The sequence below is a fragment of the Nostoc sp. genome (assembly GCF_036917415.1).
Lineage (GTDB): Bacteria > Cyanobacteriota > Cyanobacteriia > Cyanobacteriales > Nostocaceae > Nostoc.
Genome location: NZ_JBALDJ010000116.1, coordinates 57,397 through 115,067, shown reverse-complemented (window position 1 = coordinate 115,067; position 57,671 = coordinate 57,397). Strand labels below are relative to the sequence as shown.

The window sequence follows — 57,671 nt, the reverse complement described above, 5'->3', positions numbered from 1 at the left end:
ACTCGAAGTGATGCGTGACTTGGCAGATAACGTGGTGATTATCTGTTCCATCGAAAACCTTGACCCGATGGGCATTCACACCGGAGACTCTATTACCGTCGCTCCCGCGCAAACCCTTACTGATAAAGAATATCAAAGGCTGCGGGATATGGCAATTAAAATCATCCGCGAAATCGGTGTGGAAACTGGCGGTTCTAATATTCAATTTGCTGTCAATCCGCTTAATGGCGATGTGGTTGTAATTGAGATGAACCCCCGCGTTTCCCGCAGTTCGGCTTTATCTTCCAAAGCTACAGGTTTCCCCATCGCTAAAATGGCCGCAAAATTGGCTGTGGGCTACACCTTGGATGAAATTAAAAATGACATCACCAAGAAAACTCCCGCATCCTTTGAGCCGACAATTGACTATGTGGTGACAAAAATCCCCCGCTTCGCCTTTGAAAAGTTCCCCGGTTCCGACCCAGTGCTGACAACCCAAATGAAATCAGTCGGGGAAGCAATGGCAATTGGGCGGACGTTCAACGAATCCTTCCAAAAGGCACTGCGATCGCTCGAAACCGGACGCGCTGGTTGGGGTTGCGATCGAGCCGAAAAATTACCCAGTGGCGAGCAAATTCGCGCCCAACTGCGGACACCTAACCCCGATCGCATTTTCTCCGTGCGCCATGCCTTGCAACTAGGGATTAGTGCTGAGGAAATCTACGAACTGACTGGTATTGACCCGTGGTTTCTAGATAAATTTCAACAACTGCTAGATGTCGAGAAATTTCTCAAGCGGACACCTTTACAGCAATTGACAAAAGAGCAATTTTATGAAGTGAAGCGGGACGGATATAGCGATCGCCAGATTGCTTACGCCACCAAAGCCACTGAAGATGAAGTTCGCGCCTACCGCAAACAACTAGGAATCATCCCAGTTTATAAAACAGTAGATACCTGCGCCGCTGAGTTTGAAGCCTTTACCCCCTATTACTATTCTACCTACGAAGAAGAAACAGAGGTTTTGCCTGTAACCAAGCCAAAAGTGTTGATTTTGGGTGGTGGCCCCAACCGCATTGGACAGGGAATTGAGTTTGATTATTGTTGTTGTCACGCCGCCTATGCCTTGAAGGATGCGGGGTATGAGACAATTATGGTCAACTCTAACCCAGAGACAGTTTCGACAGACTACGATACCAGCGATCGCCTTTACTTTGAGCCGTTAACAAAAGAAGATGTCCTTAATATTATTGAAACTGAAAATCCAGTTGGGGTGATAATCCAGTTTGGTGGGCAAACACCGCTAAAGCTGGCTCTCCCATTACAAGAGTTTCTCAGCAATGACACTTCAGAACTCCTCACTAAAATTTGGGGTACATCACCCGATTCCATCGACATGGCAGAAAACCGGGAGCGGTTTGAAAAGATTCTCCAACAGTTGAATATTGCCCAACCGCCTAATGGTATTGCGCGGAGTTATGAAGATGCGTTGATTGTCGCTAAACGTATTGGGTATCCGGTGGTAGTGCGTCCTAGCTATGTGTTGGGGGGACGGGCGATGGAAATCGTTTATTCCGATGCTGAGTTAGAACGCTACATGACCTTTGCGGTACTAGTGGAACCAGAACATCCGATTTTGATTGATAAGTTTTTGGAAAATGCGATTGAAGTTGATGTTGATGCGATCGCCGATCGTACAGGAAGGGTGGTGATTGGTGGCATCATGGAACACATCGAACAAGCTGGGATTCACTCAGGAGATTCCGCTTGTTCCTTACCTTCCATTTCCCTATCACCAGCAGTTCTCAATCAGATTCGCACTTGGACGATACAGCTAGCACAAGCATTATCAGTCATAGGATTGATGAATATTCAGTTTGCTGTTGTCGGCGCAAGCAGCTATTCTCCCCAAGTTTACATTCTAGAAGCTAATCCCCGCGCTTCCCGCACAGTGCCCTTTGTATCTAAAGCAACAGGCATACAATTAGCAAAACTAGCATCTTTAATTATGTCAGGGAAAACCTTAGAGGAGCTATATTTCACAGAGGAAGTCATTCCCACATATATTGCTGTCAAAGAAGCTGTATTACCCTTTAATAAATTCCCAGGAACTGATACAATATTGGGCCCAGAAATGAGATCCACTGGTGAGGTGATGGGGATTGACAGCGACTTTGGCCGTGCCTTTGCCAAAGCGGAATTGGGTGCTGGGGAGCGTTTACCACTGACGGGAACTGTATTTGTATCAATGAGCGATCGCGATAAAGCTGCTGCAAGTAGTGTGGTGAAGGAATTTATCGATTTGGGCTTTACAGTGATGGCTACCCTTGGTACACGCCGAGTTCTTCTGGAACAGGGGCTAAATATTGAATTAGTGTTAAAACTCCATGAAGGTCGTCCCCACGTCCTGGATGCGATCAAAAATCAGAAAATCCAACTTATTATCAACACACCTTCAGGGGAAGAAGCCCAAACTGATGCTAGGTTAATCCGCCGCACAGCCTTAGCTTACAAAATTCCGATCGTTACTACCATCGCCGGTGCAAAAGCTACCGTCGCCGCCATCCGTTCCTTACAAAATACGACTTTGGACGTGAAAACCATCCAAGATTACTGTGCGAAGGAGTAGAGAATAGGAAGTAAGGGAGCAGGGGAGAATAATTAATAACTAATGCCCAATGCCCATCAGGAGTGCTGAGTGCTGAGTGCTGAGTGGGGAATCTCACTTCTTTACTCAGTACGGGCTAAACGCCCCGCTTCCGCTAACGGAACTCGAAACTCGGAACTGTTTTGCCCCATGCCCAGAAAAAATTAAACAATTGTTAGAAGAGAATGAATATAGTTCTCATTGAGATACTTTAACAAATATGAGGAAAATTATTTGAAGCAGATAATTTCTTAAATTGACTTTTAGTCAGCCTTAAGATAGAGGGCAATGTTGGATGAACTGGAAAAACCAGGAAATTTCATGTCGCCATCTAGCCAAAATCTTCTCATAAATGTTACAATTGTTAATAAGACTTCCATAAAACAATGTTTAAAAAGCAACCTTTTATCTAACTGTAGATACTTGTGAAAAGTAGGAAATAACTGTAGTTTTAGCAGTTAAGAAGCCTAAATTTGATTATTATGAGCAGCCGAGTTTCTCAGGCGCGTAAGTTGCAAACCATAGTACAGGTTCCCAGTCTGACTGGGTAGCACCCTAATAAATAAAGAAAGCATCTATCCTTTAATGACCCTACCGCCAACCCCATCATTACCAAAGAGTAGCGCCATGAAGACCGCTCAGACAGCCACAGACCTCGTGCGGACTTACCTGCGTGAGATTGGCCGTGTGCCACTCTTAACCCACGAGGAAGAGATTTTCTATGGTAAACAGGTGCAACGTTCCTGCGCTTTGCACGACTCAAGGGAATCTCTTGCCACGCAGCTAGGTCATCAACCGACTCTAGAAGAGTGGGCCAAAGCAACAAACCTAGAACCAGCAGAGTTGAACGAAGCGATCGCAGATGGTGAAATTGCCAAGCGCAAGATGGTAGAAGCCAATTTGCGGCTGGTAGTCTCCGTTGCCAAAAAATACATTAAGCGCAACGTCGATTTACTGGACTTGATCCAAGAAGGTAGTATTGGTATGCAACGGGGCGTAGAAAAGTTTGACCCCACCAAAGGATATAGATTTTCTACTTATGCCTATTGGTGGATTCGGCAAGCTATTACTCGTGCTATAGCCGAAAAAGCTCGTACCATTCGGCTGCCGATCCATATCACTGAAAAATTAAATAAGATTAAAAAGGCACAGCGCCAATTGTCTCAAAAGTTGGGACGCGCTCCGACGGCTGGGGAGCTAGCTCAAGAATTAGAATTGACGCCCAAACAAGTACGAGAGTATTTAGAAAAGGCGCGTTTGCCTCTTTCCTTGGATTTGCGGCTGGGTGATAACTACGACACCGAACTTGGAGAAATGCTGGAAGATCCAGGAGCTTCTCCCGAAGAGTTTGTTATGCAATCTTCGCTATCTTATGACTTAGATCGCCTGATGGGCGATCTCACGCCACAACAGAGGGAAGTAATCACACTACGCTTTGGCTTAACTGATGGGCAAGCCCTGACTCTGGCTAGAATTGGTGAAATACTGAACATCAGCCGAGAACGAGTCCGACAAATTGAACGGGAAGCTTTAAGCAAACTTCGCAAGTCTAAAGCCAATATGGATGAATATTTGGCAAGTTAGGAGTAAGGAGTGATGAGTTTTTAATTAACTCCCCACTCCTTACCTATTTATTGGGGTGAGAAAATACGCTGACTTTGGTACGGTTACACCTACTTCCACTCTGACGCTAGGCTGTTACATTAGTTGACAGGAAGACAAAATAACTAAGTCAAATCCAAAACAGACATTTAATATTTAAATCACAAGCACCGCAGCTAATAGTGGTAGTTAAGGAGCTAAAAAATGAGTAACTCATCCAATCGTGTCTCAGAATTTTTTAATAGCGAATCAGAAACTAACGATTTATTATGGCAGTACGTTAAATCCTTGAGTCCAGAGACAGTTACCCAGCTATCCAAACCCACGTCTGCCGAAGTCTTTCAAGTCATGGAACGGAATATTACAGGACTATTAGGTAATCTACCTTCAGAACACTTTGGTGTTACTGTAACCACAAATCGGGAAAATCTAGGTAGGCTTCTTGCTTCTGCGATGATTAGTGGTTATTTCTTGCGTAACGCTGAACAGAGAATGAATTTTGAAATGGCTCTACAAGGATCTGAAACCGACAACAGCGAAATTGACTAGAAATGTAAAATTTGGGAAATTCAATCAATATTGTTGGGCTGATAGCTAGTCATAGTTACGGCGATACGAATTGAAAATAAGTCTCTGCGAAATATTTGCTGCTAATTCTCGATCATACATCAGCTAAGTTTTTTAAAATATCCAAAATAGTGGCGAATTAAGATTGAAATTTAAACGCAAAGGAACGCGGAGGTTGGCGCAGAGTAACGCGGAGTCTTTGATTTCGCTTCTCTGTGAACTTCTGTAATTTTTTGATTAATTCAATCAATTATATCAATTATATGATGTCCAGCTAGTTAATTATAATTGCTGAACTTATGGAGAAACCATAAAAATTTTTCCGCTCTAACGCTCTGCGGTCTTAATTAATAATAAGTTTTTAATTTGATACGATATTAAAGGCATATTTATAAATTATTAATGTTAATGCACATTTGTTGACCTTTGCAATAAATCTAAACTCGGCAGAGTTACAACTAGTCTGCCGAGTTTTGTTATTAGTCAAGAGTCAAAATTCAGGAATTTTTTCTCTACTCCCCATCCAATTATGAGTGAAACCAGTTCTTTCCCACCCCATAAAATCATTGGTGTTGCAGTAATTTGGAATGACCAAAAGCAAATTTTAATTGACCGCCGTCGTCCAGAAGGAGCGATGGGTGGTTTATGGGAATTTCCTGGTGGTAAAATAGAGCTTGGTGAAACCATTCAAGAATGTATTCAACGGGAAATTTCTGAAGAACTGGGAATAGTAATTGAAGTGGGAGAGCATCTGATTACTATTGACCACAGCTATACAAACTTGCGCGTTACTCTCACAGTACATCACTGCCGACATGTTACAGGTGTTCCCCAAGCTTTAGAATCCGATGAAATTCGCTGGGTAACTTTGGAAGAACTGGAGCAGTTTGCTTTTCCGAAAGCAAATACTCAAATTATTGCTGCATTAAAAGGGAGCAGGGGAGCAGGGGAGCAGAAGAGAATAATTAATAACCAATGCCCAATGACCAATGACCAATGACTAATGACCAATGACTAATGACTAATCCCGTAACAATCTATTAATTGCATCAGGTTGAGTCCCGCAATTTTCTACAATAGGCGCAGGGACTTTGATTTAAGGTGTCAGCAAATAAATGCCTAAAACCGTTGCCGATGTGATGAGCCGCGATCCTATTGTTGTCCGGGAGGAAACTCCACTCAAGGAAGCTATCCAAATTCTTGCAGAACGCCATATCAGCGGACTACCTGTTGTGGACGATCTCGGTAAATTGGTAGGCATTATCTCGGAAACCGATTTGATGTGGCAAGAAACTGGTGTTACTCCACCTGCGTACATTATGTTTCTTGATAGTGTTATCTATTTAAAAAATCCTGCTACGTATGACCGTGATTTGCACAAGGCTCTAGGGCAAACCGTCGGGGAGGTGATGAGTAAAAACCCGATCGCTATTTCCCCTGATAAAACTTTAAAAGAAGCAGCTACAATCATGCACGATCGCAGCGTTCACCGCTTGCCAGTACTTGATAGTACAGATCAAGTAATTGGTATTCTTACTCGTGGTGATGTTATTCGGGCAATGGCTGCTAGTCAAGATTAGTCAGCTGTCATTGGTCATTGGTCATTGGTCATTAGTCATTAGTCATTAGTTCTTGATACTTAACTGTTGACTTTTGACTCTTTTTTATACATTTGAAAATCAAGGATAACTAAATGAGTATTACTCCGGAGTCTGTTAAGCAATTGCTCAGTTCTGAGGATTTAGGCGATCGCTTACGTGCTGTAAATCAAATCCGCCAATTGGAACCTGCGGTTGGCTTTGAATTAATTCAAAGTGCGATTGGCGATCGCAATTCCCGTGTCCGTTACACAGCAGTGAGTCAAATGGATACACTTGGAACCCAAGATTTACAGCGATCCTTGGAGATTTTGCGCGATCGCTTACTTAATGACTCCGAAGTAGATGTACAAGCAGCAGCAGCAGACTGTTTGGGCGCTCTGAAGTTACATGAAGCTTTTGAAGATTTACAGCAGTTGTATCATACAACTGGTGAATGGCTAATACAATTCAGTATTATTGCTACATTAGGAGAGTTGGGCGATCCACGAGCCTTTGAACTACTCAAAGAGGCACTCTCATCAGAAAACGAATTAGTTCAAACTGCTGCTATTAGTTCTTTGGGTGACTTGGGAGATGTACAAGCTGTTCCTCTGTTAGCTCCCTATGCTACCAATCCAGATTGGCAAATTCGTTACAGACTTGTACAAGCCTTGGCTCGTTTGGATAATCCAGAAGCCAAATCTATATTAGAAACTCTGGCTAATGATGAAGTAGAAGCGATCGCAAGTGAAGCCAAAAATTCTTTGCAGTCAGTTTAAGTCTATCTAATACCATTTCTTTGTGAGCCTGCGCCAAACTTTTTTAACTTTTTTCTCTGTGTCCTTTGCGTCCTTTGCGGTTCGTTTTTCTTTCTTGTACTTATGGTTTAGCGCATCTTCATACAGAATTGGTATAAGGTTAAGAAAATTCACCTTTAATATAGATTTGTCTGACGGGATAAAAAAATCGACCTGGTTGGTAAATTTTGCATTCCAGCCAGATCGAATAGACCAATTAGAGTTACTTTTAGCAATTAAAAGTAACTTTTTTATATTTAGGATCGGACTATTGAATGACACTTTTGCGACGGCGAGACATAACCATGCCAGCACCAACTAAACCTAAGCCTAGCATTGTGGTTGGCTCAGGAACGCTAACTGCGTTAAGAGTTAAGTGGTAAGTGCTTGTCTTTCCAGAAAGAGAAGCGCCCAAATTGCCTGTCGCAATAGTTTTTCCATTGAAATTAAATTTCCCCGTAATCCCATCCAATATTACGTCATTAATGTCAGTACCCGATTTCCGAATTCTGGTAACTACAGAATCATCTAAGTCAAAGCTAAGAAGCGCAGTAGTACTACCCAGGGTTCGCGATCCGAAATTAATGAATGGAGTGTAAACGCCTGTAGAGTATGTAGCTGTTGTGCCTGATAGATTAGCTATCTTGGTTAAATTTAGAGTGTTAATGGTAATACCTGCGCCTGGGTTTAAATTTGGTGAGAAGGCTGTAAAATCACCATCAGTATCAACACCGTCAACATCGACAAATTTAATGCTAGTCTTAAGTGGATTAATTCCATCATTAGGAACGATAGATGTACCATCAAGACCAATACTCCCATTCAGGCTTACAGCTTGAGCTGAACCAGCAGATGTAAAAATCCCAGCACTAACCAAGGGAATTGCAAAAGTAGCAGCCAGAGTCGCGTTTACTAATTTAGATTTTAAACTAATCATGATCCTTTAAGAGTCCTAATAATAACCTAGAACAGAGAAATTGATTGCTTGACCTTTACTATCAGTAATCTATTTAAAATACTGTCAGCGAAAGCGAAACTTGTGTGATGTATTTCTTATCTCCATAAAATCACATAGACTTAGAACCTGCAATATTTACTGAGTGATCTTCATCACATCTTCAACTAATAAATAGTCTTCATAAAATTTTCATTTCTTACATATCTGCGCTTCGTATATCTCTTACTCTCTAGGGTTTAAATTATTGGCAATAGCTCTGACTTTAATAAAAACTATCTGCGTGATGGTAAAAATAAATATTTTTTTATACTTAAAATTACTCAACCATATTTTAGAACAATGGAGTATGCAGTGTACCTATAATCTTTCTAGTTGCCAATATTTAGTGAAACGGTTCCTCTCATAGAATAAATGGGAGGAACTGCTGTATTTGTTTACTATGGATAGTCTTTGCGCTCAAATTGAATGTTTGTAGTAAACAGCTAATTGCTAGCTATTACTAATGTTCTCAAATCTGTCAGATTTTTCAAATGCTAAGAGCCAAATACCTGTGGCCAGGTTGTTACAACAAAAACTACAACTGCGGCGATCGCTAACAACCCTTGAATCAAATTTCCAACCAAAGACCCGACTATAATTCCTATACCTGCTTTAACCGCTAACCCTAATTCACGTCGGTAAAGATACTCACCAATAATTGCTCCCAAAAGCGGGCCTAGTAAAATTCCTAACAGTGGCCCCCCAAAAGGTAAAGTTGGCAATAATCCCAAAAATCCTACCACCAAACCAACAATTGCGCCAATTTGCCCCCACTTGCTAGCTCCAGCTTGTTTTGCTCCCACATAGCTAGCTAAAAAATCTACTCCGACACTGAGCAGTAAAACTATAATTGTCACAATTAGTGGAATTTTGATAGCTGTAAAGGAACTAGTAACGATTCCCCAGATGATAATTGCAATTAAAATTAAGCTGCTACCGGGAATGGCTGGAACTACAGCACCAATAATACCCACAACCATTACAGCAACTAATAGCCAATAAATAATTTGCATAGATCAATTGTAGATTTTCAAATTTTCTCATAGAGGCGCACATCTGCGCACTCCTACTGTTTATTCTATCTGGGTAAGATAGCGAAAAATGCCTAGTACACTGTGGTGCAAGTTTGCCTAATGCTTCTAAACTGCTATTTAAAAGCTCAAAACCCATGACGAGAAAAATATTAACTGGACTAAGTTCTGAAGCCTACGAGCACCCCTTTGATCGCAAAGCCTTGGCTTCTTTGCAAAATATGCCCGGTGTTTCCCTACTACTCAAAAAAATTAACGAATACGGTATCGATCGCCTACTAAGACTGCAAAGCCTTGGTAGTGAAATCAGAATTTCGCCGCGTAATTTTGCCGAATTACATCAAGCATTTGTAGAAACCTGCCAAATTCTTGATGTTACTCCACTTCCTGAATTGTATCTATTTCGAGGCACAGGTCACATTCAAACCTACATTGTTGGCGTGGAAAAACCCCTTGTCGGTATCAATTTAGATGCAATGGAGTGGCTTGGCGTAGATGAGTTGCTTTATGTTTTCGGACACGAAATCGCTCGCATCAAGAGTAAGCACATGATTTATCACCAAATGGCAATTGTTATGCCAACGTTGAAAAATTTGTTGAGCAGTACCACACTGGGAGTCGGTGGCTTAGTAGCTGGTGGAATGGAACTAGGTTTGTATAATTGGCGGATGATGGCTAGGTTCACTGCCGATCGGGCTGCAATGCTTGCTTGTCAGGATATTGATGTAGCAACTACTACATTGATGAAACTCGCAGGTTTGCCAGATGAGTATTTGACTACTGCTGTAATGGAAGATTTTCTCGTCCAAGCCCGTGAGTTTGCATCCAATAACTTTGATAGTATAGATAAAGTCACCAAAATATTAAGCTATACAGAGCCTGGGCTTTCTTGGGTAGTTATGCGGGCTGGCGAGTTATTGAAATGGGTTGATTCAGGAGCTTATGATAATTTAATTCAACAGACAAATTTAAAGACACCGGAAGAACTAGAAGAAAAAGAAGGAAAAACACCAGAAGAAAAGGAAGGTTGGAATTTTTTGACTTCTTGGTGAGTTAATAATTCGTAATTCGTAATTCGTAATTAACTTATAGATACGAGCAAGTCAATTTTGAGGTAGTAATTACAATTACGAGTTATTCTCACAGATGACAAACCTAAATTTAGATTAAGTCGCTTGGTTGGATAAATTCGAGCGAAGAGTAACGCCTAGCTTATCAGCTATTCCGGCAATCCAGTTTTCATCTTGTTTGGTGTAACTTCGAGGAGCATTTGCTCCCAAAATTAATGCACCTTGGTTGCCAATAGGTTGACAAATTACACCTTGAGTATTTTCTGGTAAATAATCAAATTCAAACCTACCTGGATATATTTTTAGAGCAACTAGATAAATCGGTTTTTGTTTTTCGAGTACCTGTTTTAAGATTACTCCTGGCACAACTTCAGATTTAGTACCCAGAATCCCGCGACGCAACAAAACTTTACCTTGATAAAAAACCACAAGCGATCGCGTTACTGTGTTAGTCAACAATAAATGAGATGCCCAGGCTAGCTCTGTTTTTACGGATTCTGGTAAATCTGCTGCTAGTACAAAACCTTCTTCTCCAATTAGTTCTACAATATCAGGCGATCGCGGCTGAACTTGCTCCCAAATTAAACCCGTCAAAATTAACACCGCACTCAAAATCACGCCCACGACATCACCACGCGATTGAGACTGGGTTAATTCCGGTGTTAATAAACGGTTAATCAGTAAAAGCACAGCGCCTAGCCCACCCACGACAATGGGTAGACGCCGCAAAACTCGATTTGGATCGGGTTTAGTCATTTGTCATTTGTCATTTGTCATTGGGCATGGGTTATTCTCCTTGTCCCCCTGCCCCCTGCTCCCCTGCTCCCTCATCCTCACTCCTCCCCTGGTTCAATAATTCGCTGGAAAAGATAACCAGTACCCCGTGCAGTGAGAATCAATTCTGGGTTGCTAGGATCATCTTCTAATTTTGCCCGCAAACGTGATATATGCACATCTACTACGCGGGTATCTACATGACGTTCTGGCGTATAACCCCATACTTCCTGCAAAATTTCCGAACGAGAAAAAGCTTCTCCAGAGCGACTGACTAACAACTCTAACAAGCTGAACTCCATACCCGTCAATCGAATCCGCTCATCGCCTTTGTAGACTTGTCGCTTATTTGTATCGATTTTAATATTAGCGACATGGATTACCCCAGAACTGGGAATTCCAGAAGCACCGTTTTTATCTACTCGCCGCAGCACCGAGCGAATCCGGGCTTCTAGCTCTTTAGGGGAAAATGGTTTAACTACATAGTCATCAGCACCTAATTCTAATCCGGTGATGCGATCGGCGACATCACCCAAGGCTGTTAGCATAATAATGGGCACATCTGATTCTTTTCGTAATTCTTGACATACACCATAGCCGTCTAGCTTTGGCATCATTACATCTAAAACTACCAGGTCAGGCTCTGTTTTGCGAAAAGTATCCAAAGCTTCTTCCCCGTCGCCAGCCGTCACTACATCGTAGCCAATCATGGAAAGGCGTGTTTCCAAAATCCGGCGAATGCTGGCTTCGTCGTCTACCACCAAGATTTTTTCTTTATGGCTTTCCAAGTTTCTCTAGGCTCCTTGACTAAAAATTCACATGATTAATTTTTAATACCATAATATTAAGATATCATTCCATGAATTGATTTGGAAAAAGCTCTAAATACCACTATTATTAGTTTTTAGTTTTTTTCAAGAATTAAGTAAATATTAAGATTATTTAATAAGATTTGAGAATGGCAAAGCCAAAAACTTTTTACACTTGTAACGAATGTGGAGCAGAATCGCCCCAGTGGTTTGGTAAGTGTCCAGCTTGCGGTACTTACAACTCTCTAGAAGAACAAATTTCTATTCAATCCTCAGTAGATGTACCCAGTCGAGGGGGAGTGAGTAGTTGGCAATCAGCTCAAGGCAATGGCAAATCTCACGGTAAACCAGCTAAAGCGCGAGCCTCTTTAACATTCGATCAAATTACCGATCGCCAAATTGCTCGTTGGGAGTCTGGTTATGGAGAATTAGATCGAGTGCTTGGAGGTGGGGTTGTCCCTGGCTCTATGGTGCTGATTGGTGGCGATCCAGGTATTGGTAAATCGACTTTATTGTTGCAAGTATCCAATCAATTAGCACAGAAATATCGCATCCTTTACGTAACTGGTGAAGAATCGGGACAGCAGGTAAAATTACGAGCTTCCCGTTTGGGAGTATCAAAAACCCTAAGTGTGGTAAACGAGGATCAGGTAACAGTAGTAGATACTACACTTCCTATAGACCCTGACAGTATAGGTGCAGATTTATATGTACTGCCAGAAACAGATTTAGAAGAAATTTTACGGGAAATAGACTCTCTCAAACCAAATGTGGCGGTGATTGATAGTATCCAAACAGTGTTTTTTCCGGCGCTGACTTCTGCACCAGGTTCAGTAGCTCAGGTACGGGAATGTACCGCAGCACTGATGAAAGTGGCGAAGCACGAAGATGTCACCATGCTGATTGTGGGACACGTCACCAAAGAAGGAGCGATCGCCGGGCCAAAAGTTTTAGAACATTTAGTCGATACGGTGTTGTATTTTGAAGGCGATCGCTTTGCCTCCCATCGGTTATTACGGACAGTCAAAAACCGCTTCGGTGCAACTCACGAAATTGGCATCTTTGAAATGGTGACAGATGGATTGCGAGAAGTTGCCAACCCCTCAGAGTTATTTTTAGGCAACCGTGACGATCCAGCACCAGGTACTGCCATTGTCGTGGCTTGCGAAGGCACTCGCCCGATTGTTGTAGAATTGCAGGCTTTAGTGAGTCCTACCAGCTACCCTTCCCCTCGGCGTGCTGGAACTGGCGTAGACTACAACCGCTTAGTGCAAATTCTCGCCGTCTTAGAAAAACGAGTGGGAATTCCCATGTCCAAGTTAGATTCTTACGTTGCTTCTGCGGGTGGATTGAATGTGGAAGAACCTGCGGTAGATTTGGGAATTGCGATCGCAATTGTAGCTAGTTTCCGCGATCGCATAGTCGATCCCGGCACAGTATTAATCGGTGAAGTTGGGTTAGGTGGACAAGTGCGATCGGTTTCCCAAATGGAACTGCGGTTGAAAGAAGCAGCTAAATTGGGATTTAAACGAGCGATCGTCCCTAAAGGACAAAAATTCCCCGATCTTGATATCGAGATTTTACCCGTTGCCAAAGTAATAGATGCGATTATTGCCGCCATCCCGCATCAAGAATTGACAGCCGACGATTTAGAACCCGATGAAGATGAGTAATTATAGCTGCCCTTCTTAAGGGGGGTTGGGGGATCTAAAACAGTCAAACACCAGCGTAAAATCCGCGACTTTAACACCACCTCAAAGGACAATCCACCATGACAACCCTCACCCAAGACTACCAAATCACTTGGGAAAAACTACCCGATGATTACAAACTCCCCGACGATCCAGTGGACAACATCAACCAACCAGTCTTAGCTGCGGCACTCACAGAAAGCCTACAATTAGCCGGAAAAATTTCAGCTAACGCCCTAACAACAACTAATTACGGCATTTGTGCGACTCTAAACAACAAAATGGTCATTAAAGCTCCTGATTGGGCTTTCATTGCCAAAATTAATGTTAGTAGAGAAGAAGTAATACGCAGTTACACACCTCAATTACAAGGTGACATTCCCGTAATTGTGATGGAATTTGTTTCCGATACACAGGAGACAGAATATTCTATCAAAGCGACATATCCCCCAGGAAAATGGTTTTTCTACGAGCGCATCTTAAAAGTGCCAAACTACATTATCTTTGAGCCAGATAGCGGCAGTTTTGAGATGTATCGCTTACAGAACACAGAACAGTATATTTTGCAAGAGCCTGATGAAAATCAACGCTACTGGATAGCAGAAATGAATCTTTACCTTGGGGTGTGGCAAGGTACTCGTGAAAATCGCCCAGGAAACTGGTTACGGTGGTGGGATGAACAAGGAAACCTTTTGCCTTGGGGTTCTGAGTTAGCTCAACAAGAACGACAACGCGCCCAACAAGAACGACAACGCGCCCAACGACTAGCAGCACAATTGCGAACGGCAGGAATTGAGCCAGAAGTGTGATGAAATTTTTTAGGAAAAATTGAAAGCCATCGATCTCCGATTTGTTTGACCAGCCGAGGATCTTACTCACAAATGATTAGTAGGGCTAAATACCAGTTGTTAGGCAAGACGAGGGTTTAACAACTGCGATCGCCATAGGTTGATTACGATTGAATACACTGCTTATTTTAGGCTGCATCAGCAGCGCCTTAGATCTTTCTTGACACAAGACGGAGTTTTGCGTGTGCCAAAATAAATACCAATAAAACTACGGTTTTTATCTATGGTGTGGAATCTAGGGCAGCAGTTATTTGGCGATCGCTACATAATCGAGAGAAAATTGGGTGAAGGTGGAATTGGCATCACCTATCTGGCAAATAATCGACGCGGTGAATTGCGAGTCATCAAAAGTAAGTAAGACTGGCAAACAATAAAAACAACATGAAAGCATACGAATTCCCAGCAAATATCGTCTTCTATTGAAGAATAAAAGATATGACTTCTTCTCCCCACTATATTCCTCAATCTGATCCCCCACTTCCTCCTTGGGAAACTCTGCCAACGATGTATGATTTACCAAGTGACAACCCAGAGGAACCAGGCTTACCAGACGATTTTCACTTTTTACAACCCTTACTTTTATACCTAACTTTTCAGCCCATTAACTGGAATTCAGAACTAGTTTACAGTGCGGCTGACCTTAATCTCTACTATGATTTACAGCATCCTTTGTGGTATAAGCGCCCAGATTGGTTTGGTGTACTAGGTGTAGGAAAATTATATAAAGGGCAAGACTTACGGTTAAGTTATGTAACTTGGCAAGAGCCAGCAAATCCGTTTGTGGTTATTGAGTTATTATCTCCAGGTACAGAAGACGAAGATTTAGGCACAAGAAGAGAAAGTGCAGCAGATAAACCTCCTAGCAAATGGGAAGTTTATGAGCGAATTTTGCGGATTCCCTACTATGTTGTATTTAGTCGCTACATTAATGAACTCCGGGCATTTCAGTTAGTAGGCGGTCATTATGAACCGATGAATTTGACCGAAGGGCGCTTACTAATGCCAGAGATAGATTTAAGTTTAGGCTTATGGCAAGGTTCATTTCGAGATATTGAAAGGTTGTGGTTAAGGTGGTTTACTTTGACGGGAGAATTAATTCTTGCACCTACAGAGGAAGCTGCTGCTGCAACTGAACGAGCTATTATTGCAGAACAAGAAGCTGCTCAAGCCAAACGAAAAGCAGAACAATTAGCAGAACGTTTGCGTCAGTTAGGTGTGAATCCTGATGAACTAGATGAATTATTGTAGTTTCAAGAGCATTAGATGATACGCAGCATAATTTTCTGCTTTTGAGGAATCACCTGCACTGAAAACTTTGATAGCCGATGCCGAAGCAGCTATCTGATAATGATATAGGTTCTCAGAAAGATTAATTTTTGAGAGCGATCGCATATTTAGCACTTGAAATACATATAATATTCCTTTCAGCAAGTCTATAGCAACCTCAGTTTTTATGAAAAACCATGATGTCACGCTATATCCTTACTGTTCCTCAACGCAGTTTCAATTGGGTTACTAACGGGAAAATAAGGTTCAGCAGCAAATCTAAAAGGCGATGCCCTGAACATTTGCAGATATTACCGCAGACACTGATTATGTTGCGGCGGCTAAAATACTTAAGTATTAGTAGTACGATCGAATTACTCAGGTTAAAATTGTCTATTTGGTACACAAGACCATCAGAAAATTGTAGAAAAGTGTATTTCCTTGGCTCGATAGTGGTGCTAACCTCAATTTAAAGGATGTTATCAGCCTTTATCTGCTAGAGTTTCTGACTTTCAGCAAATTAGATAATTTATCAATAACAAAATCGCTAGGAGTGCGATGATGATGTCACAGTCCCCTATGACAAGGCCAGAAATAGTTGCTGGAACTCTAATCGATAACCGCTATATTATCCAAAAACTTCTAGGACAGGGAGGATTGGGACGAACTTACTTAGCATTTGACACTCGTCGGTTTAATGAAGCCTGTGTTCTCAAAGAATTTGCACCCATTGGCACAGGGGAAAGTGGACTGGAACAATATCGTAACTTATTTAAAAGAGAAGCTAAAATTCTTCATCAATTGCAACATCCTCAAATACCCAAGTTTTTGGCTTGCTTTGAAGGAGATGGTCGGCTATTCCTAGTACAAGAGTATGTTGACGGTAAAACATATTCAAGACTGCTAGGAGAACTTCAACGTCAAGGAAGAAATTTCTCTGAAGACGAAGTTATCCAGTGGCTAAAGAATCTGCTGCCTGTTTTGGAATATGTCCACCAGCACAACATTATCCATCGAGATATTTCTCCTGACAACATCATGTTACCCGATGGCAAGGATCTGCCAGTGCTGATTGATTTCGGGGTAGGTAAGCAAATTGCTGACATGAACGAAGGGAGAAGTTCCAACCAACAGGTAACGTTTGTTGGTAAAATGTCCCTTGTCGGCAAAGTGGGATATGCTCCCCGCGAACAGATTAGTTTGGGTTTATGTTCACCCTCTAGTGACCTTTATGCTTTAGGTGTAACTGCTATTGTATTACTCACAGCTAGAGATCCATCTTTACTAATGGATCAATATTCACTTGAATGGAACTGGCGTGATTATACCTATGTTACTGATGGGTTTGCTCAAGTACTTGATTATATGTTGGAAGATAGACCTAATAAGCGATACCAAACAGCCAGCGAAGTTCTCAGAGATTTAGAGTATATTGGAGAACCAGAAGTGGCAATGCCTTCTGCAATCATGGTTGATGATTTACCGGCTACGGTATTTAACCCTGAATTTCAGGCTATGTCGGTTCTATCGCAGTCATATAACCAACCTGAAGAAACAATTTTTAATTCACCTACTAGTCCCCAAACTGGGCAAAGAATCGAACAACAATCTTCACTCCAACCAGCATTTATCAAACATTGTCAGCAAGAATTAGCCTACCACATCGGCCCAATGGCAAATCTGATTATAGAAGAAATACTAGCTCACAATCCTTATATTTCAGCTGACCAATTTATTGAACTTGTAACTAAGGAAATTCCTAACTTTCAAGCAGCTTTTGAATTCAAAAAAAGCTTATTTTCATAAAGATTTAAACATCATGAATTGAGGAATAATTTTTCATCTCTTAACTAATTCTGTGGGTTTAAGTCAAGAGAGCTAATATAAAGTAACAAGGTTTTTTGGCAGGATCTAAATACTGCTTACAAAGATTAATAACGTTAGTATTGCGCAAAGCGAGTCTGTATGCTTCTATGGATAAGTAAGCTACACGCAAAGTCTTGTACAGAGGGTTATTACGTTAGCATAGCGGTAGCGAGTCTGCGTATACCTGTAAAAAAGCAAGCTACGCGCAGCGTCTTGAGAGAGCCTGATTACGAATTATTATAATCGCCTGTACTTCCTTGAGTACGCTTGATTCTTTTCATCGCCATTTCTAAACTTAACTGCATCCGTTTAAAGGCTCTAGCTAAATTACCGATTTCATCATTAGATATCTGCTCAAATTCAACTTCCATATGTCCCGTACTAACTTCTTCGGCTATGCGAGTCATGCGTTTGAGAGGCATCACAACTTGTCGATTCAAGAACAAGTTGACTAACAGGATAGTCGCTATAAATATAGCTGATACAATCAAAATAATTAGTAAAGAAGACTGATTTGCTTTGTTGATGACATTCTTGGCAGGTACTGATATAATCTGAGCGCCAACAATTTCATTAAGCTTCCACCCAAATCCATTAGCAGCACCATAAAGACTAATCATACTTTGAGGTGCAGCTTCAGGTACACTATGACAGACCAGACAGCTTTTTTCAGAAACTGCTAAGGGACGAGCAATATAAAAGATATCCCCACCAGGAATTGAGCGAAATCCACTAACTTCTTTAAGGTCTAATTTATTTCTGAACTGTTCTACAATATCTGTCTCAAAACTGTCAGCCTTATCCCGAAGATTTGTGGGATTGAGAGTTGCTTCTTTATAAAAGAAATCTCGGTAGTCTGTTGTTTTCCGTAAAATTTCAAACACCTCTCGTGCTGAGTATCCAGGTACCGTTTGCGGCAAAAACTCAGTAGCCAATTTATCAACTAGCTCTGGATTTACTTGATCACTGGTATATTTACGAACAGAACTCATGGTTTGGATGAGCATGAGACCAGTTGAGCTAATATCTTGTTTAGCATTCTCCCTCAGTAGAGAAGAAAGAGTAAATCCACTCAAGCTCAGACCAAATGTCAAAATTACCAGTAGCAGAATTGTAAATTTTTGTTTCAAATTTAGATTCTTTAGCATAATTTTAGATTACCTACAAGTCAAATTATTATGAACAAATATGTCTAAAGTTACTGTTTACTCTAACATGAGCAATCAACTTTCATTTTTTTGTGTAAAGGCATAGTTTAGGCAAAACTATGAAGCTATATCCAACTTTATACTATTAGTAATTATTGAGGTTAATGAAAATGTTATATAAGTAACTAAGTTCCCAAAAGCTACAACAGCAATTCAAATAGAATTCCCAAAAATTCGTATTGGCTGTTCTGATACCGTGCCAAAATAAATACCAGCAATTGTAAAATATTACTAATGGTGTGGAATGCAGGAAAGTCTTTATTCGGGGGACGCTACATTATTGAAAGCCAACTAGGTGAAGGCGGAATTGGCATTACTTATCTTGCCAGAAATCAACGAAATCAACAGCGAGTGATTAAAACCCTCAAAGAAGAAATTCTGAATCACCCCGCCTGGATACTCCACCGAAACAAGTTACGGCAAGACTTTCGTGATGAAGCAGTTCGGCTGGCTGTGTGTCACCATCCTCATATAGTACAGATAGAAACCATTTTCGATGAGGGAAATTTGCCCTGCATGGTGATGGATTACATCGAAGGGGAAGACTTGGCACAGCGCTTGAGGCGAATAGGAGTGCTATCAGAAGCAGAAGCGCTACTTTACATCCGGCAAATTGGTGATGCTTTGACCCTAATCCATTCTAAAGGACTGTTGCATCGGGATCTCAAACCACGCAACATCATGATCCGCATTGATAAATTAGAAGCAGTACTAATAGACTTTGGCATCGCTAGAGAGTTTGTTCCTAATACGATCCAAAGGCATACAGTGTATCGTACTCCTGGTTTTGCCCCACCTGAACAGTATGAATCAGAGGCACCGCGAGGAGAATACATTGATATTTACGCCCTAGCCGCTACTTTGTATAATTTGCTTACCGCAGTTGTACCAACTAGTGCAGATGATAGACGTCACAATATTAATTTAGAACCACCACAATATTTTAATCCCAACATCAGCAACAGGGTAAATCAAGCTATTATGTGCGGCATGGATCTGGAGTCAACGTATCGTCCCCAGTCTGTGCAAGAGTGGTTGGATTTATTGGGATCTGAGACAGGGGAATATGTAACAAAAGTATCATCTGCTTTAGTGATAACCCCTAAGCTACAACTACCTATACCTATTGTATTAGATCGGCAGAACTGGAAATGCGTACAGACCCTCAAAGGTCATTCTAGTATGGTTCATGCGATCGCCATTAGCCCAAATGGGCAATTTATTGCTAGTGGCAGTAATGACAAGACCATCAAACTTTGGCAAGTGGGTACTGGTAAGCTAGTGCGTCAGCTGGGTCGTTGGTCTTCTAGTCATTCTAGTATGGTTCATTCCGTCGCCTTTAGCCCAATCTCTTCAAACCTTTCTTATCAAGGCGAGTCCGGCAAATCTGCGGGAGTTGCAGACCTGAACCGGGGAATCTTAGCTAGCGGCAGTTGGGATAATACAATCAAATTGTGGGATGTCAACACAGGTAAAGAAATTCGTACCCTCACTGGTCATGCTAATTGGGTGAATTCCGTTGCTTTTAGTCCAGATGGCAAGTTTCTGGCTAGTGGCAGTGCTGACTGCACAGTCAAAGTGTGGCAGGTACACACAGGCATAGAAATCCAAACTTTTACAGGTCATTCCGACCCAGTTTCGTCAGTCGCTTACTCTCCGAGAACGCCGCCTGCAACCAATAGCCAGGATAGACAGCTAGTGGCTAGTAGTAGTAATGATTACACCATTAAACTGTGGCAAATATACACAGGCAGAAATATTTACACACTCACAGGCCATTCCTTCTTTGTTAACTGTATCGCCTTCAGCAAAAATGGAGAAATTATCGCCAGTGGTAGTGGTGATAACACGATTAAACTCTGGCACGTAAATACAGGCAAAGAAATTCGTACTCTCACGGGCCATTCTGATTCAGTTTGGTCAGTTGCCTTTAGCCAGGATGGACAATTTCTCGCTAGTGGCAGTTGGGACAACACTATCAAACTGTGGCACATACACAGTGGTAGAGAAATCAGCACACTTACAGGGCATTCCAACTATGTTAGATGCGTCGCCTTCAGTCCCGATGGCCAAACCCTAGTTAGCGGTAGTGATGACGACACTATTAAAATTTGGCGAAGGGGGTAATAAATAATTCGTAATTCGTAATTTTTCTATAAATCTACAGATAGAACTCCGATCGCCCCAAATTTGTGACAATAATGACGGCAACCGTTATTTTTGAACAATAAAAAATTATATGGGCTTTGGTATTGGTGATTTATTCTGGATTTTCCTCCTTCTGACTTCTTTGCAACCCCTTTGGCAAAAACGTCAAATAGAATATCGGCGCTTGCGTGCTTTACAAGAATTCCAGCAGGAACGCAAAAGTCGAGTGATTTTGCTGATTCACCGTCAAGAGTCCATTAGCTTTTTGGGAATTCCCATATCTCGCTACATTACTATCGAAGACTCAGAACAAATATTGCGGGCAATTCGCCTCACACCTCCAGATGTGCCGATTGACTTAATTTTGCACACTCCTGGCGGTTTAGTTTTGGCTACTGAACAAATCGCCAGAGCGTTAATTCGCCACCAAGCAAAAGTCACAGTCTTTGTACCTCACTATGCTATGAGTGGCGGTACAATGCTTGCCCTCGCCTCTGATGAAATTATTATGGATGCTAACGCTGTCTTAGGGCCAGTTGATCCACAACTAGGCAATTACCCCGCAGCCAGTATCCTGAAAGTAGTTGAAGATAAACCCATCAGTGAGATTGATGACCAAACCCTAATTATGGCTGATCTCTCACGCAAAGCAATACAGCAGGTACAGCGATTTGTGCGAACTTTGCTAAAAGACAGTATACCTAAACAAAAAGTTCTGCCAGAAAACATCGAACCGATTATCGAAGCCTTGACAACTGGGCGCGTCACCCACGACTATCCCATCACTATTGAAGAAGCAACAGAAATGGGGCTGCCCGTAACCGTCGGACTGCCCCATTCTATTTACGATCTCATGGATCTGTTCCCACAGCCACAAGGAGGACGACCCAGCGTGCAGTACATTCCTATGCCTTACAATGACCGCCGTCCAATTCTACCTACACCCAAAGGCAGACCCTTAGAAGAACCAAATCAGATTACTTGAGGGACTTTGGGGTAGGAGTTTTTTGTGGCGACTAGGGTGTAGCTGTCGGTGTCGCTGTTGGTGTAGACATCGGTGTCGCTGTTGGTGTAGACATCGGTGTAGACATCGGTGTCGCTGTTGGTGTAGACATCGGTGTAGACATCGGTGTCTCTGTTGGTGTAGACATCGGTGTAGACATCGGTGTCGCTGTTGGTTTAGCTGTCGGTTTAGTTGTTGGTTTAGCCGTTGGTTTAGGCGTTGGCTGACTGAAGAGTGTCTTTGCTTCTTCATTCAGCTTTTGGCGGAGTGCTAAATTCGCAATTCCAGTTTCTTGCAACTGATATTTCTTCTGATACTCCTTCACCACTTCTTCCGTGCGGGAACCATAAAAATGATCGCGCGGCAGGGGAGGATTTGGCTTCACCACTGCATTCAAATTTCTGTGCAGAATTTGAACGATGTTAGCAGCAAAATTTTGGGTTTTTGGTCCTGCGATGCCATCAACTGGTTTTAGCTTATAACCAGTCTGAAATTCTCGAATTGCCTTTTTAGTTTCCTGGTCTGTCAAAGCAGTATTTGTTACCTTGACGTTATAACCTAATCCCCGCAATACCTCACGGAATTGCTGGGGCGTATAACTTTTTTGAGGGGCTGCAAAACCTGTGTCTGTAATTACCAAACTAGCAGTCATCAGGCAAGTAACAGCAAAGGTTGCGCTTGATTTTCCAAACCCACACCACATACTTAAAAACTCCTTTGGGTTAAATCAGCAGGATCATAAACATTAACAGCTGCATTTTAAGTTTGTTTAATAACTTTTTTCACGATTATTTAATGAATTTTGAATAAATTGTGATTTTTTTTTGTTAAGTTTAGCTAAGGCTGTGGAAAATAACTTCTGTCATCCATCAAAAGAAGTATCTTGTATTAGCAAAGATACAGCGGTTATCATTTGAAGCGAATATATCCTTTTAACACTAAACTGCGGTAGAAAATCACATCTGTGCATTGGCATTAACTTAAGGTGAAAGGCAGTCTCTTTACCTGTGGCTGTGCTGCAATGAGGAGTATTTTCAGCCTATGGTTGGAAAAGAGGTTTTAAAGGAGTTTTGTTTTGGCTGAAGTACTTCTACTGGGGTCTACTCGACTGGAAATTGCTGTAATTGGTTAGAAAGGGCCAAAAATTAATAAGGGACTTCCAAATAAATAAATATCCCATCGCTGTTAAGGCAGGGGGGCAGGGAGCAGGGGAAAAGAAAGCCGTTTTGATGGGCGTGAAATTGGATAATTTATTTCTTGGAGTTCCCTAAATGAAAGAGTTTATGTTTTAAACACCTAAATAAGTATCATATATTACAGAAAATGAAAAATATAAAATCTTCTAAGCAGCGTAATCTTTGGTTTGAAAAATTTATGGCAATTGCTGCCACCGTAAATTTAAGTTTAGTTTTGTTTGATTTAAGTTACGTACCCTGGCGAGATTTCTACTTGCGAAAACTTCCCCAAATTACCAAGATTTATGACCCAATAAAAGGTATTGAACTCCATCGAGACACAGAAAACTATCTGAAAACAGTAGATGCATTAGAAAAACAAGTCAGACAAACAGGGTTACAGTCGCCTCAGGTAAATAACAGACTAGAGGAAATAAGGGGTCTGAGCAGCGAGATGATTGACAGTAACCCGTTTGCAGGAGTGAATAAGAGTGGGACTCTGGAAAAAATCAAAAGAAGGATGCGATCGCACATCCGCAAAGAATCTGCAAAACAGTCCTTCGCTACTTTTTGGAGTCAGCCATATTTATCACAAAATGGCTGGCTTGAAGAAATGAATTTTTTTAACAAGAGCATCCGCCCTTTGATCGCGAGTAACTACTACCGCCAAATCGGGGAAAATGGGGATTTTATTGATAAATTCTGGATTATTGACTTACCCTTTGTGATTTTATTTGGCGTAGAATTGCTAGGGCGTACCTTTTTGCTCAGACGCCAACATCCTGGTTTTAGCTGGTTAGAAGCAGTATTGTGGCGTTGGTACGATTTATTTTTACTGATCCCATTTTGGCGAGGGTTGCGAATCATACCTGTATTAATTCGCCTCGATCAAGCGCGGTTATTGAATCTGCATCCAGTGCGAAAGCAAATTAATCAGGGGATTGTCGCCAATTTTGCCGAAGAACTCACAGAAATTGTAGTAGTGAGGGTGATTAATCAGGTTCAGGGTTCAATTCAGCGGGGTGAGTTAACAAGCTGGCTCTCGCAACAAGAAAATTTACGTCCCTACATAGATATTAATAATGTGAATGAACTGGAAGCGATCGCAGGTCTTTTGGTAAAAACAATTGTCTACCAAGTGCTACCCGATATTCAACCTGCGATCGTTGCCATTCTGCGCCACAACATCGAAACCGTCTTCCATCAAGTCCCCATCTATCGTAACCTCCAGAATCTCCCTGGTGTGGAACACGCCCAAACTCAGTTAAGCGAACAACTGGCGACTCAAATCACAACTAATCTTTACAAAACTTTAGTTAGCGCTGTTGAAGACCCTGTAGGAGCAAAACTCACCAGTCAATTACTAGAAAGCTTCACCAAGGTCTTGGGATCTCAAATCAAGGAAAAACATATACTCTCAGAAATTCAGAGTTTACTTTTTGACTTCTTAGAGGAAATCAAACTCAACTATGTCCAGCGTTTATCCCAAGAAGACATAGACCAAATTATCGAGCAAACCCGGCAGTTAAGAACACAAGTATTAGTTCCCGCAGTAGTGGATAAAGGCGCTATTTTCCCAAAAAGACGGGAAGGGTAGAGAGAGCAGAGGACAAGGAGAATTGGGGACAAGGGGAAAAACTTGTTACAAGTTCTCACCTCTTGTCACCTTGTCTCCCTTGCTCCTCTGCTTTTATGCCCTGTGCACCTCTGCCTCTTGTGCCCAATGCCCAATGCCCAATGCACGACTATAAAAGAAATGCGCTAAACTCGAATTAGGCGAATCATAATTTGGTTCGTCACAAGACTTCTTGGAAGATATACCTATCGCAGGAAGTGGGTCGATGCCCACTTTTTTTGTTGAATTCTCTCATGGTTCATCCTTTAGTTCCACAAATTATTGATTTGGCGACACCAGTGGCAGAAGAACTGGGATTGGAGGTGGTTAGCGTGGTTTTTCACACCAACCAAAGTCCACCAGTGTTGCGGGTAGACATTCGCAATCCTGAGCAAGACACTGGGTTGAACGATTGTGAGAGGATGAGCCGTGCTTTAGAAGCCTCCTTAGATGCTACGGAGATCGTTCCAGATACATACGTCTTGGAAGTGTCTAGTCCTGGTATTTCGCGGCAACTGGTAACAGACAGGGAGTTTATTTCCTTTAAAGGATTTCCTGTCATCATCTCCACTTCGCCACCCTACGACGGACAACAAGAATGGATTGGTCAGTTGATTCGTCGGGATGAGACAGCACTTTACTTAAATCAAAAAGGTCGTGTAGTCGAAATTCCCCGCTCCCTAATAACTAAGGTGCAGTTAGAGGAGCGCCGATAAACAAGTTACTAAGGCTAGAGGCTAGGGACTAGGGATTGGAGGGGCACAGGAGCAGAGGAGCAGAGGAGCAGAGGGAAGTTACTGCAAGTCTTTCCCTTTGCACCCGATGCCCAATGCCCAATGCCCAGTCTCTAGTTCCTAATTTTTAAAGGAGATTGCTTATGTCAATGGTTACTTTACCTGGATTAAAGGAATTAATTGAAAGTATAAGTCGCGAACGGAATTTACCCCGGCTTGCAGTTCAATCAGCTATTAGAGAAGCACTACTCAAAGGCTATGAACGTTATCGCCGCGCCCAAAATCTAGAGCGCAAACAGTTTGACGAAGATTATTTTGAAAATTTTGAAGTTGAACTCGATATCGAAGGAGAAGGATTTCGCGTTCTTTCCACCAAAACCATTGTTGAAGAAGTAGATAATACAGACCACCAAATTTCCCTAGATGAAGTTCAACAAGTCGCTCCTGAAGCACAGTTAGGGGACTCTGTGGTACTGGATGTTACCCCCGACCAAGGAGAATTTGGTCGGATGGCGGCGATGCAAACTAAGCAAGTATTGGCACAAAAATTACGGGATCAACAGCGCCAGATGGTGCAAGAAGAGTTCCAAGATTTAGAAGGAACTGTTCTCCAAGCAAGAGTCCTGCGGTTTGAACGGCAATCAGTGGTTTTAGCAGTTAGCAGCGGCTTTGGTCAGCCAGAAGTAGAAGCCGAATTACCGAAGCGGGAACAGTTGCCCAACGATAATTATCGAGCGAATGCCACCTTCAAGGTATATCTGAAAAAAGTCTCCCAAGGTCAGCAACGAGGCCCACAGTTGCTTGTGTCTCGTGCTGATGCTGGTTTGGTAGTTTATCTTTTCGCCAACGAAGTCCCAGAAATTGAAGATGAAGTTGTACGGATTGTTGCCGTAGCTAGGGAGGCAAACCCCCCTTCCCGCTATGTCGGCCCCCGAACTAAAATAGCAGTAGATACTCTCGATCGCGATGTAGACCCAGTAGGCGCTTGTATTGGAGCTAGGGGATCGCGAATTCAAGTGGTAGTCAACGAATTACGCGGTGAAAAAATAGATGTAATTCGCTGGTCGCCAGACCCAGCAACATACATTGCTAATGCCTTAAGTCCAGCACGGGTAGATGAAGTACGCTTGATGGACCCAGAATCGCGGCAAACTCACGTACTTGTAGCTGAAGATCAATTGAGTTTAGCTATTGGGAAAGAAGGACAAAACGTCCGTTTGGCAGCCCGTCTAACTGGTTGGAAAATAGACATTAAAGACAAAGTTAAGTATGACTATGCAGCAGAGGATACCAAATTTGCAGCTGTCAGAACAAAATATCAATCAGAGGAATTAGAAGACGACCTGGAATATGAAGAAGAATTCGAGGATGAAAATCAGAACGAATTAGAAGAGGAAGATAGTTTTGACAATAACAATGATGAATAATTGCTTAATTTTGTAAAGTTTTGATACTGTAAGATTGTAGTCTCAGTCTCAAGGGTTATTTTCTCAAAAGCTACTTGGTATAAGTAAAAAATAGTAATAAAAAACTTCTTTTGACATCAAAATCCTGGACTGAGATCGCAGAGAACCGATGAAACCAAATTATCGGCGCTGTATTAGTTGCCGTAAAGTAGGCTCAAAAGATGAGTTTTGGCGGATTGTCCGCGTCTTTCCATCGGGAAAGGTACAATTAGATCGGGGCATGGGGCGTTCTGCCTATATTTGTCCAGAAACGAGTTGCTTACAAGCGGCTCAAAAAAAAAATCGACTAGGGCGATCGCTACATGCATCAGTGCCAGAAGCACTGTACCAAAGCTTGTCGCAACGTCTAACCCGCAGTAATACCCAAAACCAAATTTAGTTGGAACAACTTTGTGACGTAATCATTAACAGGAATTGTGTCGAAAGCCGAAGTCGCGCTTTCATCACACTCCCTGTCGATCGTTAAGGTTAGTGCCAAAATAGTAAATGGGTGTAAAAGGCATTCGGCTCTCCAATAACGAGGGGCGAGGCAACATTCCCAGAACAAAATGTAATCGTTTGTATTGTGGAAGACTCAGAATCAACAAAACAAGAAACTACAAAATGGCAACCTGGTAGCGCTCAGGCGCAGTTCGGCGTCAAGGGTTCCTATAAAAATCTTTTATTTAAGAAATTTTTATGGGTATCCCTCAACCATCATTCCTGGTGGGGATGCCATTATTAAACCGAAACATCTCTCTTTCCTGATTGGAGGCACCGGCAAAAACTGAACGGCAACCTAAAAACAGTAATCCAAGGATGGAGATGTCGCACTCCCAGGCAACCATCCGCTAAAACTGTAAATTAAAGGGGAAGAGTGGATGAACAACGGCAAAGTTAGAATCTATGAATTATCAAAGGAATTGAATTTGGATAACAAAGAGCTACTAGCAATTTGCGACCAGCTCGATATTGCGGTCAAAAGCCATAGCAGCACGATTTCAGAATCCGAGGCAGAAAGCATCCGGGCGGCAGCAGAAAAGCTAGCAGCTACGAATGTGTCAGCCAAAAAGGAACTAGGTACAACCAGCCATAAGCCAAATTCACCACCCAACGGCGGACCTTCGCGACCTGCTGCACCCCACAAACAGCAAATTTTGGAAATACGCAAACCCAAAATATTGAGAAATACTACCTCCAACGCCCCAGAGGCGTCACTTGCTAACAATACCCAAGCTGCCTTGTCTGAAGCTAATCCTCCCTCTCCGCCACGGCCTTTCGCTACACCAGTTTCACCCCTGAAGCCGACGGTACCAACTAGACCTGTACCCCGGACTCAATCTGAGACTCAAGAGCAACCTCCGATCGCTGACTTGGAACAAACGCCTAATCCAAATCCGGCACAGGAAAAAATAGCATCCCAAAAACCGGAAAAAATAGTTCCACCCAGACCAAAATCGGAAAAACCGATCAAACCACAACTAGTTACTCCTCCAGCCAGACCTGCGGCGGAAGAAGCCCAGGTGGCAGACGAGCTAACCGGATCTCAGGCAGATAAACCGATCCTTAAACGCGACCAACGGCAACGACCCGCAGAAGGCGATCGCGAGCAAATTAAGCCAAGAGTCGCTAAACTGCCAACAGACCAGTCTCCACCATCTGCACCACAAAGAACAAGTCGTCCTACCCCTGCACCCAGCAGACCAGAGCAGAGAGGCAATAGACCATCTGCACCATCACAACTGGGAGAGGGACAAAGACCCAGACCAGCACGTCCAGGTGAAGCAGTAGCAGCCGCAATGCCGATCGCTACTCCACCCAGACAGATGTCAGGTATAGCGGGTAAATCTCAAGGATTGGGTGATGAACCAGTCACACCGGATCTCCTCGATTTGAAACGGCCAAGTCCGCCTCGACCGACCAAAGGCGGCAAAAAGTGGGTAGAAGAGGAAATAATTGACGAGGTTAAAGAGAAGGCAAAAGCTGGCGTCAAAGGCAAGCGAATCAAACCCATACTTGATGATGAGTTTGAAGAAGATTTGCTGGATGATGACGATATCGACTCACCAGCCACAGTCCAAGTCAGTCTTTCTATCGCTCGTCCTCCCAAACCGAAAGCGACTCGACCTGTACAGATACCAGGTGCAACCCTTGCTAGCGCCCCAACCGCAAGAGCCAGAAAGTCTGGTTCCAGGTCTGGTTCCAAGTCTGGTTCTGGGCGCGACCATCACCAAAATCGTCGCCAAGAAGCCGAGACAAAGCGCGATCGCCCCGAAAAAGTGACGATCACAGGGCCGTTGACTGTGCAAGAACTAGCTGACGTTTTAGCTGTTCCCGATACAGAGATTGTGAAAATCCTGTTCCTTAAAGGCATGGCGGTGAGTATCACCCAAAATCTGGATATTCCCACAATTACCCTGGTAGGAAAAGAACTAGAAATAGAAGTCGAAACCGCCGAGCGAGAAGCAGAAGCTCGGAAAATTACGGAAATGGTCGGCGCAGAAGACCTAGAATATCTCCACCGCCGTCCACCAGTGGTGACAATTATGGGTCACGTCGACCACGGTAAAACAACCCTACTCGACTCAATCCGCAAAACCAAAGTGGCTGCTGGCGAAGCCGGCGGGATCACTCAACACATCGGTGCATACCATGTGGATGTGGAACATGAGGGCAAACCACAGCAGATAGTCTTCCTGGATACTCCTGGTCACGAAGCCTTTACAGCTATGCGGGCACGAGGAGCGCGGGTAACAGACATTGCCGTCTTAGTAGTGGCTGCTGATGATGGTGTCCGTCCCCAAACCATTGAAGCCATTAGCCACGCCCAAGCCGCGGGAGTGCCAATTGTTGTTGCAATCAACAAAATTGACAAAGAAGGGGCACAGCCAGAGCGGGTTAAACAAGAACTGACCCAGTATGGTCTGACATCAGAAGACTGGGGCGGTGAGACAATCATGGTTCCGGTGAGTGCCATTAGAGGTGAAAATCTGGATACACTCTTAGAGATGATTCTGCTAGTAGCAGAGGTTGCAGAACTATCTGCCAACCCAGATCGCACCGCCAAAGGAACTGTCATTGAAGCACATCTGGATAAAGCTAAGGGAGCAGTTGCTACCCTGCTAATTCAGAATGGCACCCTGCATGTGGGAGATATCTTAGTAGCTGGCTCGGCCTTCGGTAAAGTCCGGGCGATGGTGGATGACAGAGGTAAGAGAGTAGACATTGCTTCTCCTTCCTTTGCTGTCGAGGTACTAGGTTTAAGTGATGTGCCAGCAGCCGGCGACGAGTTCGAGGTCTTCCAGAACGAAAAAGAAGCCAGAGCACTCGCTAGCGATCGCGCAGACAGACAACGCCTATCCCGCCTATTACAAGGACGTGTTACCCTCACAACCCTGTCGGCTCAAGCACAAGAAGGCGAGTTGAAAGAACTCAACTTGATCTTGAAAGGAGACGTACAAGGTTCGGTGGAAGCCATCGTGGGAGCGCTCAAGCAAATCCCGCAAAACGAAGTCCAAATTCGGATGCTGTTGGCTACGGCTGGGGAAATCACCGAGACAGATATCGATTTAGCCGCTGCTAGTAACGCTGTAATTATCGGTTTCAACACCACCTTTGCCAGTGGCGCTAGACAAGCCGCCGATGAAGCAGGTGTCGATGTCCGGGAATATAACGTCATCTACAAACTCCTAGAAGATATCCAAGATGCCTTGGAAGGTCTTTTGGAACCAGAGTTGGTGGAAGAACCCTTGGGTCAAACCGAAGTCCGTGCCGTCTTCCCAGTCGGTCGTGGTGCGGTTGCCGGTTGCTACGTTCAATCTGGCAAGCTAGTTCGCAACTGCAAGGTCAGGGTGCGACGTGGCGGTAAGGTGATCTATGAAGGCGTCCTTGACTCCCTAAAACGGATGAAAGAAGATACTCGCGAGGTCAACGCCGGCTATGAATGCGGTGTCGGCATGGATAAATTCAATGATTGGGTTGAAGGTGACATCATCGAAGCCTATCAAATGGTTACAAAGCGGCGCACTCTCACCTTAACGAGATAGTGTTGAGGGTAAAATGGTTAGAAGTTAGGAGTGATAAATTAGGAGTTAGGAGTTAAAGGCTGCTAATTGCTAACTCCTAACTCTTAACTCACAACTTTCTATAATATGCATTCATTTCGCTCTGAACCTATTTTGTGGATTCACGTCGCTGGATTAGCGACGTTGCCTGTTTTTTTAGTACTCTGCTTATTGTTCTTGTCTGTAGGCGAGCCATTTTTACCAGTCTGGATGGAGCTATTTTTAGTGGCCGCCATTGGTGTTCTCCCCCTGCTATGGATGCAGTTGCGTCGCCCCTTTTATATATTTGCTCTTTTAGGAATAGCCCTAAAGCCAGAAAATCTGACTGAACGGCAGCGAAAAATTCTCTGTTTAATTAATACAAAGTTAAATCGTATCCTGGCATTAGTTGCAGCAATATTGTCGGTTTGGATATTGTGGAATCTTTACCAAATTGCCCCATTAGTAGCAAATTCAGCTAAATTTCTTCCACAATGGCGTAGCCTTGCACTCGTGCTTGCGGGATTAGCCTTTTTAGGCAGCAATCTATTTTTACAAATACCTGTGAGTGTAATGCGAGTTTTGGTGATTAATGAGACAGAATTTGCTGGCATTGAGCCATTATCTTTAGAAAAGATTAAGCAAGATTTCACTATTTTAGGAGTGCGGGTTAATCAAATCGTGCCCCGATTATTGCAATCCTTGTTTAGGATAAATACAGATTCATAGTAGCCTCTAAAGTAGATTACAGCGGATTTCAAGTTGGTAAGATACACGAGCTAAGTCTCTTACCCAGATATAAAGCGTGTTTACTCCTGAATTCTAAATTTTGAATTCTGCTGTATTTAACTTTAAAGGGCTAGAGAAAAGAGCAGGGGAGGCAGGGGGCAGAGGAGCAGAGAAGAATAAATAACCAATGCCCAATGTCTATTGTCCAGTTACCGTTGAAGTTTAAATTAAAGGAATAAGGAACTATGGCTCAAATTCCAGCTTCTAGCGATCGCCAATTTTCTGCCGATACTGAAATTTGGTATAGCCTCAAATGTGCGATTTCCACTAGTTCAGGTTTTCAACGTTGGCAACTAGAACGCGGTGCTCAATTGCATGGAATTTACTTGGAACAGCAGGTACAGCGGTATTTACGAGAAACTTTAGAAACTTTAGCTTACTAAAAACCTAATAAATCTTGTAAGCTTGTTTGCAAGCGGCGGAGTTGACGGTATGCACCCTGCAAGCGATCGCCATCAACTTCCACTTCATTTGTGGGATAATTCTTAATAATCTCAATCAGCGACACTTGCCCGTCTTGATTCGCAGAAAGTACCAAAGCGGCTCGTAAAGCTTGCCGATTTGCTCTTTGAGACGGTGTAGAAATAACTTGACTAACTCGATCCAAAATAATATTACCAATCTGGCTATTTAGTACTTTATCTAAAAATACAGGGTTTACCTTCACAGGCTTTGTTAAATACTGACGAATGGCTTTGGGGTCTTGTCGCGCCAAAGCTAAATTAACTCTTAGTGAACCTGAGAGTTCACCTGTTTGGGCAAAGGTGGATAGTTCCTCTACAGAAAGTGATTCACGGAAGATACCATACTTCAGCACTACTCGTTCTGCTGCAAAGGCAGGAGTAGACAAAAACAGAAGACAGATAATGCCTACTAAAACTAAGACGCGACGCAGCCCTAAAAAATTAAAATGCATTTCTCCTGATTTCCAATAGGTTTGCTTTTTTGTGATGATATTCCAGCAGAATTAGTTGCAGCATCTAGCTTTAGGGAATACTAAAAATCGTCTTATCCCCATAGTGCCCCTAAGAAAATTTTCTGAATAACACAATATAACTAATGTATAAGTTCTGTGACCTATATAGGGAATTTAGCTGAATCAGTGCTAATCATCCAGTATAGTTTTGCATGGGTTTTAGAGCAGCTACAAGGCTGTTATCTTTAACCTTGTTCGACATACCGTAATTCAGACATATCACAGACTCAAAAAATGAAATATCGGGGTTCTTACATTTCTCTAGCGAAAAATTTTCGCCTTCTTTCCAGCAGTCATCTCAGATACACTTTGCGTTTGGGAGCCGGACTAACGGCAATACTTGTTGTTTCTAGTGGGTCAATACTACTACCTAGTGAGGTTAATGCTGGTGCGACTCATCCAGAAAATATCGCCCCAACTCATACAGCGCAAGCTCCTACAACTGCCGCAGCGATTTATGTTAATCCAGCAACTGGTGCAGATAGGGCTGGTGCTGGTGCAACCTCGGCAGCACCCTACAAAAGCATCAGTTTCGCTCTCAGTCAAGCCCAAGCAGGTGCAGTGATTCAATTAGCACCTGGTAACTATAACCAGGAAAGTGGCGAAACTTTCCCACTTTTGCTTAAACCAGGGGTGACACTGCGGGGTGATGAAGCTAATAAAGGTCAGGCGATATTGATTACAGGTGGAGGCTTTTACACTAGTCGTACCTTTGCCAGACAGGACATTACCATCCTTGCCGAACAAGATACCACGATTACCGGTGTCACCGTCACCAACCCAAATAGCCGGGGTACAGCTGTGTGGGTAGAGTCAACTAATCCGACTATCAAAAACAGTACTTTTACTAACAGTGTCAGAGAAGGTGTTTTTGTAACCGGTACAGGCAATCCCAAAATTGAAAGTAACCAGTTTGTGCAAAACAAAGGCAATGGGATTTCAGTTGTTAGAACTGCTCAAGGAGAAATTCGGAATAACTTATTTCAGGATACTGGTTTTGGTCTGTCGATTAATGGCAGTTCCACACCCCTAGTTGTGGAAAACCAAATAGTCCAAAACCAAGACGGTCTTTATATCTCAGAGTCAGCGAAGCCCATATTGCGTAAGAATGTTATTCAGAACAATAAACGGGATGGAGTAGTAGCAATTGGTAATGCTCTACCCGACCTTGGCACTAACGAAAATCCTGGTGGAAATCTTATTCGCAATAACACTCGTTATGATGTGAACAACGCCACTAAAACCGGTCAAATTGTCGCTGTTGGCAACGATATCGATCAGAAAAAGATTTTCGGCTCAGTAAATTTCGTTGCTGCAACTGTTGATGTACCCCCTGGAGGGCCTGTTGCCTTTAAGGATGTGCCAGCAAATTACTGGGCAAAAACCTACATCCAAGCTTTAGCCTCCCAAAATATTATTGCTGGCTTTCCTGATGGCAGTTTTAAACCCAATGAACCTGTAACCCGCGCTCAATTCGCCACTATTGTTACTAAAGCCCTAACACCAGCAGCCAAACGCGCAAGCATTCAATTTAAGGATGTAGCAAGCAATTTCTGGGCTTACGCTGCCATTCAATCTGCTTACCAGAGTCAATTTGTTTCTGGCTATCCCGATGGCACTTTTAAGCCACAGCAGCAAATTCCTAGAGTGCAGGCGTTAGTCGCTTTAGCTAATGGTTTGGGCTTAACTGCAAGTAATCAGAATGTCCTTTCCTTTTACACTGATGCTGCCCAGATTCCTAATTATGCGATCGCACCTGTTGCCGCCGCAACTGCACGGCAATTAGTAATCAACTATCCTACAGCGAAGCAACTCAATCCTAATCGTGAAGCGACTAGAGCCGAAGTTGCTGCCTTTGTTTACCAGGCACTCGTCAATGCTGGACGTGCCCAACCAATTCCTTCATCTTATTTGGTAACAGTTCAGTAAATGTCTAGTTAGCAAATTGGAAACGCCAGACTAACAATTATCAGTCTGGCGCTTCCAATATAGTGGTTTTTTAATTTTAGGGTTTTTAATCATAAAAGTTGGGGTCTTTAAATATAGCTGACCCCATTTGAATATGATTGGGTTTATAGTCAGGGTCTTTATATTGGCTGACCCCGTTTCAACGATTTCTATTTTCTCAGAAATTTTTGCTTTTTGGGATTTCCTAATAATTTTTTTATTTTTTCTTTCTAGATATTTTAATCTTCATAAAAGCATGAGTAAATTTGAAGAAAAGATATATTAAAAGAAAGTAGTCAAAAATTAACTAGCTAAGATTTCTCCCTTCAGGAATTAGGATTTTTACCCGAATTGGGGCGTTGTTGCCGACGCTGTTCCCACCGCCAGAGGAAAACCATTAAAGCAACTATTCCGACTTGGAGAGCTAAACTAGGCAAAGCATTCTCAACATTGCGTCCGGCAAGCACTTGGAAGAAAAAGATGAATGCACCGAGTAAGCCAGAAGCACCAAAAGCAATGTAGAAAAATTGTCGGAAGCCGCGATAAGGAGCAGCTATTTCTGCTTTCAGGCTGGCATATTGTTCAGCATTAAGACGATTTTTGGGATTTTGATCTACCATGATTAAATCATGTTATACTTTTAGATTGTGTACGCCGATGTGGCTCAGTGGTAGAGCAGCTGATTCGTAATCAGCAGGCCGTGGGTTCAAATCCCATCATCGGCTTTGATGAAAGTATTCCTCAATATTAGAGTTTGACACAAATCATGTACAGTGACTAATTATCTGTGATCGGTAACACATTGATGTCGTTGTGACAAATTATTGTCATCAAACCTAGATTATTACTGATGATGGTGATTATGTGACAGTGCCAGTAATTCAGGTATTTACTACTAATTCGGGAGCGTAGGCGAAGCCCGTCGCAGACATCGCTGCAGCTATAAATCAAGGCAAACTTATAACTAGATGAGCATTGTCCTAACCAACTGCCAGAAATTACACAGCAGTTACTCGCATCTTCAAAACCCATTACGTACGGCGCGTTGGCGTTTGCGCAGTGTCCTGTTGACGCAGCCTCTCGTAGAGAAGGGGAGCCTACCGTACCCCTTTGGGGAAGCAAGCTACGCGTAGCGTCTGTCTGCGACACGCTGCGCGAACGTAGAGAAGGTATCGCTTCCCAGACGAATTACTAATTATTTTGGTGGAATTTTCCCGTCATTCTGAGCTTGTTTAATCGCTCGTTTCACAATTAACACCGCCATCTGAGACAAAGAACGCTCCTCTGCATCAGCCAATTGTTGCAGGGCTTCTTTGTCTTCTTCTTCCATGTAAATAGTTACTGTAACTTTTCCCATATCACCATCATAAGCGATTTTGTTTTTTTCTAACTTTATCACATAAAAACACAGCAATTAACATAAATTTAATTGGTTTTTATGTATAATTACTGATAAGTCAAAAGCCAGCCATCAACTTTCTCAGGGCGGATGCTGGCTTTTGGCCCCCCTATCACAGGAGACATTTCCTATGTTAAAGCCTGTTAGCTACAAAACAGATCAACACAAAGCTTATCAACAAGCTTTAGATGATTTCGGCATCACAGAATTACTAGCAAAGCTCAACAACTACTCTGACGCTGACTTTGATAGCACCTGGATACAACCCCAGCAGCAAGAAATAGAAAGTCTAGCTGCAATTCTGATATCTGGGTTAACTCACAGCATCAAGGGTAAGTTGATTGCCAATTATCTTAATCTCATCCGGCATAGTCACCAAGATATAGTCCCAGGTTTGATTAACCTGAAATACCCAGACGCATCTATTGAGCTTCCCGCTAACTTTCCTGATGTAGCGAAGACACCCAGATTTTTATATGGCGATCGCTTGCGTTGGCTCTCTCTTGAAAGCGATACTGACTGGGGTATTGTCATTGGTCGATTTTATAGCTTTGCTTCTCATCGCTGCTGCTGGAGTTGGTGCTACCTGATTTGGTTGAGCAAAGACAGTCCCAGTGCGGATTGGACATCTGCCGATATTGCTTGGGAAGAAGATTTAGAACCCATTAGCGAGGAGACAAAGTTATGAATCCTCATCCACTCAAGCAACGAGAGCAAGATTTGATGCAATTCTACAGTTATTGTCAACTAAGCATGACTCCCAAGCAGTTTTACTCTAAGTGGCAGGTGAACTACGAAGAAATAGCTCAGATTTGCTCTCGTTCCCTGTCCACGGTTCGACGCTGGTTTGCTAGAGGTAAAAACTACCGCCGTCCCATGCCTAATGATTTACGTCACCTGGCGCTGATGAACTTTTTGCTGGAACACTTTGAAGAGATTCCCGAAGAACTGTTGCAGAAGCTGTGTTTTCTAGACGAAAGTGAGTAGAAATTGAATCTAATTTCAATATCAAAATGATATTTCTTGCCAGCTACCATCACAGTAGGCTGGCTTTTGTCTTGGAAATTACAGATTTTAACAGGAGAATTTCATGACTTATCTTGAAAAGCTCAGTCCTTGGTGTATAGTCCGGCTTTTACCTAATATGCAGAATCAGGTTGTAGCTCGTTTTCGTCGCCGCAGCGATGCCGAAGCGCATTTACAAGTTTTGCGCCGACTCATCCCCAACGTGAGTTTTACACTAATTTTCAATGTGGTTTTAGAGCAACAAGATTTGACTGCTTTAAAGTAATACCATTTCACGAAATTCTTGATACAAATTAGTTTTCTTGCTTCCCCTGCCTGCCTTAACAGATAAATTTGCTTAACCAAACCGTATTTGCCTCTACTCCCATTTTCAAGTCAGGTAAATTATTGCAGCAATGGAGTTGTGCCATTACCGTTAGTTGACGCATTCGCAATTGTAGCTTGAGTAGCTTGAGTAGGTTGAGTAGTAAGAACTGTTACAACTGAAGTAACTTTTGAACTAGATTGTTTATTTCGTTTTCGATTAGAGCCGCCAGCTTTGGAATACTCTATACTGTTTCTGCCGTAGACAGTTGCAACTCCACTTAGCATTCGTTCAGACATTTCACAGAGGGCTTTATCCATCTGGGTTACTGTTTTACGCGATTCTTCCAGATTGGACACCAGCGTATTATTAGCTTCTACCATTGCACGGGTAGTATTGATTAAGTGGTTGTAGGCTTCAATAGTTAACCCATGTCCTAAATCCAGATTTTCATCAATAGATTTAAGCAAGGCGAGACGAAGTTGGGCTTTGTCAACAGCAGCAGAACCACGAGTTTTTAAAGACATAACACATCCTTTTTTAATAATTCCTTTTTCAACATAGTGGAGTATCCTTTTGCCTGAGATGGGTAGTTTTGTGGATTTATTTCATTAAAAGTTCAACGAAATAATTACGAGTTTGCCTGTGTTTTTACTCATTTTTCATATCGATTTGTTGTTTAAAAATAAGTACAATCAGCAACAGTAATCACAAAATCAATAAATGCGTACCCCGAAATAACAAATGGGTATCCCGAAATAACAAATGGGTACCCCAAAATAACAAATGGGTACCACAAAATAACAAATGCATACCCCAAAATAACAAATGGGTACCCCGAAATAACAAATGAGTACCCCGAAATAACAAATGAGTACCCCGAAATAACAAATGAGTACCCCGAAATAACAAATGCATACCCCAAAATAACAAATGAGTACCCCGAAATAACAAATGCGATCGCAAAATCTATAAATGTGTTGGAGTAGCCCAACCCAGGCATCGCCAAAATCACAAACGATAAATTAAAACTGCTACGGGGCGATCGCTTAGAATAAAGCAAGTAATGAAAAAGTTAATTCATTGAGCTTCAGCAAATGCCTTCCTACTTGGTCAATTTACCTGTTCAACTACAGCAAGAGATAGAGCAATGGGCAACTAGCCAAGGAATTTCCCTCGATCAATTTATTTTGTGGGCAGTAACAGAAAAAGTTGCCTCCCTTCGCCATCAACTGAACGACCCCTCCTTTCCCTTGATTAGCTATCGCATTGGAAACAGTGGCCAAAAAGTTCCCGTTGTTAGTGGTACAGGAATTCGAGTGCAAACTCTAGCGATTGCTGCTCATCAGTGGGGCTGGTCTTGCGAGCAAATTGTCCAACAGTATGGTATTACCGAAGCTCAGATCAATGATGCACTGGGTTTTTACACTGCCCATCGTACCGAGATTGATGAAGCGATCGCTACAGAACAAGCGATTGAAACTGCTGGTGTCTAAACTCCTGCTGCATTTAGATGCAGACACCTCCATTAAAGCATTGCATACGGCTCTAGTTGCTCTTGGTCAGCCCTTTCGGGGAAGTCAAAAGTCAAAAGTCAAAAGTCAAAAGTAAGAACAGGATTGGCAAACTCAAGCTGAAAGGGACTCGTGACCTCCACTTCTACTCCTTTGACCAGATTAAAAGAGTCAGGTTGGTCAAACGTGCCGATGGCTGTTATGTGCAATTCTGTGTGTCTGTTGAGCGCACAGAAACAATTGAGCCAATTATACTGTTACGAGTAATGACAGCTAAAAAACTTAATCTAATAACAGATTGACTAACTAAACCACTGGATTGAAAATCATCATCATTAGGTGAAATGATTTCATCAAAGTTAGGAATATATTGTTTTAATTGTGTACTAATTCCACATATCAAAAAGTCTTGATATTTTGGCATTTATCTCAAAATCAGCGTAGGACGGTTTTTTATTTCTCCATTTGCTTGAGGAATAGGAGTTAGTATGATATTATCTTATTTCATAATTAGGGTTATATTCTTTAATTGATTCTATAGCATATTCTGGTTCATCTTCTGCATAACATTGATTTAAGTTATTTAAAGAGAAAGATTGCCAATTTTCTGTTTCTTCTGTATTGGTTTCTAAAACGGTTACATCTTCGACTTGTGGAAGTGTTGAAGATTTAGTGATTAAATATTTGGCATAATGTAAAAGTTCAATTTTCAGGGAACTGGGCAAATTTTCTATGATTTTCCATAGGGCTGTTTCGGTATTCATACATTACTCTTTTTGGAATTTAGAAGGATTAATATTATTTATTATTTTGATTGTAAGGTACAAGATCGGCAATCACACTATTTTGTAGGAGTGATGTCTGCGACGAGGAAGGCGATAAGCCTAACGGCATAGCTTCTCTACGAGAGGCTGCGCCAACGCTTACCGCAAAATCAGTATATTGTCTAAGGTATCCATTGCACAATTACCTCTTGCTTTGGGTTAAATACAAGTAAACGTAAGCGGTTTCTTAGAAATATTGCTCAACTGCCAAACCCGGTAAACTGACGTATATAGGGTTCGTGAAACGCCAAAATAATATCTTGCTTGGGTACTCCTATTTCTACCAATCGATTGGCAATTCCTTCTTCAGTACCATCATGTTGAATCCATATTTTCCCATCTTTAATATCGAGATGTAGAATACAGCCAAAATCGCGTTTATTTCCCCGCCAACCGACATAAAGTAATTGATAGTGGTCTTGTTGTTCATCGAAAATTGTTTGCACTTCATACTCTTGGGCATTTCTTTGCATCGAAGCTTGCTTTTGCCGTTCGCAAAGAAGATGTCGAATATATTGCCGATATTTTTCTACAGCCATTGACGAATAACCTCCTCTTGTACATCGTAAATTATCAATCGTAATTGATATTTTGCAACTGCCGATGTAATAAATTTCCGTTGAAAAAAACTTTCATAAATTGGTACGCGAACAGCTAAATAAAGTTGGCGTTCTGGTTCAATTTTATCTAGGGCATCCCGATAGTTTAAAAACTGCCCCAAGGCTGTATGAAATTCGGAAACATTCGATGGACTAATAAAACTTTTAATTTCTACCGCTATTTTTCGTCCTTCTCTCTCTGCCCCTAAAAGTTGCTCTGCGGCTAAATCAATCTCAAAATCTACATCATCCACATTTATTTCATAAGGATCAGCCGTAATTTTCCAGTCGTCTTTTTCTAAAGCATTTCTGACAATATTATGAAATCTATCTTTTGCCATATTAATTAACTATCTTAAATATTAGGCTGGTTCAAGTAGATAATACACAATATTCGCTTAAATCCGTATTTAAACTTAGGGTTAGTTTGGTAGTAATACCCAAAGATATGCAAGCGATGGCTGGGTTGGGCTACGCCAAGGCATCCTCTTTGTACCTGAAGCCGCTACTGGGCGCAAAATCAGTATATTGTCTGTTCACAAGTAAAAAACACTCATCCACGAGGTTCTTTCATTGTCAGACACACATCATTTGTGATGAAATCCTACACTTTTCTGGAATTTAGGGTGTTGGTGTTGAATTTTTCTTATGATCTAGTTGCGTCTCATACCCTTACCTATGAACGAACTGCGTCAGCAAGCCTATTTCAATCTCATTCAACGCCTGTTGAATTGCCGTACTAACGATGAATTCCAAGAAACTTTGGCAGCAAACCAAGAATTAGTAGATATTGGCTTCTTGCAGACAATAAAAGCAGTAGCACAGTGGTTTTCACAGCAAGGGGATGAGACGACAGCAAATTGGTTGCAAAGTTTGGCAATGCAACTAGGGAAAGCGTTGAATCTAGATAATAAAGCAGATTTACAATCTCTCAGTGAGGAGGAGATACAGACATATTACCAATTCTTGATGGAGGTACTACAAGCAACCGCAAACAGTAAAGGTAATTCTCAGGTAATTTACTCCTTGCTGGCAAAGAATATAGACAAACTCGACGGAGCGTTTGCAGAACTATTGCGCCGTTGGGCAACAAATACCCTAGCCGAAGCGGAAACAGATAAAGCAACATTCATCGCCGCAGACATTAGTAATTTTAGCAATCTCATTCAGCAGTTTCCTTTGGGTAGCAAAGCCAACAACATCGAAATTGCTATTACTGGGTACGGAATCGCACTCACTGTATATAAACGCAGTGCCTTTCCTGTAGATTGGGCTGGAACGCAAAATAATTTGGGGAATGCTTACCGTAAAAGAATATTAGGAGAAACATCGGAGAATCTGGAAAAAGCCATCGCTGCATATGAATTGGCTTTGGAAGTCAGAACCCGCAGTGCCTTTCCTGTAGATTGGGCAATGACACAAACTAATCTGGGGAATGCTTACTTATACAGAATATTAGGAGAAAAAGCGGAGAATCTGGAAAAGGCGATCGCTGCATATGAATTGTCTCTGGAAGTCAGAACCCGCAGTGCCTTTCCTGTAGATTGGGCAATGACGCAAAATAATCTGGGGAATGTTTACTCTGAGAGAATATTAGGGAACAGAGCGGAGAATCTGGAAAAGGCGATCGTTGCATATGAATTGTCTCTGGAAGTCAGAACCCGTAGTGCCTTTCCTGTACAATGGGCAATGACGCAAACTAATCTGGGGAATGCTTACGTTAACAGAATATTAGGAGAAAAAGCGGAGAATCTGGAAAAAGCCATCGCCGCATACGGATTGGCTCTGGAAGTCAGAACCAGCAGTGCTTTTCCTGTAGATTGGGCAATGACGCAAAATAATCTGGGGAATGCTTGCCTTAGTAGAATATTAGGAGAAAAAGCGGAGAATCTGGAAAAAGCGATCGCTTGTTATACTGCTGCTTTAACTATCTACACCAGAGAAGCTTTGCCTGTAGATTGGGCAATGACGCAACATAATCTCGCAAATGCCTACAGCAATAGAATTAAAGGAGACAGGACAGATAACATCGAAAAAGCGATCGCTTGTTATACTGCTGCTTTAACTGTCAGAACCAGAGAAGCTTTGCCTGTAGATTGGGCAATGACGCAACATAATCTCGTAAATACTTACACGGAGAGAATTAAAGGAGACAAGGCAGATAACATTGAACAGGCGATCGCGGCTGCTACTGCTGCTTTAACTGTCAGAACCAGAGGAACTTTGCCTCAAGATTGGGCAGCAACACAAAATAATTTGGCTGCTGCCTACAGGGAGAGAATTAAAGGAGACAAGGCAGATAACATCGAACAGGCGATCGCTGCTTATACTGCTGCTTTAACTGTCAGAACCAGAGAAACTTTGCTTCAAGATTGGGCAGCAACGCAAAACAATCTCGCTACTGCCTACTTTAAGAGAATTAAAGGAGACAAGGCAGAGAACATCGAAAATGCGATCGCTGCTTATACTGCTGCTTTAACTGTCTACACCAGAGAAGCTTTGCCTAAAGATGGGGCAGAGATTTTATTCAACCTGGGAATTACTTATCAAGACGCAGCCCAGTTTGCCTTAGCGTACAATACTTTTGAGTCTGCCATTGCCACTATAGAATCTTTACGGGAAGAAATAGTATCTGGGGAGGAAAGCAAACGTAAGCAAGCTGAACGCTTTAACCAAGTTTATAGCTGCATGGTAGAAGTTTGCTTGGAATTGGATAAGATTACCGAAGCGATTGAATATGTTGAACGTAGTAAAACCCGCAATTTAGTTGAACAAATTCTTGAACGTGACTCTAAAACCATCTTCCCTCCAGAAGTAGTCACTCAATTAGAAAAATACAGGGATGAAATAGCCGTAGGACAATATCAAATCCAAAATGGCGAAGCTGAAAACCCAAAAGTCCTTGCACAACATCTTCAACAATTGCGACAGCAGCGTAATGAATTGCAAAACCGCTATTTACCCGTTGGTTATGGTTTCAATTTCGACTCTTTCCAAGGTTCTTTCGATGAGCATACAGCCATTATCGAGTGGTATATTCTCAACGATAAAATTCTGGCGTTTATTGTCACAAAGCTAGGAGAGGTAAAAATTTGGGAATCTCAACCAGAAGATTTAGAAGCTTTGTTTAATTGGATCAATCAATATTTGCAAAACTACTACACTCAAAAAGAGCAATGGCTGAATAGCTTAGGGGTAGAACTCAAAAAATTAGCCTCAATTCTGCACATTGATGAAATATTAACCCAGATACCAAAGCACTGCGATCAACTCATCCTAATTCCCCATCAATTCCTGCATTTATTCCCCCTTCATGCAATTCCAGTAAATCAAAATTTGAAAAATTCGTCTTGTCTTCTGGATTTATTTGCTGGTGGTGTCAGCTATGCACCCAGTTGTCAACTACTGCAACAAGTACAACAGCGACAACGCCCTGATTTTCAATCTCTATTTGCAATTCAAAATCCTACAGAAGACCTGAATTACACCAATTTGGAAGTAGAAAGCATATTATCTTACTTTCCCTCCCATCAAGTATTATCCAAAAAGCAAGCCACAAAAGCTGCCTTATCCCAAGCAGCAACACAATTAAAAGAAGCAAATTATCTCCACTTTTCTTGTCACGGTTCTTTCAACTTAAATTATCCCCAAAATTCTTTTTTATTATTAGCAGATGCCGATGTTTACCCTATTCCTGATGATGCTAACCCAGAAAGATATCTCAAAGTTTCTGATACGAAAGCTGTAGATTTAAGTAAATGTTTGACATTGGGTAATTTATTTGAACGAACCTTCGACTTTAGTCAAACTCGTCTCGTAGTTCTCTCAGCCTGCGAAACAGGTTTAATTGACTTCAATAATACCAGTGATGAATATATCGGCTTACCTAGTGGCTTTCTCTATGCAGGTAGTAGCAGTGTTGTAAGTAGTTTATGGACGGTAAACGATTTATCAACATCCTTTTTGATGATTAAGTTCATTCAAATTTTAAAAAATGCTACAGATATGTCAATACCACTTGCTATGAATCAAGCCCAGCGTTGGTTGCGGGATGCTACTAAAGAAGAATTGCAGGAATGGGTAAAAAAATTGGCGTTAGATAGCACTAAGAAAGGAAAGATACGTCGTCAAATTAATAATATGACTGGAGAGCAACCATTCAACTCTCCCTTTCATTGGGCTGCATTTACTGCTGTTGGCAAATAGGAGAATAATAATGTCCGATCATGAAACAACTGTTAATATTTTTATCCATCTGCTGAATACTCAATCTTCTCTATTTTCAGCAGAGGATAGAATTACACTAATGAAATTGATTAATAACCAACCTGATGACATTAAATTTTTATCCAATGCTATCTCCGATTGGCTGTCAGAACATCCTGAAGTAGAGAAAGCTTTAGCAGAATTTGAGGAAATAGGACGAAGAGGGCCAGGCGATAAGCAAGCAAATACAAATATTCCCAAATACGAACTTGATAAAAAAAATATACTTAATGAGATTCAACAAAGTTCGTCATCTGCTAAAGAGACAAAAAAACCAACTTAGGCTAAGAGGTTGTTTGAAAAGTGATATGTTGTAATTTTTATCGAATTATTACCCCCCTTAGTCCCCCCTTATAAAGGGGGGAAATAAGAAAATCCGGTTCCCTCCCCTTTATAAGGGGAGGGTTAGGGTGGGGTAAAGTATCTGAACACCGCGACATTTATCTTTATTTTAAAATGGATTATTTTTCAACAGTAAAGATAGCTTATCCCAAACTAACTCTTTATGCCTTTCATCTGAAGCATAGCCTGTCACAAAAACCTAAAATTCCTGTAAAAAATGCCAACGATTTATGGTTAAAATGCCAGCAGCTTGGTAAACAACTTGGTATTCCTAAACTAGAAACTTTACCTGAACTGATTGAAAAAGCAAATAATAAAAAAACTAGTATCACTGGAGAAATACTTACCGAACGTTTATTAAAATTTACCGCCATCCAACATCAACAAAATCTACACTTAAGTGGTGAAGCTAATCCCCTAGAAATTCACGATACCTACGCACTTGATTTAACTCTACGTTATCCTTATCCAGAAGTAAAACTTGCTGAATTAAGAGGGCTAAATCCAGATGATTGCTTACTTTCTAAAAATATCAAAGTTTCTCTAGGACAAACCCTAGTATTTTTTGCTCAACCTGTAGGAAAAATAGATAATGAACAAGCATTCGCTGATGCTTGTGTCAAAGCATTATTATCAGAAGAAACTGTCCGAAAACTAAAGATTTATCGTCAGCATCAAGGGCAATTATTAGGTAGTTCGATATTTGAATATGAAAATGATCCTGACTGTCCTGAAGAACAGTGTCATTTACTAATTTGGTTAAATACCCATTCCCTAAGTACAGAATTAGAAAACAAGGGAGAATATTATTATCCTTTAATTGACCTTCTTCTTTGTCGCAGTAAAATTATTTATGCTCGTTCTGAAGCTATATGGTGTTATGAACAAGCTATATCAGCTTATTCTGATCTGGAAAAGTATAAACAAGAATTTCAAGAGCAAAAAAATAACTCTAGAGATTCAAAATTTGATAATTTAAATCAATGGCTACAGGAAATACCAGAAATTTCTTTTAATTATGTTGATTACTTAAGAAATTTAGAACTGCACAGAACTACAATTAAAACTAATAGTAAAAACTATCGTTTATATCTTGACAAACTAAATAAAATAGGCATTAAATCAGATAATTTAGAATTTTTGTCCAACTTCCTAGAACTAGCTGAAGATACCTTTGTCGAACAAATTAACACAAACTTAGCTTATCTTACCCCCGGTCAAAACCTCTTTGACCAGATGATTGGCACTATTCGCGGCATAGTAGAGTTAGAACAAGCCAAACGCGATCGCTCTTTAGAACGCACCATCCAAGTACTAGGTATAGCCTTTGGTGGCGGTGCAATAGTTTCTGGTATTGTCACCCAACACATAGATAAACCCTTTGCACCACAGATAAATTTCAAGTACCCAGTTCACCCCTTGGTGTCATCTTTACTTTGGAGTGTTTTAGCTACGGCGATCTTTGGTATAGTGGCGTGGTGGGTTACTCAACCGAAACCAGAGAGAAATAAATAGAAGTAGGCAGAGTTAGAGCAAGTTATCCTACTGACGCTACATCAACAGTAGGAATAATCTTGCTGTGCGATGTCTACGACGGGCTACGCCTACGCGCATTTTCGACAACCAGAAAAATTCACGCTATTTTGGGTTGATATGCGATCGCTCCTTCAAGTGAAAGCCTGGAATTATTACTCAAACTCAGTTTCGCAGAAAGATTTTAACAAATCAATACAGTTAGCGATCGCCTTCGTCGTAGAGACAACCAAAAACTATAATGAATGCATAAAGCAACCAATGCAAGGTTAGGAGAATCTAAATAATGCAGGCTCATAGCAGTTCAGAGCAAAGGCTACTTGAAAAAATTCAAAAGCTGCCTCCCGAACAAGTTTTGCTAGTTGAAGATTTTATTGATTCTCTGGAGCTGCAAAATACAAACCATAGCCTTACTTTTGCAGCAGCAAAACTTTCTGAACCAGTTCTGCTCAAAATCTGGGATAACCCTGATGATGCAGAATATGACAAACTATGAATTTGGTGATGTTATTTTAGTACCGTTTCCCTTTACTGACCAGAGTACTACTAAAAAACGTCCAGCAGTAGTTGTGAGTTCTAATAGCTATCAACGTGAGCGTTCTGATTTAATATTGATAGCTATTACTAGTCAAGCGAATCCAGCAACTTCCTTTGGTGAAATCACAATTACTGGATGGCGAGTAGCTGGTCTTCTTAAACCTTCAATTATCAAACCAGTTTTGACTACCATAGATAAAGGGCTAGGGATTAAAAAGTTAGGGTGACTTCAGGAGCCAAACCTCAGACTTTGCAAAACCTTTTTCTGGCTATTTTGGGTTGATATGCGATCGCTCCTTCGAGTTAAAGCCTAGAATGATCAATCAAACTCAGTTTCGCAGAAAGCTTTTAACAAATCAATACAATTAGCGATCGCTCCTAAATGAGCAATTTCATATCCATGTGTATTTTGTGTGGGAAATGCCAAACACGCAGCACGCCCAACATGGCCAAATTTCATTGCAATCGAAGCATCACTACCAAACTGACTTAATATCGTTAGCTGCACTGGTATATCAAGTTGCTTGGCTGATTGGCGCAGTTGTCCATTTAACCCCTCATCATATATTCCATAGGCATCTTGAGACAAAAGTACAGGACTTTCGCCATCCTTAATCGGATATTCCTCAGATAATGGACAAATTTCTAAAGCAATCAACGCATCCAAACGTTGATTTTGGGTGAAAAATAGCGCCCCAATTGCTCCCACTTCTTCTTTAGCTGACGCTACTAAATAAACATCGACTACTGGCTGTTTGAGATTTTCAGCCAAAGCTAGCAAAATGGCAACAGAGGCTTTGTTATCCAAAGTGTAACCAGCAATATGATCCTTTAACCGAATTGGACGCTTGCGATGTTTGCCAATCACCATTCTAGTTCCAGGTCGGATACCAGCTGCTTCTAATTGAGCAAATGTCAGCTTCGTTTCAATCCAGGTATTTTCCCACTTAACAATAGTATCTTCCTGCTGCACTTTCTGGGGCGATTCGTGAGAAACATGGCGGGAACCAAAGCTGAGAATACCGTTGATGGTTTCGTTATCTCCCAATAAATCTACAACACCCTCGCCATAAACCCACGGGAAAGAACCGCCAAGTTTGCTGACTTTGACACGACCTTCATCACCGAGACTCTTGACAATTGCGCCAATTTCGTCTTTATGCGCGGTAATAGCGATCGCTCGGTCTGGATTTTTCCCTGGAATCTTGGCAATAATATTATCGGCGCGATCGCACCAGACTTCTACACCCAGAGCCGCAAATCGTTGCATCAACAACTGGTTAATCTCAGCTTCTGCACCACTAGGAGAATGGTGCATGATCAATTCTTCAATAATTTCAAATAGGCGATCGTAATCCCACATCAATACAATTAAGTTTAGTTTTCAACTGTTGTATGAGACAATTGTGCATCAACAACCTGATTTACTGATACAAGTACTGACCTTTTTTGTTGACCAGAAAGAAAAAGGTACAAGCCCCTAAATTTATTTTGGTGGTTCTTAATCTTAATTTTGACTTTTGACTTTTGACTTTTGACTTCCCAGAAGGGGCTGACGCTTCAGCACTCCTATCGCACCAAAAGCACCAAGGGCTAAAATCCCCAAGTTTATCGCAGGTTCAGGAACAGACTTAGCCTCAATCGCCGCCAGTGCAGTGTCTGCTATCACCTTATGAACAGCAGTTGTTGGGTGGAAACCGTCCCAGATAAGAAACTTGTTGTTACCTGGGTTACATATATCTAGCCTAGATAGACAAGACTCGGTTACATTCGTAAAACCCAATGCGCTTGCCTGATTAAATAAAGAATAAGTGTCAATAGAGATGATGTTGAGATTCGGATTTTGATTCAAAGCGCTCACAGTGTTTGCTAAACCCAAGTTGAACTCACTAGTAGATTTGCTAAGGGTTGTAGGGTTGCGATCGTTGATTTTAGCTGCTGGTAGCTGTCCCAAATCTGGTAAGTTAAACACCAAAATATTTTTTGCGCCGACTCCTACCAGAGTATTCAACGCCAGGGATATATTGCTGATTGGCGTAGTAGAGTCTTCGGGGTTGAGAAAAAAGAAATCATTCGCACCTCCCCACAATGTATAAAGTGCATCTGGATCAGCAGTTTGATTATTTGCTTTCAGAGTTCCAGCAAAACCAAGGACTTGTTTGAGCACTCCCGGTAAATTTGGATTGGGAACGACAGCATTACCTAAACCAGAGCTAGCACCACCGAAAGCGAAGTTTATCCCTTGGGTAGGAGGTGTGGAAGGAATAGTAGTGAATAAAGTGGGCTTTAATCCTAGCTGATTTCCGAGATAATCCACCCAGATCGGCCCATCAGAAAAACGTCCATCAAAGTAAGGTGGGCTTTGAGGATATGTTTTACCGGTAGCATTGTATATATTGCCTGTATCGGAAAGACTATCGCCAAATACATAAAGCCGATCAAAACTCACAGCCGAGGCTTTGGTCGGCAACATGAAAGAAAATAGAACAAATCCTACTGCTACAGCTTGTTTCTTCATATTTGTTTTACCTGTGGTTTTTTTAATTTATTTAAAAGCAATAAAAGGGCGATAGTCTGACAACTTAGTCTTTTGAAGATACTTCAAAACTAAGTACGTCTATTGAGTTAATTTACGTTGTTTTACTTAACTATGCCTCAAAAATTCATCAAACACAGGTAAAAACTCTTAAAACACTTAGATTTACATTTTCTTGATAAAAAATAGGTATATTACAAAGAAATCACAAAATTTGTATACTAAAGGGCGAAATTGCCAACTTTTATGCTGTATGGACTAACTGCAACTAAATCAGGTAGACCATTGTAGGCATAGCTTTAACTTTGCTTTAATTTCAAAGCCTCAGTAGCCGATACACCCTCACTCTGACTGCCGAAATACCACAAAGCCGTAGCAGCCTCAGCACGAGTTACTGGTTTTTTGGGTTGAAACAGAGTCGTATAGCCAAACACTCGACGAATATTCGATTGTTCGCCATTCTGGTAATCAGCCAACACTGCTCTTAAAGCCTTAGAGTCAATTCTCGCTGCGTCTTGGAAACCCCAGGTTTGTTTGACTGCATCTAAGTTAGCAGAGGGTAAAGCTTGGCGAGTATCTAAGGGTAATTTCCATAGCAGTAACTGTTCCCGCGTTAGAGGTGCATCAGGACGAAACAAAACTACTGTAGAATCTCCAGACAAAGGACTGGGAATTAACCCAGCTTCGGCTAATCCCTGAATTGCTGAGAAATCAGGGTCTTTTGTTGACACATCACTAAAAGCTGGTTGAGTACTTTCTGATGCCAAGCGAATTTGTTTAGCTGGATTGTTGGCATACACAGCATTGTTAGCAGCAATTAGCCAACGGGCATATTCCCGATGTGTAACGATTTTAGCGGGTTCAAACTGGTTATTTGTGTTAGTAGAGTTGCTCTTGGTTGTCTTTGCTTCTATAGATAAAACACCTAATGTAGCCAAGTCTTGGATATGTTGCCGCCATTCTTGTGGGGCTTTATTCAGATCGTTGAATACTTGAGATTTAGGGGTGGCTGTAGGGATTGTTTGGTTATTAGCTGTGCTTAGTGGCTGTGCTGCCAAGTTTGTGGGTGGTATTGGGCCAATAAACTGTGAATTTCCCGGTTGAGGAACGGCGTTAGTAGTTTCGTTAGTATTTGTATTTGGGGTAGGTTGTGGCGTTGCGGTACTATTCGTTACGTAATCAATCAGTAATTCAGTGGCTGTTTGGGGTTGATTAGGTTTGGCATTAGTAACTGATTGAGGCTGAATGGAAACCTTCAACAGCAAATCATTACGGCGTGCCTCAAAAGCACCTCCCGCATCATCTGTTGGCTGTCGTAAAACCTGCCAGTTATTTGTTTGAAACTGGCTGCGATAAAAGCTAGCAATAAAATTACTGGGGTCAGAACTTAACCAACGAGTTGAGATTTTGTTTTCTGAGCCGCTAGCAGGTGTAACTTCCTGTAGTTTGGCATTGGAATATAAGGGTATATCTTTAGGAAAATCAGATGGTAACTGAACTGCTGATTCATTTTGCTGTGCTTGCGGTTGATTACCTTGAGATTCTCCAAAGACAACTCCATCGCTTTGCAGTTTCGGATCTGCCGCCAAAGATTGCTCAAGGTTTCTGGCAACTGGACTATTAGCACAGGCTGTTAAGGAAGTGAGTATAACAGCCCAAATTAGAAATACAGCCGAACGTTTACAGGGAAGCACAGGAAATCACAAATTGAGTTTCAATTCCTACCCTAGCGCAGACTGTCCATTAAATGGGAATGAGGCATGGGACATGGTTATTCTCCTTTATTCCCCTGCTCTCCTCTGACTCTATATATCACCAAAAAACATTACCGACTCACTACGTCTTCTTCGTAAATGTCTATGTTGGTGATAATATCTCCAAAAATGAGTAAACGGTAGCAAAAGCTACCGTATTGTCTTCGTTTTACAGCCATTAGGTTTTGATAATTCCTATGCTTATTTATAGAGTTCCCTAAAATTCTGGAAAACTAACATTTTTGCAAAAAAACATAAATAAACCTGAAATCCTTGCTAGATAAGAGTTTTATGAGTTGGGAGTTCGTAGCAAAGACTTTAGGATTTAGATCGGGACTAGAGCTACCGACTACAAACCAATCGATACTAGATTGTGAACCAATTTTTCAGAGAGTTATCTAAACATCCAAGTTGTAGAGCAGATAACTGGTCAAAAAACAGTTTAGCTAGCAAAAGCTTGAATCTACTTCTAGATGCACTAGTTGTAATGCGATCGCCAAGCAATTGAAATGATAGACTAGGAATAAAGCCCCCTTTAGCCTCACCCAAAGAGGGGAATAGATTGAGTTAACTAACACTGGCTGACAATCGATTCTGAAAATTATTCATCTGACGATCGTAATGTGAGTCAGACAAAATCTGAAAAATGCCAGTGTTAAACAATTCTAGGAACTTAGCGTAAGTTCGTTATTCTTGGCAAGTGGGGTAATAGGTAAAGCAGTCAAGTGTCGCAGCAGTTTCCCTATCTCTCAAATTGATTTTCTGGAGAAAGTGCTACTTGTGCTGTAGTCAAGAATTTATTAACAGCCTCGAAAGCAGTGAGTGCTGGCTCTAAAAGTGCGTAGTTTACCGCCGTAGGCATCGCCTCTATAGTTATCCAAAACTTTCCCTCAATCAACCCATCCCCTGTTATTCTTGGATAGGGCTGTGGTTCTTTTAGGAAAGCTGGAAGGTGCGCTTCGCAAGTTATAGAAGTAGTACAGAGTTGACTTTGGCTGTTTGTCCCAATCCTAGTTAATGATTGGCTATAAGCGAAAAAGACACTTCATCAAATGCACTAGCGTTTGAGAAAACCCTCTACAAACTTGGTCTGAACAGTTAACAGCTTCCTGATAGATTAGATACAATGAGCATCTGTGTTTTCTTGGGCGTAGGCGTAGCCCGTCGTAGACATCGCTTGCTCAAAGCGAGTACTCAAATTAACATGGTGCTGCACTAGCCGATTTGACATAGTATTAAACCTTTCACCTGCTGGCTTTGGGAAAATTTTTGATTCAGGGCAAATTAAGACTTATATTCAAGGGGCTTGGGTGTTTCTTGGAGATAAAGTTAACCAAAAGGGAGTAAAAGGCTGAAAAAGATATGTCTGATGTCAAAAACGCAGATCGGATAGGAGTATGAAAATCTAAAATAGATATTAAGAAGAAAAAACAACGACCATCGACAACCGTCAGTCCTTTTTACTTTCTGTAAAGCGTCACCGGGTTGTTACCAGTGCTGAAACACGATTACATGCAAGTTTCCCAGGATCAGCCTACTTATTCTGAGGCTCCACTCCAGCTGTTACTGTTTGTCGATGGACGCCCCAAGTCCCGTCAACAGGTACAGCGAATACGTGCTTACTTAAAAGAATTACAGGCTGAGTATAGTTTTGAACTTCAAACTATTGATGTTGGTCAACAACCTTACTTAGCAGAACACTTTAAGTTGGTAGCAACGCCAGCTTTAATCAAAATTCACCCGGAACCACGACAGGTTTTGGCTGGGAGTAATATCATAGCGCAATTGAAAAATTGGTGGCCTCGCTGGCAAGCCTCTCTAGACGCCTATTTGAAATTACAGGAAGATTTACAAGAGCGTATAGACGATACTGTTAGGGCGACATCACCCAAATCCACTATCCGTTCAGTTGCTGTTTCTGCCGAACTCATCCGACTCTCAGACGAGATTTTTCGCTTAAAACAGGAAAAAGATAACCTCCAAGAGCAGCTACAGTTTAAAGATCGGGTGATTGGGATGCTGGCACACGATCTCCGTAATCCGCTAACTGCTGCCGCGATCGCCATCGAAACTCTCCAATCTAACTACAATTTAGAGACAGGCCAATTTCAGCGCCTCAAACCATCCTTGACAGCGCATCTATTAAAACAAGCCCGTAATCAAACTAAGATCATCGATCGGATGATTGCCGACCTTTTGCAGGTAGGTCGTGGCAAAGATACAGAATTTCCTATACTACCACAAAAGGTACAGCTAGGTAAACTGTGCTTAGATGTACTAGAAGAATTGTGCGATCGCTACACCGCCAAATCCCAAGAGGTCGAAACAGATATTCCCAATGACTTACCTTATGTATATGCTGACCCAGAACGCATCCGACAAGTGCTAGTAAATCTGTTGGATAATGCCATCAAATACACCCCAGAAGGTGGCAAGATTAGCATCGCCGGATTGCACCGCACTACCCAAAAAGTTCAGTTTAGTATTGGCGATACTGGGCCTGGTATTCCTATAGAGAATCGCGATCGCATCTTTGAAAACCACTTCCGCTTGCAACGGGATGAAGGTACAGAAGGTTACGGCATTGGCCTTTGTTTATGCCAACGCATCGTTCTGGCACATTATGGCCAAATTTGGGTGGATTCTGCCCCCAATAACGGAGCATGGTTTCACTTCACACTGCCAGTTTATCCTTCTTAGGGCATAGGGCATAGGGCATTAGGGCTTGGGCATTCACAAATGACAAATGACAAATGACAAATGACAAATGACAATTAAGAACTTGAGACAAAGCGATCGCGTCCCCCAGCCTTTGCTTGGTAGAGTGCTTTATCTGCCAGCACGATCAACTCTGAAGGTGAAGATTCCCAAGTCGGGACAATAGTTGCCACGCCCATACTGAGAGTGACGTGCTGACTCACCGCAGAACCGTCATGAACAATTTGCAAATCTTTGATTCCCGCTTGGATCGCGGCGGCAACGTGAAGTGCGCCAGATGCAGGAGTGTATGGCATAATCACAGCAAATTCTTCACCACCATAACGCGCTACTAAATCCTGATGTTTTTGTGCCTTAAGGCTTAAGACAGCGCCCACCTTTTGTAAACATACATCCCCTGCCGGATGGCCATATTTATCATTATAAAATTTAAAAAAGTCGATATCACACAAAATCATTGACAAGGAAAATCCCTCTTGTGCGAGATTAATCCATTGAGTATTGAGATAATCGTCAAAGCGGCGACGATTAGCCAACTCAGTTAAGCCATCTACATTGGCAAGGTGATGCAAAGCTTCATTTGCCGCCTCTAACTGTTTGTATACTTGTGCTTGCTGTAGCAGTCGGCGCAACCGCTGGCGTAATACAGGCCAGTGAATTGGCTTAGTGACATAATCAGTAGCTCCCGCTTCAAAAGCACGGTTTACAGATTCTTCATCGTCCAAGCATGTGATCATCAAGATGGGAGTGCGCTCCCATATCTTGGAGATAACCGTATTATTATGGTTCGAGTCAGTATCAAAAGTGGCAAGAGCTGAGATTAAATTATTCCTGGCAATCTGGAGCAAGTGCTTACAGCAAGTAAAGCCATCCATCACAGGCATTACAGCATCTAGCAAAACTATATCCGGTTTGATAGTATCGTAGGCATCTAAACATTGCTTACCATCATTGACCTCGACCACTCGATAACCTTCTTGTTCCATTGCTTTACGCAACAATACCCGGATGGTCTTGTCATCATCAGCCACTAGAATCAGTGGTGGTTGCTTAGAAACAGTAAATGGGCTTATGCCTGACATGAGTTGCCTTCCACTTGCTGGACTATCCTGAAAAAGGCTGTGCAACTCAATTGCATAGGGGCGATCGCTATTTTCATCAATGCCAGGATTTGCGGCAAAGGTTTGTCTGGCTTCACAATCAACTGTTTTTTGACAATGGACTGCCCAATGTTGTTGGGCAAAGCTTGCGGTAGATAAATAAGTTGCATAGACAATCTGTAATTGGAACACGAAGGCAATTGCTACCTTTTTGTTCACCGATGGTTATGGGAGGAAATGTTACTTTTATATTTCCCTATTGTTCAAGTCGAATTACGATTTTTTTGAGAATTACAAATACACACCTTAATTCTTTAGTTGTGTAGTTAGTTGAGAAACCTAGCGATCCAGAGCAAGGCAATTGCCAAAGTACCCTCAGAAGATAGTTAATACTAAATACTAATATCACCTGACTGAAATTTTTTTAGTCTATTCGACAAGGCTTGCTGAGGTTTAGTATAATTACATAAGATTGAGATTAAACTTAGTTTAAAGCTTTATTTTCAAGTGATCTATAACAATTTCGTTCTACCCATAAACCGCCCATAGCTACAGTTTTGCAGATCGTACTCAATTCTGTTTTAACCGACTATAACTTTTTACCAGTCGTTGTTAGACGAATGAGTACTATAAACCTATTGACATTCCCTAAATCTTTAAAATGCCAGACTCATTAATGTATCAGCAGGATAATTTTGTTGTTCTCGAAACAAATCAACCAGAACAATTTATGACATCACCAGAGTTATTAGAAAAGCTCAAAACAACTCTTCAACAACTCATAATTCAAGATTTGCCGCCTGACTTGCAAAAATTTGATACTGTGGAAGCTCAAGCACAATATTTACTTGACACTAGCTGCAAATTAGATATTAGCCCTGGGCAATATTTACAGTGGTACGCAGTTCGTTTAGAAAAGTAAGTTTTTGGTTAAGTGCTTAAGAGAAGCCCAAAAAATTTTAAGATTTTAAGTAAAAGTTGCTGCTCAGATTCCCGACTTCTTAAAGAATTCGGGCAGGGAAATCGTGGTTAAGGGAATTCCAAAAATAATAATTACTAATTCATAATTCATAGTTAAAGACACTGTACAGTAGACCACACACTCATCAAAAATTTAGTGGTCAACAAGAGAATGGAGAGTACAGGAGCTACCACTAATTGTAATTATGAATTATTAATTATGTTGACTGTTGTAAAAATATGGGTAACAACAAGTCATAAAGGAATGAAGTTTGGGTAACGATAATTTTTGCTCTTGACTATTGACTACTGACTAGTGATTCTTTTTGAGTATTGATTAGCGCTAGCTCAATTGTATTTTCAGATGGCTGCGTTATTTGAATTTCCAATCCAGGACCAAAATAATTGGTCATTTTTTCATGCTTTTTTTGCCACACATCAATTGGTATTAGTGGTGAATCAAATTCTAAAATTAGGGCATAGCTCCCATTAACTTCTGTTTCTCGTAACCCTGTGACTGTTGGCCGTTCCTGGTCAGTGGGACTCAAACCCAGAAAAGAAAGTGTTGTATCTAGATGAGCATCTTGACCGTAGCAATATCGGGTGATGTCTTTGCGAATTTTATTTTGCGTATCAGTTGCTTGCTGCTGGCGCAGTATCAATGCTGAGGGTGACGTAGTTTGGGTAAATGGTACTGGCTTAAGTTCATTAGCTTTTAGTGCCAGCCCTCCCAATAATAGAGGAATCCCGTAAAAAAATCCGACAAGATTGAGTGTGGCATTATTATCAGCATAGGCGACGAAGCCAATGATGGTTAATATGCCACCGATAGTTAGACCGAGTGTTCCTAAAGAGATTTGGCGTAGCATGAGCTTAAATTAGTATAAAGTCTGAATACCTTAGTTTTATTATCATCGGCTATGAGCAACAAATTAGGAAAGAACATCGTCCTCAAGCGCTAGTATTCAACTAACCCTAAATTGCCATATTAAGGCGGTTAGAAACCGCACGCCAGTTGCTAAAGAGCCGGAAGGGAACACACCAAGAGCGAACAAGTCAGGCATTGTCGCCCAAAGCACTGGCTTCGTTTAAACGAGATTTTACTCACCTTTATCTTTGTGATTTTCAAACACTCAATTTTTCCTTAGTCTACATTCGCGCAGCATCTCGTAGGGAAGGCAAGTGGCTCTAAGTACACAGCTTCGTAAATTTGTGACCAATTGAGGGTTTGAGTTTAAACGCAGAGGAACGCAGAGTATAGCGCAGAGGAGCGCAAAGTTTGTTTGAGTCCATTCGCTACGAACTTTAGGGTTAGCTGTAGTAAGTTGACTACTAAGGGCGTATAGTGTCCCAGAATATTAGATTTTGAGTTAACTTTAAATTTAAAGGTAGTTAAAGATAGGAAAAAAATAATGGATATACAGACTATAAAAGAACGAATTGTGGCAGTTCAAAGTAAACGCGATTACCTATTAAGCTTACTGGAGCAACCAAACCTGGGAACTTTAAGAATTGACGTAAATCAGGCTTTGGAAGAACTGGATGAACTAATTGATGAATTTACACGCACCATTCCGGTAGAGTAGAAGTTATCAAAAATTACGTCGGTTTAACCTCAACTTCAGGCTAGACCGACGTTATTCAGTAGTATC

General features: G+C 41.7%; 53 protein-coding genes, 1 tRNA gene and 2 pseudogenes (1 of these 56 running past the window's edge). 37 read left to right on the top strand and 19 right to left on the bottom strand.

Features of this window, described 5'->3' with window-relative positions:
• From carB to nblB, 6 genes are all read left to right on the top strand, one after another.
• A protein-coding gene (carB, locus tag V7K41_RS27805; RefSeq protein WP_334853480.1) for a carbamoyl-phosphate synthase large subunit crosses the window boundary here: on the top strand, positions 1 to 2,608 show its 3' portion. It extends 653 nt beyond the left edge of the window; the window shows 2,608 of its 3,261 coding nt (coding positions 654-3,261); its start codon lies beyond the left edge, outside the window; the stop codon is at positions 2,606 to 2,608.
• A 645-nt stretch (positions 2,609 to 3,253) separates the two neighbouring features.
• Positions 3,254 to 4,210, top strand: a complete 957-nt coding sequence (locus V7K41_RS27800; RefSeq protein ID WP_334853479.1) for an RNA polymerase sigma factor, RpoD/SigA family — start codon at positions 3,254 to 3,256, stop codon at positions 4,208 to 4,210.
• A gap of 222 nt (positions 4,211 to 4,432) precedes the next feature.
• Positions 4,433 to 4,777: a DUF760 domain-containing protein gene (locus V7K41_RS27795; protein WP_334853478.1), complete on the top strand. Its 345-nt coding sequence runs from the start codon at positions 4,433 to 4,435 to the stop codon at positions 4,775 to 4,777.
• A 547-nt stretch (positions 4,778 to 5,324) separates the two neighbouring features.
• The gene (gene mutT / locus V7K41_RS27790; protein WP_334853476.1) at positions 5,325 to 5,795 is read left to right on the top strand and encodes an 8-oxo-dGTP diphosphatase MutT; all 471 of its coding nucleotides are present in this window, start codon (positions 5,325 to 5,327) and stop codon (positions 5,793 to 5,795) included.
• Positions 5,796 to 5,910: 115 nt separating this feature from the next.
• Positions 5,911 to 6,375 carry a CBS domain-containing protein gene (locus V7K41_RS27785; protein WP_334853474.1) on the top strand — a complete coding sequence of 155 codons (465 nt, stop codon included), beginning with the start codon at positions 5,911 to 5,913 and terminating at the stop codon, positions 6,373 to 6,375.
• Positions 6,376 to 6,488: 113 nt separating this feature from the next.
• Entirely contained in the window at positions 6,489 to 7,154 is a 666-nt protein-coding gene (gene nblB, locus V7K41_RS27780; RefSeq protein WP_334853472.1) for a phycobilisome degradation protein NblB, read from the top strand.
• A 286-nt stretch (positions 7,155 to 7,440) separates the two neighbouring features.
• Here nblB and V7K41_RS27775 read toward each other — a convergent pair whose 3' ends face one another.
• Positions 7,441 to 8,109, bottom strand: a complete 669-nt coding sequence (locus tag V7K41_RS27775) for a PEP-CTERM sorting domain-containing protein (RefSeq protein WP_334853470.1) — start codon at positions 8,107 to 8,109, stop codon at positions 7,441 to 7,443.
• Positions 8,110 to 8,663: 554 nt separating this feature from the next.
• Entirely contained in the window at positions 8,664 to 9,182 is a 519-nt protein-coding gene (locus V7K41_RS27770; protein ID WP_334853468.1) for a DUF456 domain-containing protein, read from the bottom strand.
• Between the two features lie 155 nt (positions 9,183 to 9,337).
• Between V7K41_RS27770 and V7K41_RS27765 the strand changes: the two genes are divergently transcribed.
• Positions 9,338 to 10,252: a M48 family metallopeptidase gene (locus V7K41_RS27765; protein ID WP_334853466.1), complete on the top strand. Its 915-nt coding sequence runs from the start codon at positions 9,338 to 9,340 to the stop codon at positions 10,250 to 10,252.
• Between the two features lie 114 nt (positions 10,253 to 10,366).
• Here V7K41_RS27765 and V7K41_RS27760 read toward each other — a convergent pair whose 3' ends face one another.
• The gene (locus V7K41_RS27760; RefSeq protein ID WP_334853464.1) at positions 10,367 to 11,026 is read right to left on the bottom strand and encodes a cofactor assembly of complex C subunit B; all 660 of its coding nucleotides are present in this window, start codon (positions 11,024 to 11,026) and stop codon (positions 10,367 to 10,369) included.
• A gap of 77 nt (positions 11,027 to 11,103) precedes the next feature.
• Positions 11,104 to 11,832: a response regulator transcription factor RpaB gene (gene rpaB, locus V7K41_RS27755; protein ID WP_292866575.1), complete on the bottom strand. Its 729-nt coding sequence runs from the start codon at positions 11,830 to 11,832 to the stop codon at positions 11,104 to 11,106.
• Positions 11,833 to 12,002: 170 nt separating this feature from the next.
• Between rpaB and radA the strand changes: the two genes are divergently transcribed.
• The 4 genes and pseudogenes from radA to V7K41_RS27735 all read left to right on the top strand — a co-directional run bounded on the left by radA (position 12,003) and on the right by V7K41_RS27735 (position 15,640).
• Entirely contained in the window at positions 12,003 to 13,526 is a 1,524-nt protein-coding gene (radA, locus tag V7K41_RS27750; protein WP_334853462.1) for a DNA repair protein RadA, read from the top strand.
• Positions 13,527 to 13,624: 98 nt separating this feature from the next.
• Positions 13,625 to 14,353, top strand: a complete 729-nt coding sequence (locus tag V7K41_RS27745; protein ID WP_334853460.1) for a Uma2 family endonuclease — start codon at positions 13,625 to 13,627, stop codon at positions 14,351 to 14,353.
• Between the two features lie 262 nt (positions 14,354 to 14,615).
• Positions 14,616 to 14,744 (top strand): annotated as a pseudogene (locus tag V7K41_RS27740) (serine/threonine protein kinase); the annotation flags it as partial.
• Between the two features lie 83 nt (positions 14,745 to 14,827).
• Positions 14,828 to 15,640 carry a Uma2 family endonuclease gene (locus V7K41_RS27735; protein ID WP_334853456.1) on the top strand — a complete coding sequence of 271 codons (813 nt, stop codon included), beginning with the start codon at positions 14,828 to 14,830 and terminating at the stop codon, positions 15,638 to 15,640.
• On the opposite strand, the gene V7K41_RS27730 is transcribed toward V7K41_RS27735, so the two are convergent.
• Positions 15,632 to 15,865, bottom strand: a complete 234-nt coding sequence (locus tag V7K41_RS27730) for a hypothetical protein (protein WP_334853454.1) — start codon at positions 15,863 to 15,865, stop codon at positions 15,632 to 15,634. The two genes, V7K41_RS27735 and V7K41_RS27730, sit on opposite strands and share 9 nt — an antisense overlap.
• A gap of 357 nt (positions 15,866 to 16,222) precedes the next feature.
• On the opposite strand from V7K41_RS27730, the gene V7K41_RS27725 reads away from it, so the two are divergent.
• On the top strand, positions 16,223 to 17,464 hold the full coding sequence (locus V7K41_RS27725; protein ID WP_334853452.1) for a serine/threonine-protein kinase: 1,242 nt from the start codon (positions 16,223 to 16,225) through the stop codon (positions 17,462 to 17,464).
• Between the two features lie 287 nt (positions 17,465 to 17,751).
• Here V7K41_RS27725 and V7K41_RS27720 read toward each other — a convergent pair whose 3' ends face one another.
• Positions 17,752 to 18,672, bottom strand: a complete 921-nt coding sequence (locus tag V7K41_RS27720) for a Tll0287-like domain-containing protein (RefSeq protein WP_334853451.1) — start codon at positions 18,670 to 18,672, stop codon at positions 17,752 to 17,754.
• A gap of 294 nt (positions 18,673 to 18,966) precedes the next feature.
• Here V7K41_RS27720 and V7K41_RS27715 point away from each other — a divergent pair, with 294 nt between their 5' ends.
• Both V7K41_RS27715 and V7K41_RS27710 read left to right on the top strand, forming a co-directional pair.
• The gene (locus V7K41_RS27715) at positions 18,967 to 20,859 is read left to right on the top strand and encodes a serine/threonine-protein kinase (RefSeq protein ID WP_334853449.1); all 1,893 of its coding nucleotides are present in this window, start codon (positions 18,967 to 18,969) and stop codon (positions 20,857 to 20,859) included.
• A 112-nt stretch (positions 20,860 to 20,971) separates the two neighbouring features.
• Positions 20,972 to 21,865 carry an SDH family Clp fold serine proteinase gene (locus V7K41_RS27710; RefSeq protein ID WP_334853447.1) on the top strand — a complete coding sequence of 298 codons (894 nt, stop codon included), beginning with the start codon at positions 20,972 to 20,974 and terminating at the stop codon, positions 21,863 to 21,865.
• A 31-nt stretch (positions 21,866 to 21,896) separates the two neighbouring features.
• Here V7K41_RS27710 and V7K41_RS27705 read toward each other — a convergent pair whose 3' ends face one another.
• Positions 21,897 to 22,586 (bottom strand): peptidoglycan-binding domain-containing protein, encoded by a 690-nt coding sequence (locus V7K41_RS27705; protein WP_334853445.1) that lies wholly within the window; start codon positions 22,584 to 22,586, stop codon positions 21,897 to 21,899.
• 620 nt (positions 22,587 to 23,206) lie between these two features.
• Here V7K41_RS27705 and V7K41_RS27700 point away from each other — a divergent pair.
• The 7 genes from V7K41_RS27700 (at position 23,207) to V7K41_RS27670 (ending at position 32,067) form a co-directional block, all read left to right on the top strand.
• Entirely contained in the window at positions 23,207 to 24,655 is a 1,449-nt protein-coding gene (locus tag V7K41_RS27700) for a hypothetical protein (protein WP_334853443.1), read from the top strand.
• A gap of 272 nt (positions 24,656 to 24,927) precedes the next feature.
• Positions 24,928 to 25,389: a ribosome maturation factor RimP gene (rimP, locus tag V7K41_RS27695; RefSeq protein WP_334853441.1), complete on the top strand. Its 462-nt coding sequence runs from the start codon at positions 24,928 to 24,930 to the stop codon at positions 25,387 to 25,389.
• 161 nt (positions 25,390 to 25,550) lie between these two features.
• A complete protein-coding gene (nusA, locus tag V7K41_RS27690) occupies positions 25,551 to 26,834 on the top strand; it encodes a transcription termination factor NusA (RefSeq protein ID WP_334853439.1) in 1,284 nt (427 codons plus the stop codon).
• A 148-nt stretch (positions 26,835 to 26,982) separates the two neighbouring features.
• Positions 26,983 to 27,252 (top strand): YlxR family protein, encoded by a 270-nt coding sequence (locus tag V7K41_RS27685; RefSeq protein WP_334853437.1) that lies wholly within the window; start codon positions 26,983 to 26,985, stop codon positions 27,250 to 27,252.
• Positions 27,253 to 27,733: 481 nt separating this feature from the next.
• Positions 27,734 to 30,898: a translation initiation factor IF-2 gene (gene infB / locus V7K41_RS27680; protein ID WP_334853435.1), complete on the top strand. Its 3,165-nt coding sequence runs from the start codon at positions 27,734 to 27,736 to the stop codon at positions 30,896 to 30,898.
• 105 nt (positions 30,899 to 31,003) lie between these two features.
• Positions 31,004 to 31,624: a low-complexity tail membrane protein gene (locus tag V7K41_RS27675; protein ID WP_334853433.1), complete on the top strand. Its 621-nt coding sequence runs from the start codon at positions 31,004 to 31,006 to the stop codon at positions 31,622 to 31,624.
• 245 nt (positions 31,625 to 31,869) lie between these two features.
• A complete protein-coding gene (locus V7K41_RS27670; RefSeq protein WP_334853431.1) occupies positions 31,870 to 32,067 on the top strand; it encodes a hypothetical protein in 198 nt (65 codons plus the stop codon).
• Here the strand turns inward: V7K41_RS27670 and V7K41_RS27665 are convergent.
• Complete coding sequence (locus tag V7K41_RS27665) at positions 32,064 to 32,600, bottom strand: alpha/beta hydrolase (RefSeq protein WP_334853429.1); 537 nt, start codon at positions 32,598 to 32,600, stop codon at positions 32,064 to 32,066. The two genes, V7K41_RS27670 and V7K41_RS27665, sit on opposite strands and share 4 nt — an antisense overlap.
• A gap of 294 nt (positions 32,601 to 32,894) precedes the next feature.
• Between V7K41_RS27665 and V7K41_RS27660 the strand changes: the two genes are divergently transcribed.
• On the top strand, positions 32,895 to 34,589 hold the full coding sequence (locus V7K41_RS27660) for a DUF1565 domain-containing protein (RefSeq protein ID WP_334853427.1): 1,695 nt from the start codon (positions 32,895 to 32,897) through the stop codon (positions 34,587 to 34,589).
• Between the two features lie 344 nt (positions 34,590 to 34,933).
• Here the strand turns inward: V7K41_RS27660 and V7K41_RS27655 are convergent, their stop codons facing one another.
• Positions 34,934 to 35,227 (bottom strand): DUF3493 domain-containing protein, encoded by a 294-nt coding sequence (locus tag V7K41_RS27655; RefSeq protein WP_334853425.1) that lies wholly within the window; start codon positions 35,225 to 35,227, stop codon positions 34,934 to 34,936.
• A 33-nt stretch (positions 35,228 to 35,260) separates the two neighbouring features.
• On the opposite strand from V7K41_RS27655, the gene V7K41_RS27650 reads away from it, so the two are divergent.
• Positions 35,261 to 35,332 (top strand) — tRNA-Thr (locus tag V7K41_RS27650).
• 470 nt (positions 35,333 to 35,802) lie between these two features.
• Here the strand turns inward: V7K41_RS27650 and V7K41_RS27645 are convergent.
• A complete protein-coding gene (locus V7K41_RS27645; RefSeq protein ID WP_334853423.1) occupies positions 35,803 to 36,006 on the bottom strand; it encodes a ribbon-helix-helix domain-containing protein in 204 nt (67 codons plus the stop codon).
• Between the two features lie 130 nt (positions 36,007 to 36,136).
• Here V7K41_RS27645 and V7K41_RS27640 point away from each other — a divergent pair, with 130 nt between their 5' ends.
• From V7K41_RS27640 to V7K41_RS27630, 3 genes are all read left to right on the top strand, one after another.
• Positions 36,137 to 36,694 carry a hypothetical protein gene (locus V7K41_RS27640; RefSeq protein WP_334853422.1) on the top strand — a complete coding sequence of 186 codons (558 nt, stop codon included), beginning with the start codon at positions 36,137 to 36,139 and terminating at the stop codon, positions 36,692 to 36,694.
• Positions 36,691 to 36,993 carry a helix-turn-helix domain-containing protein gene (locus tag V7K41_RS27635; protein WP_334853420.1) on the top strand — a complete coding sequence of 101 codons (303 nt, stop codon included), beginning with the start codon at positions 36,691 to 36,693 and terminating at the stop codon, positions 36,991 to 36,993. The genes V7K41_RS27640 and V7K41_RS27635 overlap by 4 nt, the downstream gene beginning before the upstream one ends.
• Positions 36,994 to 37,096: 103 nt before the next feature.
• Positions 37,097 to 37,297: a hypothetical protein gene (locus V7K41_RS27630; RefSeq protein ID WP_334853418.1), complete on the top strand. Its 201-nt coding sequence runs from the start codon at positions 37,097 to 37,099 to the stop codon at positions 37,295 to 37,297.
• A 119-nt stretch (positions 37,298 to 37,416) separates the two neighbouring features.
• Here V7K41_RS27630 and V7K41_RS27625 read toward each other — a convergent pair whose 3' ends face one another.
• Positions 37,417 to 37,863, bottom strand: a complete 447-nt coding sequence (locus V7K41_RS27625; RefSeq protein ID WP_334853416.1) for a hypothetical protein — start codon at positions 37,861 to 37,863, stop codon at positions 37,417 to 37,419.
• A 570-nt stretch (positions 37,864 to 38,433) separates the two neighbouring features.
• Between V7K41_RS27625 and V7K41_RS27620 the strand changes: the two genes are divergently transcribed.
• The gene (locus V7K41_RS27620; protein ID WP_334853414.1) at positions 38,434 to 38,832 is read left to right on the top strand and encodes a DUF433 domain-containing protein; all 399 of its coding nucleotides are present in this window, start codon (positions 38,434 to 38,436) and stop codon (positions 38,830 to 38,832) included.
• Between the two features lie 113 nt (positions 38,833 to 38,945).
• Positions 38,946 to 39,098: pseudogene (locus V7K41_RS27615) on the top strand (RNA-guided endonuclease TnpB family protein); the annotation flags it as partial.
• Between the two features lie 246 nt (positions 39,099 to 39,344).
• Here the strand turns inward: V7K41_RS27615 and V7K41_RS27610 are convergent.
• The 3 genes from V7K41_RS27610 to V7K41_RS27600 all read right to left on the bottom strand — a co-directional run bounded on the left by V7K41_RS27610 (position 39,345) and on the right by V7K41_RS27600 (position 40,614).
• Positions 39,345 to 39,614 carry a DUF2281 domain-containing protein gene (locus V7K41_RS27610; protein WP_334853412.1) on the bottom strand — a complete coding sequence of 90 codons (270 nt, stop codon included), beginning with the start codon at positions 39,612 to 39,614 and terminating at the stop codon, positions 39,345 to 39,347.
• Between the two features lie 260 nt (positions 39,615 to 39,874).
• Positions 39,875 to 40,147, bottom strand: coding sequence for a XisI protein (locus V7K41_RS27605; RefSeq protein WP_442943299.1), 273 nt, complete (start codon positions 40,145 to 40,147; stop codon positions 39,875 to 39,877).
• A 56-nt stretch (positions 40,148 to 40,203) separates the two neighbouring features.
• Complete coding sequence (locus V7K41_RS27600) at positions 40,204 to 40,614, bottom strand: XisH family protein (RefSeq protein WP_334853408.1); 411 nt, start codon at positions 40,612 to 40,614, stop codon at positions 40,204 to 40,206.
• 337 nt (positions 40,615 to 40,951) lie between these two features.
• On the opposite strand from V7K41_RS27600, the gene V7K41_RS27595 reads away from it, so the two are divergent.
• The 6 genes from V7K41_RS27595 (at position 40,952) to V7K41_RS27570 (ending at position 47,178) form a co-directional block, all read left to right on the top strand.
• Positions 40,952 to 44,479: a CHAT domain-containing protein gene (locus V7K41_RS27595; RefSeq protein WP_334853406.1), complete on the top strand. Its 3,528-nt coding sequence runs from the start codon at positions 40,952 to 40,954 to the stop codon at positions 44,477 to 44,479.
• Between the two features lie 10 nt (positions 44,480 to 44,489).
• Complete coding sequence (locus V7K41_RS27590; protein WP_334853405.1) at positions 44,490 to 44,822, top strand: hypothetical protein; 333 nt, start codon at positions 44,490 to 44,492, stop codon at positions 44,820 to 44,822.
• 173 nt (positions 44,823 to 44,995) lie between these two features.
• The gene (locus V7K41_RS27585) at positions 44,996 to 46,396 is read left to right on the top strand and encodes a hypothetical protein (protein WP_334853403.1); all 1,401 of its coding nucleotides are present in this window, start codon (positions 44,996 to 44,998) and stop codon (positions 46,394 to 46,396) included.
• A 69-nt stretch (positions 46,397 to 46,465) separates the two neighbouring features.
• On the top strand, positions 46,466 to 46,687 hold the full coding sequence (locus V7K41_RS27580) for a hypothetical protein (RefSeq protein ID WP_334853401.1): 222 nt from the start codon (positions 46,466 to 46,468) through the stop codon (positions 46,685 to 46,687).
• Positions 46,688 to 46,700: 13 nt separating this feature from the next.
• The gene (locus tag V7K41_RS27575; RefSeq protein WP_334853400.1) at positions 46,701 to 46,910 is read left to right on the top strand and encodes a toxin-antitoxin system, antitoxin component, Xre family protein; all 210 of its coding nucleotides are present in this window, start codon (positions 46,701 to 46,703) and stop codon (positions 46,908 to 46,910) included.
• The gene (locus V7K41_RS27570) at positions 46,897 to 47,178 is read left to right on the top strand and encodes a type II toxin-antitoxin system PemK/MazF family toxin (RefSeq protein WP_334853399.1); all 282 of its coding nucleotides are present in this window, start codon (positions 46,897 to 46,899) and stop codon (positions 47,176 to 47,178) included. The genes V7K41_RS27575 and V7K41_RS27570 overlap by 14 nt, the downstream gene beginning before the upstream one ends.
• 92 nt (positions 47,179 to 47,270) lie before the next feature.
• On the opposite strand, the gene V7K41_RS27565 is transcribed toward V7K41_RS27570, so the two are convergent.
• From V7K41_RS27565 to V7K41_RS27555, 3 genes are all read right to left on the bottom strand, one after another.
• The gene (locus tag V7K41_RS27565; protein WP_334853397.1) at positions 47,271 to 48,314 is read right to left on the bottom strand and encodes a M42 family metallopeptidase; all 1,044 of its coding nucleotides are present in this window, start codon (positions 48,312 to 48,314) and stop codon (positions 47,271 to 47,273) included.
• A 144-nt stretch (positions 48,315 to 48,458) separates the two neighbouring features.
• The gene (locus tag V7K41_RS27560) at positions 48,459 to 49,469 is read right to left on the bottom strand and encodes an SGNH/GDSL hydrolase family protein (RefSeq protein WP_334853395.1); all 1,011 of its coding nucleotides are present in this window, start codon (positions 49,467 to 49,469) and stop codon (positions 48,459 to 48,461) included.
• A gap of 317 nt (positions 49,470 to 49,786) precedes the next feature.
• The gene (locus tag V7K41_RS27555) at positions 49,787 to 51,181 is read right to left on the bottom strand and encodes an S-layer homology domain-containing protein (RefSeq protein WP_334853394.1); all 1,395 of its coding nucleotides are present in this window, start codon (positions 51,179 to 51,181) and stop codon (positions 49,787 to 49,789) included.
• A gap of 1,554 nt (positions 51,182 to 52,735) precedes the next feature.
• Here V7K41_RS27555 and V7K41_RS27550 point away from each other — a divergent pair.
• Positions 52,736 to 53,941, top strand: coding sequence for a histidine kinase (locus V7K41_RS27550; protein WP_334853392.1), 1,206 nt, complete (start codon positions 52,736 to 52,738; stop codon positions 53,939 to 53,941).
• 74 nt (positions 53,942 to 54,015) lie between these two features.
• Here the strand turns inward: V7K41_RS27550 and V7K41_RS27545 are convergent, their stop codons facing one another.
• The gene (locus tag V7K41_RS27545; protein WP_334853673.1) at positions 54,016 to 55,041 is read right to left on the bottom strand and encodes a PleD family two-component system response regulator; all 1,026 of its coding nucleotides are present in this window, start codon (positions 55,039 to 55,041) and stop codon (positions 54,016 to 54,018) included.
• Between the two features lie 679 nt (positions 55,042 to 55,720).
• Between V7K41_RS27545 and V7K41_RS27540 the strand changes: the two genes are divergently transcribed.
• Positions 55,721 to 55,981: a chlororespiratory reduction protein 7 gene (locus V7K41_RS27540; RefSeq protein WP_334853390.1), complete on the top strand. Its 261-nt coding sequence runs from the start codon at positions 55,721 to 55,723 to the stop codon at positions 55,979 to 55,981.
• Between the two features lie 337 nt (positions 55,982 to 56,318).
• Here the strand turns inward: V7K41_RS27540 and V7K41_RS27535 are convergent, their stop codons facing one another.
• Entirely contained in the window at positions 56,319 to 56,888 is a 570-nt protein-coding gene (locus tag V7K41_RS27535) for a DUF2854 domain-containing protein (protein ID WP_334853389.1), read from the bottom strand.
• A gap of 543 nt (positions 56,889 to 57,431) precedes the next feature.
• Between V7K41_RS27535 and V7K41_RS27530 the strand changes: the two genes are divergently transcribed.
• Positions 57,432 to 57,605: a hypothetical protein gene (locus V7K41_RS27530; RefSeq protein ID WP_334853387.1), complete on the top strand. Its 174-nt coding sequence runs from the start codon at positions 57,432 to 57,434 to the stop codon at positions 57,603 to 57,605.
• Positions 57,606 to 57,671: the final 66 nt, after the last annotated feature.

What these genes read in the sequence shown, in the direction of transcription:
- V7K41_RS27800 (WP_334853479.1), top strand. Translation starts at nt 3,254, where the DNA reads ATGAAGACCGCTCAGACAGCCACAGACCTCGTGCGGACTTACCTGCGT.
- V7K41_RS27795 (WP_334853478.1), top strand. Translation starts at nt 4,433, where the DNA reads ATGAGTAACTCATCCAATCGTGTCTCAGAATTTTTTAATAGCGAATCA.
- mutT (WP_334853476.1), top strand. Translation starts at nt 5,325, where the DNA reads ATGAGTGAAACCAGTTCTTTCCCACCCCATAAAATCATTGGTGTTGCA.
- V7K41_RS27785 (WP_334853474.1), top strand. Translation starts at nt 5,911, where the DNA reads ATGCCTAAAACCGTTGCCGATGTGATGAGCCGCGATCCTATTGTTGTC.
- nblB (WP_334853472.1), top strand. Translation starts at nt 6,489, where the DNA reads ATGAGTATTACTCCGGAGTCTGTTAAGCAATTGCTCAGTTCTGAGGAT.
- V7K41_RS27775 (WP_334853470.1), bottom strand. Translation starts at nt 8,109, where the DNA reads ATGATTAGTTTAAAATCTAAATTAGTAAACGCGACTCTGGCTGCTACT.
- V7K41_RS27770 (WP_334853468.1), bottom strand. Translation starts at nt 9,182, where the DNA reads ATGCAAATTATTTATTGGCTATTAGTTGCTGTAATGGTTGTGGGTATT.
- V7K41_RS27765 (WP_334853466.1), top strand. Translation starts at nt 9,338, where the DNA reads ATGACGAGAAAAATATTAACTGGACTAAGTTCTGAAGCCTACGAGCAC.
- V7K41_RS27760 (WP_334853464.1), bottom strand. Translation starts at nt 11,026, where the DNA reads ATGACTAAACCCGATCCAAATCGAGTTTTGCGGCGTCTACCCATTGTC.
- radA (WP_334853462.1), top strand. Translation starts at nt 12,003, where the DNA reads ATGGCAAAGCCAAAAACTTTTTACACTTGTAACGAATGTGGAGCAGAA.
- V7K41_RS27745 (WP_334853460.1), top strand. Translation starts at nt 13,625, where the DNA reads ATGACAACCCTCACCCAAGACTACCAAATCACTTGGGAAAAACTACCC.
- V7K41_RS27735 (WP_334853456.1), top strand. Translation starts at nt 14,828, where the DNA reads ATGACTTCTTCTCCCCACTATATTCCTCAATCTGATCCCCCACTTCCT.
- V7K41_RS27725 (WP_334853452.1), top strand. Translation starts at nt 16,223, where the DNA reads ATGTCACAGTCCCCTATGACAAGGCCAGAAATAGTTGCTGGAACTCTA.
- V7K41_RS27720 (WP_334853451.1), bottom strand. Translation starts at nt 18,672, where the DNA reads ATGCTAAAGAATCTAAATTTGAAACAAAAATTTACAATTCTGCTACTG.
- V7K41_RS27715 (WP_334853449.1), top strand. Translation starts at nt 18,967, where the DNA reads ATGGTGTGGAATGCAGGAAAGTCTTTATTCGGGGGACGCTACATTATT.
- V7K41_RS27710 (WP_334853447.1), top strand. Translation starts at nt 20,972, where the DNA reads ATGGGCTTTGGTATTGGTGATTTATTCTGGATTTTCCTCCTTCTGACT.
- V7K41_RS27705 (WP_334853445.1), bottom strand. Translation starts at nt 22,586, where the DNA reads ATGTGGTGTGGGTTTGGAAAATCAAGCGCAACCTTTGCTGTTACTTGC.
- V7K41_RS27700 (WP_334853443.1), top strand. Translation starts at nt 23,207, where the DNA reads ATGAAAAATATAAAATCTTCTAAGCAGCGTAATCTTTGGTTTGAAAAA.
- rimP (WP_334853441.1), top strand. Translation starts at nt 24,928, where the DNA reads ATGGTTCATCCTTTAGTTCCACAAATTATTGATTTGGCGACACCAGTG.
- nusA (WP_334853439.1), top strand. Translation starts at nt 25,551, where the DNA reads ATGTCAATGGTTACTTTACCTGGATTAAAGGAATTAATTGAAAGTATA.
- V7K41_RS27685 (WP_334853437.1), top strand. Translation starts at nt 26,983, where the DNA reads ATGAAACCAAATTATCGGCGCTGTATTAGTTGCCGTAAAGTAGGCTCA.
- infB (WP_334853435.1), top strand. Translation starts at nt 27,734, where the DNA reads ATGAACAACGGCAAAGTTAGAATCTATGAATTATCAAAGGAATTGAAT.
- V7K41_RS27675 (WP_334853433.1), top strand. Translation starts at nt 31,004, where the DNA reads ATGCATTCATTTCGCTCTGAACCTATTTTGTGGATTCACGTCGCTGGA.
- V7K41_RS27670 (WP_334853431.1), top strand. Translation starts at nt 31,870, where the DNA reads ATGGCTCAAATTCCAGCTTCTAGCGATCGCCAATTTTCTGCCGATACT.
- V7K41_RS27665 (WP_334853429.1), bottom strand. Translation starts at nt 32,600, where the DNA reads ATGCATTTTAATTTTTTAGGGCTGCGTCGCGTCTTAGTTTTAGTAGGC.
- V7K41_RS27660 (WP_334853427.1), top strand. Translation starts at nt 32,895, where the DNA reads ATGAAATATCGGGGTTCTTACATTTCTCTAGCGAAAAATTTTCGCCTT.
- V7K41_RS27655 (WP_334853425.1), bottom strand. Translation starts at nt 35,227, where the DNA reads ATGGTAGATCAAAATCCCAAAAATCGTCTTAATGCTGAACAATATGCC.
- V7K41_RS27640 (WP_334853422.1), top strand. Translation starts at nt 36,137, where the DNA reads ATGTTAAAGCCTGTTAGCTACAAAACAGATCAACACAAAGCTTATCAA.
- V7K41_RS27635 (WP_334853420.1), top strand. Translation starts at nt 36,691, where the DNA reads ATGAATCCTCATCCACTCAAGCAACGAGAGCAAGATTTGATGCAATTC.
- V7K41_RS27630 (WP_334853418.1), top strand. Translation starts at nt 37,097, where the DNA reads ATGACTTATCTTGAAAAGCTCAGTCCTTGGTGTATAGTCCGGCTTTTA.
- V7K41_RS27625 (WP_334853416.1), bottom strand. Translation starts at nt 37,863, where the DNA reads ATGTCTTTAAAAACTCGTGGTTCTGCTGCTGTTGACAAAGCCCAACTT.
- V7K41_RS27620 (WP_334853414.1), top strand. Translation starts at nt 38,434, where the DNA reads ATGCCTTCCTACTTGGTCAATTTACCTGTTCAACTACAGCAAGAGATA.
- V7K41_RS27610 (WP_334853412.1), bottom strand. Translation starts at nt 39,614, where the DNA reads ATGAATACCGAAACAGCCCTATGGAAAATCATAGAAAATTTGCCCAGT.
- V7K41_RS27605 (WP_442943299.1), bottom strand. Translation starts at nt 40,147, where the DNA reads ATGCAAAGAAATGCCCAAGAGTATGAAGTGCAAACAATTTTCGATGAA.
- V7K41_RS27600 (WP_334853408.1), bottom strand. Translation starts at nt 40,614, where the DNA reads ATGGCAAAAGATAGATTTCATAATATTGTCAGAAATGCTTTAGAAAAA.
- V7K41_RS27595 (WP_334853406.1), top strand. Translation starts at nt 40,952, where the DNA reads ATGAACGAACTGCGTCAGCAAGCCTATTTCAATCTCATTCAACGCCTG.
- V7K41_RS27590 (WP_334853405.1), top strand. Translation starts at nt 44,490, where the DNA reads ATGTCCGATCATGAAACAACTGTTAATATTTTTATCCATCTGCTGAAT.
- V7K41_RS27585 (WP_334853403.1), top strand. Translation starts at nt 44,996, where the DNA reads ATGGATTATTTTTCAACAGTAAAGATAGCTTATCCCAAACTAACTCTT.
- V7K41_RS27580 (WP_334853401.1), top strand. Translation starts at nt 46,466, where the DNA reads ATGTCTACGACGGGCTACGCCTACGCGCATTTTCGACAACCAGAAAAA.
- V7K41_RS27575 (WP_334853400.1), top strand. Translation starts at nt 46,701, where the DNA reads ATGCAGGCTCATAGCAGTTCAGAGCAAAGGCTACTTGAAAAAATTCAA.
- V7K41_RS27570 (WP_334853399.1), top strand. Translation starts at nt 46,897, where the DNA reads ATGACAAACTATGAATTTGGTGATGTTATTTTAGTACCGTTTCCCTTT.
- V7K41_RS27565 (WP_334853397.1), bottom strand. Translation starts at nt 48,314, where the DNA reads ATGTGGGATTACGATCGCCTATTTGAAATTATTGAAGAATTGATCATG.
- V7K41_RS27560 (WP_334853395.1), bottom strand. Translation starts at nt 49,469, where the DNA reads ATGAAGAAACAAGCTGTAGCAGTAGGATTTGTTCTATTTTCTTTCATG.
- V7K41_RS27545 (WP_334853673.1), bottom strand. Translation starts at nt 55,041, where the DNA reads ATGTCAGGCATAAGCCCATTTACTGTTTCTAAGCAACCACCACTGATT.
- V7K41_RS27540 (WP_334853390.1), top strand. Translation starts at nt 55,721, where the DNA reads ATGCCAGACTCATTAATGTATCAGCAGGATAATTTTGTTGTTCTCGAA.
- V7K41_RS27535 (WP_334853389.1), bottom strand. Translation starts at nt 56,888, where the DNA reads ATGCTACGCCAAATCTCTTTAGGAACACTCGGTCTAACTATCGGTGGC.
- V7K41_RS27530 (WP_334853387.1), top strand. Translation starts at nt 57,432, where the DNA reads ATGGATATACAGACTATAAAAGAACGAATTGTGGCAGTTCAAAGTAAA.